Origin of the sequence: Micromonospora sp. NPDC048170, from assembly GCF_040652795.1 — a bacterium.
GTDB lineage: Bacteria > Actinomycetota > Actinomycetes > Mycobacteriales > Micromonosporaceae > Micromonospora.
Genome location: NZ_JBEZMR010000012.1, coordinates 71,556 through 128,949 on the forward strand (window position 1 = coordinate 71,556; position 57,394 = coordinate 128,949).

At 74.2% G+C, this 57,394-nt stretch carries 47 protein-coding genes, 1 tRNA gene and 1 pseudogene (1 of these 49 running past the window's edge); 19 read left to right on the forward strand and 30 right to left on the reverse strand.

All coding sequences use genetic code 11. The features are described 5' to 3' along the window. Positions 1–147: 147 nt before the first annotated feature. The 3 genes from AB0D32_RS17655 to AB0D32_RS17665 all read right to left on the reverse strand — a co-directional run bounded on the left by AB0D32_RS17655 (position 148) and on the right by AB0D32_RS17665 (position 3,438). Complete coding sequence (locus AB0D32_RS17655; RefSeq protein WP_357090860.1) at positions 148–1,308, reverse strand: branched-chain amino acid ABC transporter substrate-binding protein; 1,161 nt, start codon at positions 1,306–1,308, stop codon at positions 148–150. 259 nt (positions 1,309–1,567) lie between these two features. Next, a complete protein-coding gene (locus AB0D32_RS17660; RefSeq protein WP_357090862.1) occupies positions 1,568–2,734 on the reverse strand; it encodes a hypothetical protein in 1,167 nt (388 codons plus the stop codon). Between the two features lie 83 nt (positions 2,735–2,817). Next, positions 2,818–3,438, reverse strand: coding sequence for a response regulator (locus AB0D32_RS17665; RefSeq protein WP_357090864.1), 621 nt, complete (start codon positions 3,436–3,438; stop codon positions 2,818–2,820). Between the two features lie 104 nt (positions 3,439–3,542). Between AB0D32_RS17665 and AB0D32_RS17670 the strand changes: the two genes are divergently transcribed. Together AB0D32_RS17670 and AB0D32_RS17675 are read left to right on the forward strand one after the other, a co-directional pair. Next, positions 3,543–3,618, forward strand: a tRNA-Leu gene (locus tag AB0D32_RS17670). Between the two features lie 21 nt (positions 3,619–3,639). After that, positions 3,640–4,401 carry a helix-turn-helix domain-containing protein gene (locus AB0D32_RS17675; RefSeq protein WP_357090866.1) on the forward strand — a complete coding sequence of 254 codons (762 nt, stop codon included), beginning with the start codon at positions 3,640–3,642 and terminating at the stop codon, positions 4,399–4,401. A 168-nt stretch (positions 4,402–4,569) separates the two neighbouring features. On the opposite strand, the gene AB0D32_RS17680 is transcribed toward AB0D32_RS17675, so the two are convergent. After that, positions 4,570–5,748: a PLP-dependent transferase gene (locus tag AB0D32_RS17680; protein WP_357090868.1), complete on the reverse strand. Its 1,179-nt coding sequence runs from the start codon at positions 5,746–5,748 to the stop codon at positions 4,570–4,572. A gap of 82 nt (positions 5,749–5,830) precedes the next feature. On the opposite strand from AB0D32_RS17680, the gene AB0D32_RS17685 reads away from it, so the two are divergent. The 3 genes from AB0D32_RS17685 to AB0D32_RS17695 all read left to right on the forward strand — a co-directional run bounded on the left by AB0D32_RS17685 (position 5,831) and on the right by AB0D32_RS17695 (position 9,088). Continuing rightward, the gene (locus AB0D32_RS17685; RefSeq protein WP_357090870.1) at positions 5,831–6,310 is read left to right on the forward strand and encodes an Lrp/AsnC family transcriptional regulator; all 480 of its coding nucleotides are present in this window, start codon (positions 5,831–5,833) and stop codon (positions 6,308–6,310) included. A gap of 82 nt (positions 6,311–6,392) precedes the next feature. Continuing rightward, on the forward strand, positions 6,393–7,415 hold the full coding sequence (locus tag AB0D32_RS17690; protein ID WP_357090872.1) for an LLM class flavin-dependent oxidoreductase: 1,023 nt from the start codon (positions 6,393–6,395) through the stop codon (positions 7,413–7,415). Positions 7,416–7,654: 239 nt separating this feature from the next. Next, on the forward strand, positions 7,655–9,088 hold the full coding sequence (locus tag AB0D32_RS17695) for a pyridoxal-dependent decarboxylase (protein ID WP_357090874.1): 1,434 nt from the start codon (positions 7,655–7,657) through the stop codon (positions 9,086–9,088). Positions 9,089–9,160: 72 nt separating this feature from the next. Here the strand turns inward: AB0D32_RS17695 and AB0D32_RS17700 are convergent, their stop codons facing one another. The 5 genes from AB0D32_RS17700 to AB0D32_RS17720 all read right to left on the reverse strand — a co-directional run bounded on the left by AB0D32_RS17700 (position 9,161) and on the right by AB0D32_RS17720 (position 14,003). Beyond that, positions 9,161–10,201 carry a sulfite exporter TauE/SafE family protein gene (locus tag AB0D32_RS17700; RefSeq protein WP_357090876.1) on the reverse strand — a complete coding sequence of 347 codons (1,041 nt, stop codon included), beginning with the start codon at positions 10,199–10,201 and terminating at the stop codon, positions 9,161–9,163. A gap of 156 nt (positions 10,202–10,357) precedes the next feature. Next, positions 10,358–10,828 carry an Rrf2 family transcriptional regulator gene (locus tag AB0D32_RS17705; RefSeq protein ID WP_357090878.1) on the reverse strand — a complete coding sequence of 157 codons (471 nt, stop codon included), beginning with the start codon at positions 10,826–10,828 and terminating at the stop codon, positions 10,358–10,360. Between the two features lie 124 nt (positions 10,829–10,952). After that, positions 10,953–11,837 carry an acyl-CoA thioesterase II gene (locus tag AB0D32_RS17710; RefSeq protein ID WP_357090880.1) on the reverse strand — a complete coding sequence of 295 codons (885 nt, stop codon included), beginning with the start codon at positions 11,835–11,837 and terminating at the stop codon, positions 10,953–10,955. Beyond that, entirely contained in the window at positions 11,834–13,282 is a 1,449-nt protein-coding gene (gene pyk / locus AB0D32_RS17715; RefSeq protein ID WP_357090882.1) for a pyruvate kinase, read from the reverse strand. The genes AB0D32_RS17710 and pyk overlap by 4 nt, the downstream gene beginning before the upstream one ends. Before the next feature lie 355 nt (positions 13,283–13,637). Beyond that, positions 13,638–14,003, reverse strand: a complete 366-nt coding sequence (locus AB0D32_RS17720) for a YciI family protein (RefSeq protein WP_357090884.1) — start codon at positions 14,001–14,003, stop codon at positions 13,638–13,640. Between the two features lie 305 nt (positions 14,004–14,308). On the opposite strand from AB0D32_RS17720, the gene AB0D32_RS17725 reads away from it, so the two are divergent. Further along, entirely contained in the window at positions 14,309–15,196 is an 888-nt protein-coding gene (locus AB0D32_RS17725; RefSeq protein ID WP_357090886.1) for an aldo/keto reductase, read from the forward strand. A gap of 374 nt (positions 15,197–15,570) precedes the next feature. Here the strand turns inward: AB0D32_RS17725 and AB0D32_RS17730 are convergent, their stop codons facing one another. The 3 genes from AB0D32_RS17730 to AB0D32_RS17740 all read right to left on the reverse strand — a co-directional run bounded on the left by AB0D32_RS17730 (position 15,571) and on the right by AB0D32_RS17740 (position 20,008). Beyond that, the gene (locus tag AB0D32_RS17730) at positions 15,571–16,524 is read right to left on the reverse strand and encodes a hypothetical protein (RefSeq protein WP_357090888.1); all 954 of its coding nucleotides are present in this window, start codon (positions 16,522–16,524) and stop codon (positions 15,571–15,573) included. 4 nt (positions 16,525–16,528) lie between these two features. Beyond that, the gene (locus AB0D32_RS17735; RefSeq protein ID WP_357090889.1) at positions 16,529–19,117 is read right to left on the reverse strand and encodes an FtsK/SpoIIIE domain-containing protein; all 2,589 of its coding nucleotides are present in this window, start codon (positions 19,115–19,117) and stop codon (positions 16,529–16,531) included. A 90-nt stretch (positions 19,118–19,207) separates the two neighbouring features. After that, a complete protein-coding gene (locus AB0D32_RS17740) occupies positions 19,208–20,008 on the reverse strand; it encodes an SGNH/GDSL hydrolase family protein (protein ID WP_357090892.1) in 801 nt (266 codons plus the stop codon). Positions 20,009–20,207: 199 nt separating this feature from the next. Between AB0D32_RS17740 and AB0D32_RS17745 the strand changes: the two genes are divergently transcribed. Next, a complete protein-coding gene (locus AB0D32_RS17745) occupies positions 20,208–21,743 on the forward strand; it encodes a M1 family metallopeptidase (protein WP_357090894.1) in 1,536 nt (511 codons plus the stop codon). A 213-nt stretch (positions 21,744–21,956) separates the two neighbouring features. On the opposite strand, the gene AB0D32_RS17750 is transcribed toward AB0D32_RS17745, so the two are convergent. Both AB0D32_RS17750 and gltB read right to left on the reverse strand, forming a co-directional pair. Next, positions 21,957–23,471 carry a glutamate synthase subunit beta gene (locus tag AB0D32_RS17750; protein WP_357090896.1) on the reverse strand — a complete coding sequence of 505 codons (1,515 nt, stop codon included), beginning with the start codon at positions 23,469–23,471 and terminating at the stop codon, positions 21,957–21,959. Beyond that, entirely contained in the window at positions 23,464–28,212 is a 4,749-nt protein-coding gene (gene gltB / locus AB0D32_RS17755; protein WP_357090899.1) for a glutamate synthase large subunit, read from the reverse strand. The genes AB0D32_RS17750 and gltB overlap by 8 nt, the downstream gene beginning before the upstream one ends. Before the next feature lie 146 nt (positions 28,213–28,358). On the opposite strand from gltB, the gene AB0D32_RS17760 reads away from it, so the two are divergent. Then, positions 28,359–29,204, forward strand: a complete 846-nt coding sequence (locus tag AB0D32_RS17760; RefSeq protein ID WP_357090901.1) for a GNAT family N-acetyltransferase — start codon at positions 28,359–28,361, stop codon at positions 29,202–29,204. A 30-nt stretch (positions 29,205–29,234) separates the two neighbouring features. Here AB0D32_RS17760 and AB0D32_RS17765 read toward each other — a convergent pair whose 3' ends face one another. Together AB0D32_RS17765 and lgt are read right to left on the reverse strand one after the other, a co-directional pair. Further along, on the reverse strand, positions 29,235–30,422 hold the full coding sequence (locus AB0D32_RS17765) for an NAD(P)/FAD-dependent oxidoreductase (RefSeq protein ID WP_357090903.1): 1,188 nt from the start codon (positions 30,420–30,422) through the stop codon (positions 29,235–29,237). Between the two features lie 11 nt (positions 30,423–30,433). Beyond that, positions 30,434–31,675: a prolipoprotein diacylglyceryl transferase gene (gene lgt / locus AB0D32_RS17770; RefSeq protein WP_357090905.1), complete on the reverse strand. Its 1,242-nt coding sequence runs from the start codon at positions 31,673–31,675 to the stop codon at positions 30,434–30,436. Positions 31,676–31,775: 100 nt separating this feature from the next. Here lgt and AB0D32_RS17775 point away from each other — a divergent pair, with 100 nt between their 5' ends. After that, a complete protein-coding gene (locus AB0D32_RS17775) occupies positions 31,776–32,399 on the forward strand; it encodes an NUDIX domain-containing protein (RefSeq protein WP_357090907.1) in 624 nt (207 codons plus the stop codon). A gap of 431 nt (positions 32,400–32,830) precedes the next feature. Here AB0D32_RS17775 and trpA read toward each other — a convergent pair whose 3' ends face one another. The 3 genes from trpA to trpC form a co-directional block, all read right to left on the reverse strand. Continuing rightward, entirely contained in the window at positions 32,831–33,634 is an 804-nt protein-coding gene (gene trpA, locus AB0D32_RS17780; protein ID WP_357090909.1) for a tryptophan synthase subunit alpha, read from the reverse strand. Between the two features lie 4 nt (positions 33,635–33,638). Next, complete coding sequence (gene trpB, locus AB0D32_RS17785; RefSeq protein WP_357090911.1) at positions 33,639–34,877, reverse strand: tryptophan synthase subunit beta; 1,239 nt, start codon at positions 34,875–34,877, stop codon at positions 33,639–33,641. A gap of 198 nt (positions 34,878–35,075) precedes the next feature. After that, complete coding sequence (gene trpC, locus AB0D32_RS17790) at positions 35,076–35,939, reverse strand: indole-3-glycerol phosphate synthase TrpC (protein ID WP_357090913.1); 864 nt, start codon at positions 35,937–35,939, stop codon at positions 35,076–35,078. Positions 35,940–36,368: 429 nt separating this feature from the next. On the opposite strand from trpC, the gene AB0D32_RS17795 reads away from it, so the two are divergent. After that, complete coding sequence (locus AB0D32_RS17795; RefSeq protein ID WP_357090915.1) at positions 36,369–36,626, forward strand: hypothetical protein; 258 nt, start codon at positions 36,369–36,371, stop codon at positions 36,624–36,626. Here the strand turns inward: AB0D32_RS17795 and AB0D32_RS17800 are convergent. The 4 genes and pseudogenes from AB0D32_RS17800 to AB0D32_RS17815 form a co-directional block, all read right to left on the reverse strand. Then, positions 36,619–37,248, reverse strand: coding sequence for a Trp biosynthesis-associated membrane protein (locus AB0D32_RS17800; RefSeq protein WP_357090917.1), 630 nt, complete (start codon positions 37,246–37,248; stop codon positions 36,619–36,621). The genes AB0D32_RS17795 and AB0D32_RS17800 overlap by 8 nt on opposite strands. Continuing rightward, positions 37,245–38,855 (reverse strand): anthranilate synthase component I, encoded by a 1,611-nt coding sequence (locus AB0D32_RS17805; RefSeq protein ID WP_357090920.1) that lies wholly within the window; start codon positions 38,853–38,855, stop codon positions 37,245–37,247. The genes AB0D32_RS17800 and AB0D32_RS17805 overlap by 4 nt, the downstream gene beginning before the upstream one ends. Next, positions 38,852–39,289: a phosphoribosyl-AMP cyclohydrolase gene (hisI, locus tag AB0D32_RS17810; RefSeq protein ID WP_357091072.1), complete on the reverse strand. Its 438-nt coding sequence runs from the start codon at positions 39,287–39,289 to the stop codon at positions 38,852–38,854. The genes AB0D32_RS17805 and hisI overlap by 4 nt, the downstream gene beginning before the upstream one ends. Before the next feature lie 180 nt (positions 39,290–39,469). Further along, positions 39,470–40,390: pseudogene (locus tag AB0D32_RS17815) on the reverse strand (hypothetical protein); the annotation flags it as partial. A gap of 63 nt (positions 40,391–40,453) precedes the next feature. Between AB0D32_RS17815 and AB0D32_RS17820 the strand changes: the two are divergent. The 3 genes from AB0D32_RS17820 to AB0D32_RS17830 are packed head-to-tail and all read left to right on the forward strand — an operon-like array spanning position 40,454 to position 42,600. After that, positions 40,454–41,182 carry an ABC transporter ATP-binding protein gene (locus tag AB0D32_RS17820; RefSeq protein ID WP_357091074.1) on the forward strand — a complete coding sequence of 243 codons (729 nt, stop codon included), beginning with the start codon at positions 40,454–40,456 and terminating at the stop codon, positions 41,180–41,182. Continuing rightward, positions 41,179–41,934 (forward strand): ABC transporter permease, encoded by a 756-nt coding sequence (locus AB0D32_RS17825; RefSeq protein ID WP_357090922.1) that lies wholly within the window; start codon positions 41,179–41,181, stop codon positions 41,932–41,934. Before AB0D32_RS17820 ends, AB0D32_RS17825 begins: the two co-directional genes overlap by 4 nt. Positions 41,935–41,991: 57 nt before the next feature. Continuing rightward, complete coding sequence (locus AB0D32_RS17830; RefSeq protein WP_357090924.1) at positions 41,992–42,600, forward strand: TetR family transcriptional regulator; 609 nt, start codon at positions 41,992–41,994, stop codon at positions 42,598–42,600. A 24-nt stretch (positions 42,601–42,624) separates the two neighbouring features. On the opposite strand, the gene AB0D32_RS17835 is transcribed toward AB0D32_RS17830, so the two are convergent. Further along, positions 42,625–43,377 carry a DUF2470 domain-containing protein gene (locus AB0D32_RS17835; protein WP_357090926.1) on the reverse strand — a complete coding sequence of 251 codons (753 nt, stop codon included), beginning with the start codon at positions 43,375–43,377 and terminating at the stop codon, positions 42,625–42,627. A gap of 68 nt (positions 43,378–43,445) precedes the next feature. Between AB0D32_RS17835 and rpsD the strand changes: the two genes are divergently transcribed. Beyond that, complete coding sequence (gene rpsD, locus AB0D32_RS17840) at positions 43,446–44,057, forward strand: 30S ribosomal protein S4 (RefSeq protein WP_357090928.1); 612 nt, start codon at positions 43,446–43,448, stop codon at positions 44,055–44,057. Positions 44,058–44,158: 101 nt separating this feature from the next. Here rpsD and AB0D32_RS17845 read toward each other — a convergent pair whose 3' ends face one another. Continuing rightward, positions 44,159–45,886, reverse strand: coding sequence for an ABC transporter ATP-binding protein (locus AB0D32_RS17845; protein ID WP_357091076.1), 1,728 nt, complete (start codon positions 45,884–45,886; stop codon positions 44,159–44,161). Positions 45,887–46,055: 169 nt separating this feature from the next. Beyond that, positions 46,056–47,936, reverse strand: coding sequence for an ABC transporter ATP-binding protein (locus AB0D32_RS17850; RefSeq protein WP_357090930.1), 1,881 nt, complete (start codon positions 47,934–47,936; stop codon positions 46,056–46,058). 147 nt (positions 47,937–48,083) lie between these two features. Between AB0D32_RS17850 and AB0D32_RS17855 the strand changes: the two genes are divergently transcribed. From AB0D32_RS17855 to AB0D32_RS17865, 3 genes are all read left to right on the forward strand, one after another. Further along, positions 48,084–48,713, forward strand: a complete 630-nt coding sequence (locus AB0D32_RS17855; RefSeq protein WP_357090933.1) for a TIGR03085 family metal-binding protein — start codon at positions 48,084–48,086, stop codon at positions 48,711–48,713. 123 nt (positions 48,714–48,836) lie between these two features. After that, positions 48,837–49,790, forward strand: coding sequence for a terpene synthase (locus AB0D32_RS17860; protein ID WP_357090935.1), 954 nt, complete (start codon positions 48,837–48,839; stop codon positions 49,788–49,790). 138 nt (positions 49,791–49,928) lie between these two features. After that, positions 49,929–51,755: a long-chain fatty acid--CoA ligase gene (locus AB0D32_RS17865; protein ID WP_357090937.1), complete on the forward strand. Its 1,827-nt coding sequence runs from the start codon at positions 49,929–49,931 to the stop codon at positions 51,753–51,755. 49 nt (positions 51,756–51,804) lie between these two features. On the opposite strand, the gene AB0D32_RS17870 is transcribed toward AB0D32_RS17865, so the two are convergent. Together AB0D32_RS17870 and AB0D32_RS17875 are read right to left on the reverse strand one after the other, a co-directional pair. Then, complete coding sequence (locus tag AB0D32_RS17870; RefSeq protein ID WP_357090939.1) at positions 51,805–53,118, reverse strand: low temperature requirement protein A; 1,314 nt, start codon at positions 53,116–53,118, stop codon at positions 51,805–51,807. Positions 53,119–53,188: 70 nt separating this feature from the next. Further along, positions 53,189–54,646, reverse strand: coding sequence for a PLP-dependent aminotransferase family protein (locus tag AB0D32_RS17875; protein WP_357090941.1), 1,458 nt, complete (start codon positions 54,644–54,646; stop codon positions 53,189–53,191). A gap of 58 nt (positions 54,647–54,704) precedes the next feature. On the opposite strand from AB0D32_RS17875, the gene AB0D32_RS17880 reads away from it, so the two are divergent. After that, on the forward strand, positions 54,705–55,358 hold the full coding sequence (locus AB0D32_RS17880) for a hypothetical protein (protein WP_357090943.1): 654 nt from the start codon (positions 54,705–54,707) through the stop codon (positions 55,356–55,358). 140 nt (positions 55,359–55,498) lie between these two features. Next, positions 55,499–55,960, forward strand: a complete 462-nt coding sequence (locus AB0D32_RS17885; protein WP_357090945.1) for a hypothetical protein — start codon at positions 55,499–55,501, stop codon at positions 55,958–55,960. 86 nt (positions 55,961–56,046) lie between these two features. Here AB0D32_RS17885 and hisF read toward each other — a convergent pair whose 3' ends face one another. Both hisF and AB0D32_RS17895 read right to left on the reverse strand, forming a co-directional pair. Then, positions 56,047–56,814, reverse strand: coding sequence for an imidazole glycerol phosphate synthase subunit HisF (gene hisF, locus AB0D32_RS17890; RefSeq protein WP_357090948.1), 768 nt, complete (start codon positions 56,812–56,814; stop codon positions 56,047–56,049). 109 nt (positions 56,815–56,923) lie between these two features. Then, positions 56,924–57,394, reverse strand: partial view of an NADP-dependent oxidoreductase gene (locus tag AB0D32_RS17895; protein ID WP_357090950.1) — the end only. It continues 531 nt past the right edge of the window; only the last 471 of its 1,002 coding nucleotides appear in the window; the start codon falls outside the window, past its right edge — the gene reads right to left on this strand; it ends in the stop codon at positions 56,924–56,926.

The following is a 57,394-nucleotide window of genomic DNA, read 5'->3' on the forward strand; positions in this document are numbered from 1 at the left end:
TTGTCTTCGCCGTTGTTGTCAACCTCCCGGCCTTCTTACCGGGCGGGCCGCGCCTGGGGGGTCTGGAGAAAAATTTGGGGGGGGGCGGGGCGCGCCCCCCCGCCCCCACCCGCGATCACAACTCAATCGCTGTAGCAGCGACCGGCGTCAGGACTTCGGGATCTCCTGGTCCGGAACGACCTTGCCGCCGACGACCTTGAAGGCCCAGACCTTGACCTGCGCCGGGTCGAGCTCGCCGCCCTCGACGAACTTGTAGCTCGCCGCGACGCCCTCGCCGCTGTAGCCCTTCACGAACTCCAGCAGGCCCTCGCGGGAGGTCTTGCCCGCCTTGATGCCGGCGAGCAGGATGTTCGCCGCGTCGTAGGCGGTGTCGCTGTAGGTGCCCGGGTCAGTGCCGTTGAGGGCCTTGTACTCCTGGACGAAGGTGCCGCGCGCCTCGGCAGCCGGCTGGCACGGGCAGGTGAGGATGGTGCCCTCGGCCGCCGCCGCACCCGCGGAGGTGATGTACGCGGCGTCGTTCACGCCGTCGCCGGCGATCAGCGGAGCGGTGACCCCGGCAGCGGTGAGCTGCTTACGGATCAGGCCGGCCTCCTGGTAGTAGCCACCGTAGAAGATCGCCTTGACGTTGGCGGCCTTGACCTTGGTGACCACGGCCGAGAACTCGACCTGCTTGCCCTCGCCCTGGACCTTGTCCGAGCCGACGACCACCGGGCCGAGCAGCTTCTTGACCTCGTCGGCCAGGCCGGCGCCGTACGCGGACTGGTCGTCGATGACGAAGACCTTGTCGGCCTTCATCACGTTCTTGATGTAGTTGCCGGCCGCGGGGCCCTGGCTGAAGTCGTTGCCGACCGCGCGGAAGAAGGTCTTCCACTTCTGCTCGGAGAGGCTCGGGCGGGTCGCGGAGGGGGTGATGGTCACCAGGCCGGCCTCGTTGAACAGCGGGCCGGCGGCCTCCGACTCACCCGAGTAGGCCGGGCCGACGATGCCGAGGATCTTGGTGTCGTCGATGGCCTTCTGGGCCAGACCCGGAGCCTGGTCCGGGCTGCCCTGCGAGTCCAGCGGGACCAGCTCGACCTTGCAGTCGGCGTTCTCCTTGTTGTACTTGTCGACGGCCAGCTTGACGCCGTTGTTCTCGTTGATGCCGAGCGCCGCCGATGGACCGGTCAGCGCGCCGAAGAACGCGATCTTGTTGCCGCAGGCGTCGCCACCGGACGCCGTGTCGTCGCTACCGCTGGAGCACGCGGTGCCGCCGGCGACGAGCGCCAGCATGGCAACCCCACCGATAACGCGAGCGAGCTTCTGCCTCAAGGCCCGAACCCTCCTCCGTCCCATGGTCCGAACCACCCGCTGCCGATTGGCCCTTGCGGGGGCGGACGAACCAGACCGTCGTCGCCGGTCTGGGGCCGGACGCTATCCCACCTTTGAGCTGTGACGAAAGCCCCAACGGAGGGGGTTGACCGAACCGTTACACGCCGTGGCGGATTGGAAACGATCGCTGTAAGAACCGTCGGCAGCGAAAGCTTTTCGCCTTCGTTTCGTCGGTAACGGGTCGAAGGCCGTCGACTCCCTACCGATCGACGGTCGGCAACCGGACTGACCAGGCACGGGAGGCTTCCCCGTCATCGGACACCAACAGCAGTCGATCGCCCTGCGACGCCACCGCCACGGCAGTGTCCCCACCGTCCGGCACGGCACCCGGCATCGCCAGCACTCGCCATGAGTTCCCCGAATCGACCGAGGACCACAGCCCGTGACCGCCGCCGTCTCCCGTCACGGCCACCAGTTCCCGCCCCACCGGCACCAGGGCGTCCACCGAGGGCACCCCCGAGCCGGCCGCGCCGAACCCGCCGACCCGCCGCCAGCCCTCCCCCACCAACCGCCAGACGGCGAAGCCCTCACGCACCGGCCCGACCGCCACCACCGCACCGCCGACCGACGCCACCCGCTGCGCCTCGCCACGCCCGTCCGGCACCGGAAGCGCCACCCGCCGCCAGGCCCGCCCGTCGGCCGAGCTCCAGGCCAACGGCGCCAGCGCCGTCGTGCCGGGCGGCAGCACGGCCCCCACCACCCACCAGCCCGGCGGCGCGGCCGCCACGTCGTACGCGACCGTCCGGCCGCGCCCGTCACCGGCAAGCTCCGGCACACCCTCCCGGATCGTGAACCGCTCGCCGTCCGGCGACGTCCAGACCGCCGCCCCGTCGACCCGCGCCCCCGCGATCAGCCAACCGGCCGGGCCCGCCGCCAGCCGCGCCACGCTCACCGCGCGCGGGCCCGCGTACAGCTCGAAGGGCGCCGGCGCCTCCCGGAGCTTCCCACCCGGCGACTGCGACCAGGTGCCCGTGCGGGGATTGCCGTGCGCGCCGCCGTTCTTCGCCCCGAGCGCCGCCAGCCGGCCGTCGCGGCACGCCGCCGCGTAGAGCACGTGCTGGCGGCCGTAGTGGCTCGACGGCGACAACGGCAACGCCGACCAGGACACGCCGTCGGCGCTGCTCCAGGCCGCCGGCCGGGTCTCCCCCGCCGCGTCGGCCAGCCCGCCGACCACGTACCACCGGCCGGCGCAGGCCACGGCGGCGCGCAGCAGCGGCCGGCCGGGAACGCCCGGCGGCGCGGGCAGGGTCAGCGGCTGCCACCGCGGGCGCGACGGCTCGTCGGCGGGCTGCGTCGGGGCCTGGTCGCAGCCGGCCAGCAGCACCGCGAGGACGCCGAGCGCCGCCACCAGCCGCCAGGTCCGCACGGATCAGATGCTATCGATCAACTGGTCCCGCGAGGAGCCCCTCGGCAGCGGTCACCGGCGTGTCGCGCCGCCCCGGCGGCCCGTCAGGAGGTGGGCTGGGCGACCTCGCCGCCGGCGGTCTCGGCGAGGATCCGCTCGGCGACCTCCTTCATGGTCATCCGGTGGTCCATCGCCGTGCGCTGGATCCACTTGAACGCCTCCGGCTCGGTCATCCCGTACGTCGTCATCAGCGCGCCCTTGGCACGCTCGACCGTCTTGCGGATCTCCAGCCGGTCGGTCAGCCCCGCGACCTCCGCCTCCAGGGCGGCGATCTCCGAGTAGCGCGACAGCGCGATCTCCACCGCCGGCACCAGGTCGCTCTTCTGGAAGGGCTTCACGAGGTACGCCATCGCGCCCGCCGCCCGGGCCCGCTCGACGAGGTCACGCTGGCTGAACGCGGTCAGGATGATCACCGGGGCGATCCGGGCGCCCGCGATCCGCTCGGCGGCGGCCAGCCCGTCCATGATCGGCATCTTGATGTCGAGGATGACCAGGTCGGGCTTCAGCTCCTCGGCGAGCCGGACGGCGGTCTCCCCGTCACCGGCCTCCCCGACGACCTCGTAACCCTCCTCGACGAGCATCTCGGCGAGGTCCAGCCGGATGAGCGCCTCGTCTTCGGCGATCAGAACGCGCCTGCGCTCGACGTCCGTCTGCGTCTCGGCCACGAGCCACTCCCACAAGTCTGTGCTCGACACCCGCGGTGCCGGGTGTCGCCGTCCTTAGCGTAGTGGGTAACCTATGTGGCGCCGCCACAGCGTTGGGCAAGGACGTCCCCGTATTCCAATGGCAGAGAAACGGAGCTCAAACCTCCGACAGTGTGGGTTCGAATCCCACCGGGGACACCAAAAATGTCAGACGCGCGCACGATGCTCGTTTCTGTGCACGCACCGGAGCTACGCACCCGCGCGCGGGCGGTCTACCTCGCCGGCGCAACCGTCGCTGAAGCCGCCCGGGCCGTCGGCCTCTCCTACCGCACGGTGTGGGAGTGGTGCCGCGAGCGGCCGGAGCCGCTGGTTCGAAGCACAGCCGAGCGCTGTTTCCGCTGCCGTCCCGACGTCGGCGATCCCACAGATCCCCGGGCCTACAGCTATCTGTTCGGCCTCTACCTGGGGGACGGACACCTGGTCACCACCGTGCGCGTGCCGGTACTGAGAATCTCCTGCGGCAACGCGTGGCCGGGCCTGATCGACGCCTGCGACCTCGCCATGCGCGCGGTGCTGGCGACGAAGGTCCAGCGGGTCCAGCAGCAGGGCTGCGTCAACGTGCAGAGCTACGGCAGGCACTGGCCATGTCTGCTGCCGCAACACGGGCCGGGCAAGAAGCACGATCGGCCCATCAGGCTCGACGAGTGGCAACGCGCCACCGTCGGCGCGCATCCCGGCGACTTCCTCCGCGGCCTGTTCCACTCCGACGGGGCGCGGTTCGCCAACCGGGTGAGGGCGCGCGGCAAGGAGTACGTCTACCCGCGCTACATGTTCGTCAACGAGTCGGCCGACATCATGGGGCTCTGCCAGTGGGCGCTGGACCTGCTCGGCATCGCATGGCGGATGAACCGCCGCAACTCCCTCTCCGTGGCCCGCCGGGAAGCCGTCGCCGCTCTCGACCGCCACGTCGGCCCGAAGTCCTGACCGGGTGGCCGGGTACCGACCTGGGCCTCGGGACCGCCACGGACACCTGCCGCGCCGGGGGGCGCGACGGGGCCAGGAGCGCCGGCTGGGCTGGGAAGCCGACGCGCGAGGGCGTCAGCGCGGGGCCGAGCGCTACCGGCGGTGGGCCAGCCGAACCGTCGGCGCGGATCAGCCGAGTTCGGCGAAGGCCTGTGCCAGGTCCGCGCGCAGGTCCTCGGGATCCTCCAGCCCCACGGAGACGCGCAGCAGGCCCCCGCACGGCTTGGCATCCCCCTCGACGGGCCGGTGGGTCAGCGAGGCGGGGTGCTGGATGAGGGTGTCGACACCGCCCAGCGACACCGCGTGGGTGATCAGCCGGCAGGCGTTCGCGACGGCCGCCGCCGCGGACGCGCCGCCGCGTACCTCGAAGGCCAGGAGGCTGCCGGGGCCGCTCATCTGCCGTCCGACGAGCCCGGCGGGATCGTGCAGCGACGGGTGGTGCACCCGCACGACGGCCGGGTGGGTGGCGAGCCAGCTGGCGAGCTTCTCGGCGCCGGCCTGCTGGGCGCGGACCCGCACCGGCAGGGTCTGCAGGCCGCGGTGCAGCAGGTAGGCCCCGAGGGGGTGCAGGATCGCGCCGGTGAGCGCGCGGACCTGGCGCAGCCGGGCGGCCCAGTCGGCGTCGCAGGCGACCACACCGGCGAGGACGTCGCCGTGCCCGCCGATGCTCTTGGTGGCGCTGTGCAGCACGAGCGTGGCACCGTGCCGGGTGGGCTGCTGGAGCACGGGGGTGGCGACGGTGTTGTCGACGAGCAGCGGCACGTCGCCGGCGGCCCGGGCGAGCACGGCGATGTCGACCAGGTCGAGGGTGGGGTTGGCCGGGGTCTCGGCGATCACCAGGGCGGTGTCGGGTCGGACGGCGTCGGCGACCTCGTCCGCGCGGGCCCAGGTGACGGTGGTGCCGAGCAGGCCGGTGGCGAGCACGTGGTCGGTGCCGCCGTAGAGGGGGCGGACGGCGACGAGGTGCCGCTTCCCGTCCCGGGTGGCGGCGAGCAGGGTCGCGGTGAGGGCGGCCATACCGCTGGCGAAGGCGACGGCGTCGGTGGTGTCTTCGAGGTCGGCGAGGGCGGTCTCGAAGCGGGCCACGGTGGGGTTCCACAGGCGCTGGTAGACGGCGCTGCCGCCGGCGGGGAGCGTGCCTCCGGTGGCGAGGGCCTCGTACGCGTCGCCGCCGGCGTCGACCGACGGCAGCGGGTTGGTGGTGGAGAAGTCGATGGGCGGCACGTGGACGCCGAGGGCGGCGAGATCGTCGCGGCCCGCGTGCACGGCTCTGGTGTCCACGGTTGTCATGCCGGAAGGATCGAACATCTCGCCAACATCAAGCAATAGTTCCGCAGATGATTCGGGAAATGCCCTTTGCGACGCGAACAATTCGGTGGAAGATGCCTACATGCCCCTTGCGACGAAGAATGTGCGGCGGTTCGCCGACCTGGACGACACCGACCGGGCGATCCTGTCGGAGCTGACCGCCGACGGGCGGCTGCCGAACAACGCCCTCGCCGAGCGGGTCGGCGTGGCTCCCTCGACCTGCCTGGCCCGCACCCGCGCCCTGCGCGAGTGCGGGGCGATCCGCGGGTTCCACGCGGAGGTGGATCCGGCGGCGGTGGGGCTGCCGTTGCAGGCGCTGGTGTCGGTGCGGCTGACCGCGCACGAGCGGGCGGCGGTGGACGCGTTCCGGGCCCGGTCGGTGCGGCTGCCCGGAGTGGTGGCGGTGTTCCACGTGGCCGGCGCGGAGGACTACGTGCTGCACGTACGGGCCGCCTCGGCGGACGCGCTGCGGGACTTCGTACTCGACCATCTGGCCGTGGACCCGGCCGTGCTGCACACCCAGACGAGTCTGATCTTCGAGCAGGCGCGCGGCATGGGCTGAGCTGCCGGGGGACGACGTGGGGTGGACGCGGCGGGCACCGTGAGCCTCGTTGCCTCAGGGAACAACGCCGAGGTGGGTGGGGTTGGTGAACCGTGTGATCAACGTACCGCTGTCTGTTCTCGATCTTGCCCCGGTCGCGGCCGGCGCCACCGCCGGCGCGGCGCTGCGGCACACCACCGAGCTGGCCCGGCGCACGGAGGAACTCGGGTACCGCCGGTTCTGGGTGGCCGAGCACCACAACATGCCGGCGATCGCCAGTTCCGCCCCGGCGGTGCTGCTCGCCCACCTGGCGGCCCACACGTCGACGATCCGGCTGGGCTCGGGCGGGGTGATGCTGCCCAACCACGCCCCGCTCGTGGTGGCCGAGCAGTTCGGCACGCTGGAGGCGCTGCACCCGGGCCGCATCGACCTGGGCATCGGGCGCGCCCCGGGCACCGACCAGGTGACCGCGCTGGCGCTGCGCCGCACGACGGAGGGGCTGTCGGCGGAGGGCTTCCCCCGGGAGCTGGCGGACCTGATGAACTACTTCAGCGGCGAGCGGCCCGGGCCGATCACCGCCACCCCCGGCCTCGGCGAGCAGCCGGCGGTCTGGCTGCTCGGCTCCAGCGGGTTCAGCGCCCAGCTGGCCGGGCTGCTGGGCCTGCCGTTCTCCTTCGCGCACCACTTCAGCGCGCAGAACACCGTGCCCGCGCTGGCGCTGTACCGGCAGCACTTCAGGCCGTCGCGGTGGCTGGCCGAGCCGTACGCGATGGTGGCGGTCAACGCCGTCTGCGCGGACACCGACGAGCGGGCGGAGTGGCTGGCGGGCCCGGCGGCGCTGTCGTTCCTGCGACTGCGCTCGGGTCGGCCGGAGCCCCTGGCGACGCCGGACGAGGCGGCGGCGTACCCGTACACGCCGGCCGAGCGGGAGTTCGTGCGGCAGCGCCGGGACGGGCAGGCCACCGGCTCCCCGGAGACGGTACGGCGGCAGCTCGGCGAGCTGCTGGCGCGGACCGGCGCGGACGAGCTGATGCTGACCGCGCTGGTGTACGACGTGGCCGACCGGGTGCGCTCGTACGAGCTGATCGCCGAGCAGGTGGCCGGTGGCCTGCCCCGGAAGGGCTGAAACACGATCTTCACGTCGGCGTCACCGGGGCGACGTGTGGCCCGCCTAGTTTTGTCCTCGGTGGTGGTACGGCATTCCCGGTCGGGACGGGTCGGGGATGCCGCGGTGTGGGGCACCGGGCCGCAGCTGTGCGGATTCCGCGGCTGCGGCCCGGTGCCCGTCCCACCCGTGACCGGCCGACCGACGGGCACTGCCGGCGTTCCCTTGCCCCCGACCCGGATTCTTGATCGACTCAGGGCGTGGCTGAGCACATGACCCCGGACGAGTTCCGACTCGCCGGGCACGCCGTGGTGGACTGGATCGCCGACTACTGGGCGACGGTGGGGCAGCGCCCGGTGACCTCGCAGGACCCGCCCGGAGCGGTGGCCGCCAGGCTGCCGGCCGGCCCACCGGAGCACGGCGAGCCGGTGGAGGCCGTCCTCGCCGATTTGGACACTCTGATCGCCCCGGGGCTGACCCACTGGCAGCATCCCGGCTTCTTCGGCTATTTCCCGGCCAACACCTCGGGGCCCAGCGTGCTGGGCGACCTGGTCAGTGCCGGGCTCGGCGTGCAGGGGATGCTCTGGGCGACCGGGCCGGCGTGCACCGAGTTGGAGACGGTGCTGCTGGACTGGCTCGCCGGCCTGCTGGATCTGCCGAAGCGGTTCCGCTCCGGCTCCGGGGGCGGCGGGGTGATCCAGGACTCGGCGTCCTCGGCGACGCTGGTGGCGACCCTGGTCGCCCTGCACCGGGCCGGCGGCGGCCGGTGGCGCGAGGTCGGCGTCGACCGCCGCTACCGCGCCTACGCCTCGACCCAGGGCCACTCGTCCATCGAGAAGGCCGCGCGCATCGCCGGGCTGGGCGCCGACGGCGTACGGCCGGTCGAGGTCGACCCGCGGACGCAGGCGATGTCCCCGGCGGCGCTGCGCGCGGCGATCGAGGCGGACGTGGCTGCCGGCGTCGTGCCGGCGATCGTGGTGGCCACCGTCGGCACCACCTCCACGACCGCGATCGACCCGCTGGCGGAGATCGGCGCGATCTGCGCCGAGCACGGGGTCTTCCTGCACGTCGACGCCGCGTACGCGGGAGCCGCGGCGGTCTGCCCGGAGCTGCGGTTCGGGCACGACGGGCTGGAGTACGCCGACTCGTACTGCTTCGACCCGCACAAGTGGCTGCTCACCGGCTTCGACTGCGACGCGTTCTGGGTGGCCGACACGGCCGAGCTGATCGAGGCGCTGAGCGTGCTGCCGGAGTACCTGCGCAACGCCGCCACCGAGTCCGGTGCGGTCATCGACTACCGGGACTGGCAGGTGCCGCTGGGCCGCCGGTTCCGGGCGTTGAAGCTCTGGTTCGTGCTGCGCTGGTACGGCGCCGAGGGGCTACGGGCGCACATCCGCTCCGGCGTGGCGCTCGCCGCCCGGTTCGCCGACCGGGTCCGCGTCGACGACCGGTTCACGCTGGTGGGGGCGCACCCGTACTCGCTGGTGTGCTTCCGGCTGGAGGCGGACGACGAGGTCAACGCGGAACTGCTGGCGCGGGTGAACGCCACGGGCCGGGTGCACCTGACGCACACGCGGGTGAACGGCTGGTACACGCTGCGGCTGGCCGTCGGCTCCCCGCAGACCACCGAGGTCCACGTCGACGAGGCGTGGACCCTCCTCGCCGACACCGCGACCGCCCTGCTCCCCCGCTGACGCGCGGTGGAGCCGCCGGAGACCTGAGGCCCCTCCGAGGACACCCTCCTACCAGGATCTCCAGGTGGGACGTCAGCGGTGGTCGCGGGCGCCGGCAGCCGCCGGTTCGGAGGCGACCCTGTCTTCCGGCGCCCGTAGCGGCGACGGCGCGTCGGCCGGGACCGCGCGCCGGTCGGCCGCCGCGGTGTCCACCGGGGGCTCGCCGGTCGGGGTGAGGCTGCCGGCCGCGAGGGCGGTCGCGGCGACGGCCCGCCCACGGCGGGCGCGCAGCAGCGCCCGGACGGCCAGCGTGAGGGCGGCCACCCAGGCGGCGGCCAGCAGGGCGTAGACGGCCGGCCGGGCCGGGCCGGCGAGGTCGGCCGAGCGCATCAGCGTGCGGGCGTTGGTCAGCACGATCACGCCGCCGATCGCCGCGCCGAGCAGTTGGGCGGGGACGATGCGCACCAGCCAGGCCGCAATCGGCGCGGCGATCAGGCCGCCGACGAGCAGCGCGGCCACCATGGGCAGCAGGAAGCCCTCGGAGCCGAGGCCGATCAGGAAGCCGAGGCTGGCGGCGGCGGCGACCACGAACTCGGACGTGTCCACCGAGCCGATCACCTTGCGCGGCTCCATCCGCCCGCTGACCAGCAGGGCGGGCGTGGCGACCGGGCCCCACCCGCCGCCGCCGGTGGCGTCGACGAAGCCGGCGACCAGGCCGAGGGGGCCGAGGAAGCGGCTGCGCAGCCGTCCCCCGCGCCGGTCGGTCCGCAGCGGCCGGGAGAAGCGCACCAGCAGGTACGCGCCGAGGGTGAACAGGATGCCGGCCATCCACGGGGCGGCCGACTCGGTGGAGATCGAACTGAGGAAGGTCGCGCCCGCGAACGCGCCCACGGCACCGGGGAAGGCGATCCGGGCCACGACCCGCCAGTCGACGTTGCCGAACCGCCAGTGCGACACCCCGGCGGCGAGCGTCGTACCGATCTCGGCCAGGTGTACGGACGCGGACGCGGCGGCCGGCGCCACCCCGACGAGCAGCAGCAACGTGGAGGAGGTCAGCCCGTACGCCATGCCGAGCGCGCCGTCGACGAGTTGCGCGGCGAGCCCGACCAGCGCGAGGACCAGCAGCTTGCGCACGAGCGCCCCCTACTTTTCGGCATCTCCTATCGACTTGGTCGACAATGCGGCACGGGGCATGCCCCGGTCAAGCCTCCAACCGGTCAATGAGACGACAGACTCCGCGCGGCCGGCACCACGGCGCTCAGCTCGGCCGGCCAGCAGCCGGAGTGCGGGTCAGGTCCAGGCGCGGGGGTCGGCGGCCAGCTCGACGACCCGACCGGGCAGGGTGCCGCCCGCCACGTCGGCGACGGTGACCAGTTCCAGGATCTCGCGCTCGCTGGCCCGCAGGGCGATCCAGACCTCTTGGAGGGCCTGGGCCGCCCCGTGGTAGCCGAGGTTCTCGGGCCGCTGCCCGCGCACGTGCGCGAGGGGACCGTCGATCACCCGGATCACCTCGGCCAGGGAGATCTCCCCGGCCGGCCGGGCCAGCCAGTAGCCGCCCTCCGGGCCGCGCTGGGCCTGCACGATGCCGCCCCGGCGCAACTGCAACAGGATGCTCTCCAGGAACTTCGGCGGGATCTCCTGGGCGCGGGCGATCTGGTCGGCGGTCACGGGCCGGCCGCGCCCCGGCCCGGCGTCGCCGGTCACCGAGGCGAGCTCGGCGACGGCGCGGAGGGCGTAGTCGACCCGGGCGGAGAGGCGCATGCGGCAAGGTTAGTCGCCTGCGCGCCCCGCCCGGACGATCACCCCTCAACCGATCGGCTGGCGACGATGTGTTGTCGGCCGACGAGTCGTCGGTCCCCTGGTGGACCTGGTCGCGCCGGGACGGTCAGTCGCCGACGCGGCGGAGCAGCCCCTCCTGCACGACGCTGGCGATGTGCCGCCCGTCGCCGGTGAACATGCGGCCGGCGGCGAGCCCCCGCGCGCCGGAGGCCGACGGGCTCCAGCAGTCGTAGAGGAACCAGTCGTCGGCGCGGAACGGCCGGTGGAACCAGAGCGCGTGGTCGAGGCTGGCCCCGACCACGCCGCCCGGGCCCCAGACCTCGCCGTGCACCGAGAGCACCGAGTCCAGCAGCGTCAGGTCGGAGGCGTAGGTCAGCGCGCAGGCGTGCAGCAGCGGATCGTCGGGCAGCTTTCCGTCGATGCGCATCCACACCCGCTGGTGCGGGTCGGCGGGGCGGTCGCCGGGGCGTACCCAGCCGGGCTCGCCGACGTAGCGAACGTCGATCGGGCGGGGGATCTGGGCCCAGATGCCGAGCCGCTCCGGATAGCGGCCGAGCCGGTCGGCCATCGTCGGGACCTCGTCCGGCCCCGGCACGTCCAGCGGGGTGGGGGCCTGATGGTCCAGGCCCTCCTCGGTCCGCTGAAACGACGCCGACATGAAGAAGATCGGCTTGCCGTGCTGGAGCGCCACCGAGCGGCGCACCGAGAACGAACGGCCGTCGCGGACGTTCTCCACCTCGTACACGATCGGCTCGGCCGGGTCGCCCGGGCGGACGAAGTAGCCGTGCAGGGAGTGCACGAAACGGGCCGGGTCGACGGTGCGGCCGGCGGCCACCAGCGCCTGGCCGGCGACCTGGCCGCCGTACACCCGCTGGGGGCCGACCGGGGGGCTCACCCCCCGGAAGTTCATCCCGCCGGTGTGCTCCAGGTCGAGCACCTCCAGGAGATGGTCGACTGCGGCCTGCCCGACCGCGACGTCCGCGTCGCTCACTGCAAGGCCCGCGCCGACGCCGCGTCGACCAGCGACCCGAGCTGGTGTACGCGCAGCGTGTTGGTCGAGCCGGGGGTGCCGGGCGGGCTGCCGGCGACGATCACCACGTAGTCGCCGGGGTTGGCCCGGTTGAGCCCGAGCAGCGCCTCGTCGACCTGGCGGAACATGTCGTCGGTGTGCTCGACGAACGGCATCAGGAACGTCTCCACGCCCCACGAGAGGGCGAGCTGGTTGCGCACCTCGGGCACCGGGGTGAAGGCGAGCAGCGGCAGGTCGCAGTGCAGCCGGGACAGCCGCCGCACGGTGTCGCCGGTCTGCGAGAAGGCGACGAGTGCCTTCGCGCCGATGGCCCGGGAGATCGAGGAGGCGGCGACGGTGAGCGCGCCGCCGTGCGTACGGGGGTCGTGCTGAAGGCGCGGCACCCCGATCGAGCCGGACTCGGTGGTGGTGACGATCTTCGCCATGGTGCTGACGGTGAGCACCGGGTACTTGCCGACGCTGGTCTCGCCGGAGAGCATCACCGCGTCCGCGCCGTCGAGCACGGCGTTGGCCACGTCGGAGGCCTCGGCGCGGGTCGGCCGGGAATTCTCGATCATCGAGTCGAGCATCTGGGTGGCCACGATGACGGGCTTGGCGTTCTCCCGGCAGAGCTGCACGGCGCGCTTCTGCACCAGCGGGACCTGGTCCAGCGGCAGCTCGACGCCGAGATCGCCGCGGGCGACCATGATGCCGTCGAAGGCCAGCACGATCTGCTCCAGGCAGTCGACCGCCTCGGGCTTCTCGACCTTGGCCAGCACCGGGCGGTGCACGCCCACCTCGGCCATGATGCCGTGCACCAGCTTGATGTCGTCGGCCGCGCGGACGAAGGACAGCGCGATCAGGTCCACGCCCAGGCCGAGCGCGAACCGCAGGTCCTCGGCATCCTTCTCGGACATCGCCGGCACGCTGACCGCCACGTTCGGCAGCGAGACGCCCTTGTTGTTGGAGACCGGGCCGCCCTCGGTGACCAGGCAGCGGATGTCGTTGCCGGTGACGTCGGTGACCTCGACGGCGACCCGGCCGTCGTCGATCAGCAGCCGGTCGCCGGGCTTTACCTCCTGCGGAAGCTTGCGGTAGGTGCAGGAGACCCGGTCCTTGGTGCCGAGGATGTCGTCGCCGGTGATCACGACCGAGTCGCCGGTGCGCCACTCGTGCGGGCCGTCGGCGAACCGACCGAGCCGGATCTTCGGACCCTGGAGGTCGGCCAGCACGGCCACCGGCCGCCCGGCGGCCTCCGCGGCCTCGCGGACCAGTCGGTACACCGCCTCGTGATCCTCGTGGCTGCCGTGGCTGAAGTTGAGTCTGGCCACGTTCATGCCGGCCTCGACGAGGCCCCGGATGCGCTCCGGCGACGAGGTGGCAGGACCAAGAGTGCAGACGATCTTCGCGCGGCGTGTCACGCCCATCAGGCTAGTCTCTCCCCCGGGTCGGGCTGTGGGCCGACCCCTTGCGGACTGCGGAACATTGTCCAACGACGCGCGTCACACGCGCAGCCGGCGGGCGGAACCCACACCGGAATGTCGAGGCGGCGGGCAACGGCGACCGCGCGCCGGAAATCGTACGCCCCCACCGCGAACGGACAGTCGGGTGCTCCCCGTCGGTCGGCCCCGGCGCGGAGGCTCGGCACGCCGACGGGACCCCGCGCGGGTGTAGCGGGCGCGGCGGAGGTCCGCTCGGGCTGCCGGCGTCCCTGCCGGAAGTCGCCCCGGCGGCCAGGCGACCGCCTCCGCGACGTCCGCCGTCAGGTTGCCGGCAGGCGGCTCAGGTCTGCGTCTTGACCAGCGGGAACTCCAGCGAGCCGGCCGGGCAGAGGAAGGTCATCACGTCCACCCGGTAGAGCCCGGCCTGGATGGCCGGGTCGGCCTCCATCACGCTGCGCACGTCGTCCACCGAGCCGGTGCGGGCCAGGCCGAAGCCGATCGGCGGGTCCGGTTCGCGGGCCGGGCCGTCCACCGAGCCGGCGATCAGGATGATCCCCCGGCGTTGCAGCGCCTGCATGTGGGTCAGGTGCTCGGCCTGCAACCGCTGCACCGTCTCCGCCGGCAGCGCCCGCCCGGCCGCTCCGGGATACAGCACGATGCACTCGTACGTGTCGAGCGCGAAGTCGACCTGCGGCACTCCCGTCATGGCGCTCCTCCCGCGTCGCGCCGCACGCGGCGACCCCTGGTCGACGCCGAGCCGGCACCGGCCCCAGCGTCGCACGGGCGGCCGGCCGACACGGGCGCTCCGGTCAACTTCGTCCGCGCCCCGGCCCGGTTGCGGCCCGGTCGCGCCGTTTCGTCGACACCCACCTCGACCACGTGCCGGCGCCGGTGCACGTGCGACCCTGGTGATTCCGGTCTCGATCCACCCCGATGGTGGTGCGGGCGACGATCGACGGGAAAGCCTCTCCGACGGTGGCTGGAACCGGCCGCTGGAATCGGACGGACAGGATGGGGAATCCACGCATGACGAACGATGCCGGCAAGCAGCCCGCGAAGGCCTCGGGGACGTACCGGATCGGGGGCGACCTCCAGGTCGACCGCCTCGGCTACGGGGCCATGCAGATCACCGGCCCCGGCGTGTGGGGCGACCCGAAGGACCCGGCCGAGGCCGTGCGGGTGCTGCGCCGGGCGTACGAGCTTGGTGTGACGTTCATCGACACCGCCGACTCCTACGGGCCCTTCGTCAGCGAGCTGCTGATCCGCGAGGCGCTGCACCCGTACGCCGACGACCTGGTCATCGCGACGAAGGCCGGCCTGACCCGCTCCGGCCCGGGCGACTGGCGACCGGTGGGGCGCCCGGAGTACCTGCGCCAGCAGTGCGAGCTGAGCCTGCGGCACCTCGGCCTGGACTGCATCCCGCTCTACCAGCTGCACCGGATCGACCCGCAGGTGCCGCTCGCCGACCAGCTCGGGGAGCTGGCGCTGCTCCGGCAGGAGGGCAAGATCCGGCACATCGGCCTGTCCGAGGTGACCGTCGAGCAGATCGAGGCGGCCCGCAGCATCACCCCGATCGTCTCCGTGCAGAACCTCTACAACCTGGCGGACCGCAGCGCGGAGGCCGTCCTGGAGCACTGCGAGCGCAACGACCTCGCGTTCATCCCCTGGTTCCCGATCGCCACCGGCAACCTGGCCCGCCCGGGCGGCCCGCTGGACGCGATCAGCACCGAGCACGGCGCGACGCCCGCCCAGCTCGCCCTCGCCTGGCTGCTGCGCCGCTCGCCGGTGATGCTGCCGATCCCGGGCACGTCGTCGGTGGCGCACCTGGAGGAGAACGTGACCGCCGCCGAGGTGCGGCTCACCGACGACGAGTACGCGGCCCTCGCCAAGGCCACCTGACGCCGCGCGGGGGCGGACGGCACCGGCGGCGGGCTCGCGCTGCTGCTCGCCGCCGGGCGACAGTGGATCGGCGAGCGCGCCCGCCCGCGCCCGGCGAATGCCTTACCGGCGACGCGCCGGGCGACGCGCCCCGCCGCCCCGACGACGCCACCGGTGGAACAGCACGGTTGTCTCCCGGCCCCGGTGACAACCGTGCTGTTCCACCGGTCACGTCCCGCGTGCGTCGCGGGCCCCGGCTGGAAGGTGGGCTCATCGGCGGGGCAGCTCGACAGGGGCCGACCGGGCAACCCGCGGAGAGCGTGGGGAGGCTGGTGTCCAGTCAGGACCTGAAGGACGCCGTCCGAACCGATCCGTGAACGATGCCATGCTCGCAGTCAGCGCAGGACGCGGAACAGCAGCAGGAAAGCCACGTAGGCGACCGGCACGGCGGCGAAGCAGACCAGGAAGCCGAGATGCACGTAGCGGGGCGGGGTGCCGGCGACCGCGGCCGGCCTCCCCCAGCGGCCGAGCACCAGGTAGCCGGCAAAGAAGGAGAGCGCCGGCAGCCCCGCACAGATCCACGCGCCGAGGGTGAAGCCGTCGACCAGGCCGACGCCGGAGGCGAGCACCATGATCATCATGAGGATCACGCCCACGGCGGCGCAGCCCGCGTAGACGGCGAGCGCCCGGGCCACCGGCGACCAGCCCGGCAGCAGCGCCGGCCGTTGCGCGAGCAGTTCGGCCTGCTGCCCGTGCCGGTCGGACTCGTCGGCGTAGCGTCGGACCAGCTCCAGTTCGACGGTCGGGTCGGTCTCCGCCGGACGCGGGGCCGGCACCCCGCCCGCCGCCGCCGGCAACGCCAGCCTCGCCTCCCCCACTTGGGAATACGCCCCGACACCCGACCGCCCCGGCACGCCGGCTGCGCCGGCGGGTCCATCCTCCCCCGGAGCGGCACCGGCGAGCGGGGCGCCCCCGGCCCCACCGTCACCACCCGACGTCGCCCACGACCCGGCGCCGGACCCGACGGCCCCGTCCCCGTGCGTCCCGTTCCGGTGCGGCGCGGGGCCATGCGGCCCGTTCCCGTGCGGCCCGTTGCCCTCCGGCGCGGGGCCGTGCGGCCCGTTGCCGAGCGGCGCGAGGCCGGTGGGCACGCTCGACGCCGGGATGCCGATGGCCTGGCCGAGCTGGTCGAGGCGCTGCCCCTGGGCGATCAGCCGGTGCTGGAGGTAGTCCGCCGCGGTGTGCAGGTTGCGCCGGCGCTCGGCGTCGGCGGCGGCACCCCGCTCACCGGCCCGCCGCTGCTCGGCGAGTTGCCGGGCCAGCGCCGCGTACTCGTCGAAGGTGGACACCGCCTCAGTCCTCCCCGTCCGGGCCGTGCCCCTCGCGGGCGAACGGCACGATGAGCCGGGTGCGCTGGTCGTGCCGGTCGACCAGGAGCGCCCGGTCGGGCCGGGGCACGTACGCGAGGTCGTGCACGCCGAGGTGCAGGCCGAGCTCGGCGCCGGGCACGTTCAACGCGACCAGGCAGGCGACGTCGTCGCGGTTGTGGGCACCGCCGAGATCGTCGGCGAGCCGGCGCAGCCCGCGCCACCAGCCGAGCAGGTGCACCCCCTGCCCGGGTCCCTGCCGCAGCAGGCTCCGCAGGTCGTCGTGACCGGAGCGGAACGTGTCGGGGTCGGTGGCGGCGAGCACGCCGCTGGCCGCGTCCACCCCGAAGACGACCAGATAGGTGCGGCCGTCGGCGGGCGCGACGCCCCCCGCCGGTGCGGCCGTGGCGGCCGAGCCGGCGGGGACGGACAGCGTGGTGGCGAGGGTGCCGACGTGCTGGCGCAGGTCGGCCGCGTCGAGGCGGTGGACCGGGTGGCCGGCGGCGGCGAGGATCGCGGCGGTGTCGGCGGCGGCGGATTCGGCGGCGGTGACCAGCGGGGCGAGCAGGAAGCGGGCGTCGCCCGGGGCGAGCTGCCGGGCGAGGCTCAGGGTGGCCGCGCGCAGCACCTCCGCGCCGGTGACCGAGGTGCCGACGACGGCCAGGTGCCGGCCGGGGGTCGCGTCCATCATGAACAGCGCGGAGGTGCCCTCGACGTCGACCGTCCGCCCGACCAGGGCCAGCGGGCGGCGGCCGCCCGGGCGCAGCCCGGCGAAGGTCGGGTCGTCCTCGACGTGGGCGGCCTCGTAGCCCTTGAAGACCGACGGGGGGCGCGCACCCGCCGGTCGGGCCTGCCACAGCTCGTGACGCAGGCCGGCCAACTCCCCGGCGGCGGCGTGCGCGTCGGGGAAGCGGACGACGGTGTCGGCGCCGACCGCGCCGGCCGAGGTGTTGAGCACCGCCGAGCCGACCGGCAGGGTCTGGGCGGCCTCGTTCAGCGGATCGAGCACCCCGCCGCCACCGGGCAGCGCCACCCGGAGCGCGAACTGGCCGAAGATCGCCTCGGCCCGGCCGTAGAGCGCCTCGACACCGGTCATGCTCTGGCTGGCCAGGACCAGGTGCACGCCGTACGAACGGCCCTTGCGGGCCAACTCCTCCAGCAGGTCGACCGACTCGCGGGCCAGCGCGTCGTTGCCGGCGAGGAGCACGTGGAACTCGTCGATCACCGCCACGATCCGGGGCACCGGACTGTCGCGGGGCAGGTCGGCGAGCTTGGTGACGCCGTGCCGCTTGAGCGTGGTGGCCCGCCGGGACAGCTCGCGGCGCAGCTCGCGCAGCACGGCGACGCCGTACTCCCGGTCGGACTCGATGCCGACGGCCCGCGCGTGCGGCAGCCAGGACGGGTCGCGGGGGGTGGGGACGAACTCGGTGAAGCTCACCCCCTCCTTGAAGTCGAGCAGGTAGAGCTGGAGTTCGGCCGGCGAGTAGCGGGCGGCCAGCCCGTAGAGGACGTCGAGCAGGAAGACGGTCTTGCCGGCGCCGGTGCGCCCGCCGACGAGCCAGTGTGGGGTGGCGTCGTCGAAGGCGACGGTGACCTGGTCGCGGCCGGCCCGGCCGACCACCGTGCGCAGCCCGTCGCCCGAGGACTCGACCCACCGCCGCCGGGGCAGCAGCTCGGCGAAGCCCACCGTGTCGCTGCGCCGGGCGGCGGCACCGAGATGCGCGGCGAGGGCGGCCACCGACGCGGCGGGCGGGTCGCCGTCGAGCAGCACGGGGGCGGCCAGGCCGCTGCCGTCGTGGCTGAACGGGGCATCGTGCGGGTCGCCGACGTGGGCGTACCGCTCGGTCAGTCGGATCGTGGTGGTGGCGCCGAGCTGCGGTGCCGGCTGCGCCGACGCGGTGGCCGGCTGGCCGGCGACCAGCACGCAGACGGCGGCGGCCGGCCCGGCGTGGGTGAGCGCGGCGAGCCGGGCCGCCTCGCGCGGCGGCGGCGCCGAGGCGGCGACGACCAGCAGCAGTTCCTGGTCGGGGCGGTCGGTGTGCCGGGCGGCGCGGGCGTGCCGCTCGGCGTCGTCGAGCAGGGTGGCCACCTCGGCCTCGCCGGTGGCCGGCGGGTCGAGGACGCCGGCGTCGACCAGCGGGCGCAACGGCCCGAAGGTGGCGCCGAGCGCGGCGGTGTCGATCCCGGCGACCCGGACACCGCCGGCCGGGGCGGTGGCGAGCAGCCGCAGCACGAGTGCCCGCAGCAGGCCGGCCACCCGGGGGTCGCGGGCGTCCGCGTCGACCGCGAGGTGGTGCCCGCCGCCCAGCGGTACGAGGACGGGAAAGCCGCCGTCGGGAGTGGACGCCTCGCCGACGCGGACCGCAACGGGCGCGCCGGCCACCGGGGTCGCGCCGGGGGTCGGGGTGGCGAGCGCGCCGCCGAGTGCCGCGAGCCGGGCGACCAGTTCGCCGTCGCCGACCGGGCCGGCCTGGGGCGTCCGCCCGGCCAGCGCCCGACGGGCGGTGTCGAGGTGTGCCCGGGCCGCCCGGTGTGCCGCGACCGCCTGCCCGTACGCCGACGCGAGCCTGCCCACCCTCTGCTCCCGTCGCCGTCGCCCCGCCTGGTCCCCAAGGACCCTAACGGACACCGGCGACACCCGGACAGTGGTGAGGCGGGTGCGCGGTCAGTGGGTGACGGCGTTCAGGGCCGGCAGGTAGCCGTGGCGGTAGCCGTCGGCGTCCGGGTGGTACGCCTCGATGACGCCGCTGACGTCGCGGATCCACGGGTCGGCCGCGCAGACCCCGTGCCCGGCGAAGTACGGCCGGGTGTCGGCGAACGTGGCGCCGGCCGCAGCCGCCCGGCCGGAGATGACGGTGGCGAGCACGTCCGCGGCCTCGTTGAGGATGGTCCGCTTGTAGGTGCTCATCGCCAGCAGCCCGCAGGAGCCCGTCTCGAACAGCCGCGGGTAGCCGAGCACGATCAGCCTCGCGTTCGGGGCCCGGTCACGGATGGCGGCGTAGGTGGCGTCCAGCCGGCCGGGCAGCGTCGCGGTGGCGAACGCCTTGGCCTCGTTCACGGCGTTGGTGCAGGCCGAGGTGCTGCCGAAGCGGCAACTGGTGATCACGTCGGCGAAGCCGGCGTCGTTGCCGCCGATGGTGATGGTGACGAGGGTGGTGGTGCCACTCAGCGAGCCGACCTGGTTGTTGATCACGTCGGCGGTGACGGCGCCGCCGCAGGCGGGGAACTTGAAGCTGGTGACCGCGTTGGCGGCGGCCCACAGCGGGGCGTACGACTTCTGGCTGCGCAGGCAGGTGGAGAGGTCGTACGGGCCGGCGCCGACGCCGGAGGAGTAGGAGTCGCCGAGGGCCACGTAGTTGACGGCTGCGGCGGCCTGGGCGGTGCCGGGGGCGAGTACCGCGCCGAGGGCGGCGGTGGACAGGGCGACCAGCGCGGCGAGGGCGCGGGCCAGCGGGCGGTTAGGCATGCGGGACCTCCACGGGACAGGGGATGGTGGGCCGGTGACCGCGCGCGTGGCCAGGGACGGAAGCTTGTTACCAGGCGGTAATGCTATCGAAACATTCGGATCAATGGAATGGGCGGGATCGGGCGAGGGGGACCAATCCGTTCACGATCGTCGATTAAGGTTGGCCGGTGCGTACACCCCGACGGAGGGAGTCCACCCCGTGCGACGCGCTCTCACGGCGGCCATCGCCGCCCTGACCGTCACCACCGCCGGCGGCCTGGTCGCCGGCACCCCCGGCCAGGCCGCCCCACCGGCCCCTGGCCGTCCGCCCGTTCCCACCACCGCACCGCAACCCGGCGGCCCCGGACTGGGCGACAGCTACTTCCCCGACTACGGCAACGGCGGCTACGACGTCCAGCACTACGACGTCCGGCTGCGCTACGACCCGGCGACCGACCGGCTCACCGGAACCACCACCATCCTGGCCCGGGCCACCCGGGACCTGTCCCGGTTCAACCTGGACTTCCTGCTCGACGTCGAGTCGGTGCGGGTCAACGGCTGGCAGGCCACGGCCGCCCGCGAGGGCGCGCACGAACTCGCGGTCACCCCGCGCCGCACCGTCGCGGCCGGCCAGCAGCTCACCATCGTGGTGCGCTACTCGGGTGTGCCGTCGGAGACGACGGTCGACGGCTACACCGGCTGGACCCGCACCGCCGACGGGGCGATGGTGGTGAACCAGCCCGAGTCGGCCTGGTGGTGGTTCCCCAGCAACGACCACCCGCTGGACAAGGCCACCTACGACGTCTCCGTCTCGGTGCCGACCGGCGTCGAGGTGATCAGCAACGGCGTGCAGCCCCGCGCGCCGCTGCCCGAGGCCGGCAACCGCACCCGGTGGAGCTGGCGGACCACGTCACCGACCGCCACGTACCTGACGTTCCTCGCCATCGGCCAGTACGACGTCGTCACCGACACCGCACCGAACGGGCAGCCGGTGGTCAACGCGTACAGCACCAGCCTCGGCGAGCTCGGGCCGGCCGCACGGGCCAGCGTCGAGCGCACCGCCGAGGTCGTCGAGTGGTGCAGTGGGATCTTCGGGCCGTACCCGTTCGAGGCGCAGGGCGGCGTGGCCGGGCCCGTCGACGGCATCAGCTTCGCCCTGGAGACGCAGACCCGTTCGGTGTACGGGCCGGGCTTCTGGCGGCGCGGTGCCAACACCTACGTGGTGGTGCACGAGAACGCACACCAGTGGTTCGGCGACTCGGTGTCGCTGGCCGACTGGCGTGACATCTGGCTCAACGAGGGCTTCGCCTCGTACGCGGAGTGGCTCTGGTCGGAGGAGCAGGGCGAGGGCACCGCGCAGGAGCTGTTCGACTTCACGTACGCCAGCTACCCGGCGGACGACGAGTTCTGGCGGGTGCCGCCGGGCAATCCGGGCCCGAGCCGGATTTTCGACGCCGCCGTCTACGACCGTGGCGCGATGACGGTGCACCAGCTCCGGCTGGCCATCGGCGACGAGGCGTTCTTCCGGCTCCTGCCGGCCTGGACGGCCGCGCACCGGCACGGCAACGCCACCACCGCCCAGTTCCAGGCCCTCGCCGAACAGGTCTCCGGCCTGGACCTGGACGACTTCTTCACCACCTGGCTGCTCACGCCCAGCCGGCCGGACGTGGCGAGCGCGGCCCGCAAGACCAGCCCGCCGGCCGAACCGAAGTCCTGGGCCAAGCTCCGCGAGTCGCACCACCTCCTGACCCGCTGAACCGTCCGGATGCCCGCCCGTTCACCGGGCGGGCATCGCCGACCCGGCCGAGGCACCAGCGTCGGCACCGGTGCCGGGCCGGGTCGGTCGGGCCGGTGCCGGCCGGGCCGGGGGCCGTCCTGCGGCTGGTAGCCGGCCGGACCGCTTTGCGGCGGTGCCGGCCGGCTAGCGCACGGCCAGGAGCGCCGGCCACCACACAGCCAAGGCCGCCGGCTAGCGCACAGCCAGGGGCTGGCGGGCCGGGTCCACCGGGGCGGGCAGCGTGCCCGTCCCGCCCAGGTGGGCGTGGATGGCGGCGGCCGCGGCCCGGCCCTCGGCGATCGCCCAGACGATCAGCGAGGCGCCCCGGTGCATGTCGCCGGCGACGAAGACGCCGTCGGCGTCGGTCTGCCAGTCGGGTCGGGCGTCGACCGCGCCGCGCGCGTTGCGGGCGACCCCGAACTGGTCGAGCAGCGGCTGCTCCTCGGTGCCCTCGAAGCCGATCGCCAGCAGCACCAGGTCGGCCGGTAGCTCCCGTTCCGAGCCCGGCAGCGGGGTGACGATGCGGCGCCCGTCCCGCTTCTCCACGGTCACCTCGGCGATCCGCACCGCCCGCACCTGGCCGGTGCCGTCGTCGACGAACTCCTGCACCGCGACGGCGAAGACCCGCTCGCCGCCTTCCTCGTGCGCCGCGTAGCTACGCAGCAGCCACGGCCAGGTCGGCCACGGGTCCCGGGCCTCGTCCCGGGCCGTCGGCGGCTGCGGGTAGAGGTCCAGCTGGTGTACGCCGGCCGCGCCCTGGCGGTGCGCCACGCCCAGGCAGTCGGCCGCCGTGTCGCCGCCACCGATGATCACGATGTGCTTCCCGGCCGCGTCGATCGGGGTGCCGTCGGGCAGTACCGCCGGGTCGGGCCGGCCGCCCGCCGCCGCCGCGACCACCCGGTTGGCCGCGACGAGATGGTCCATCGCCTGGTGTACGCCACGCAGCCCGCGACCCGGCGTCCCCGGGGTGTCCCGGCCCTGCAACGCGCCGCAGGCGAGCAGCACGGCGTCGTGCTCGGCACGCAACTGCTCGGCGGTGACGTCCACGCCGACGTTCACCCCGGTGCGGAAGCGCACGCCCTCGGCGGAGAGCTGGGCCAGTCGCCGGTCGATGTGCGCCTTCTCCAGCTTGAAGTCGGGGATGCCGTACCGCAGGAGGCCGCCGATCGCGTCGTCGCGCTCGTACACCGTGACGGCGTGACCGGCGCGGGCGAGTTGCTGCGCGGCGGCGAGGCCGGCGGGGCCGGAGCCGACCACGGCGACCGACCGGCCGGTCGGCGGCGGCACCGGGCGCGGCGACAGCCCGCCCCGCGCGACGGCCGCGCCGGCGATCTCCACCTCGACCTGCTTGATGGTGACGGGCTCGCCGCCACCGATACCGAGAACGCAGGCCGCCTCGCAGGGCGCCGGGCAGAGCCGGCCGGTGAACTCGGGGAAGTTGTTGGTGGCGTGCAGCGACTCGACCGCGGCGTCCCAGTTGCCGGTGCGGACCAGGTCGTTCCAGTCCGGAATCCGGTTGCCGAGCGGGCAACCGGCGTCGCTGTGGCAGAACGGGATGCCGCAGTCCATGCAGCGGGTCGCCTGCTCGCGGACCAGTTCCTCGCCGGCCGGCGGGTACACCTCCCGCCAGTCGCTGATCCGCACCGGCACGGGGCGGCGCGCGGGCAGCCGCCGGTCGTAGCGCAGGAAACCGTTCGGGTCAGGCACGAGCCACCTCCTGGACCGTCACCCGCGGGGCGGGCATGGTCGGCACGGACGAATCGGACGACGCCGACCGCGCGGGCGGCGCAGCGGAAGGCGCCGGCCGAACTGTTGGGGCGGCGGGCGCCAGTGCGCTCATCACCGCGTCGTCGACGTCGCGGCCGGCGGCTTCGGCGGCCCGCATGATCTCCAGCACCCGGCGGTAGTCCCGGGGCACCACGGCGGTGAACTCCGTTACCGCCTCCGGCCAGCGCTTGAGCAGCCCCTCGGCGACCGCCGAGTCGGTCTCGGCGAAGTGCCGCTGCACCAGCTCGTGCAGCGCCGTCTGCTCCTCCTCGGACAGCGGGGCCAGGTCGACCAGTTCCGCGTTCACCCGGCGGCGGTCCAGCCGGTGCACGAACGCGGTACCCCCGGACATGCCGGCGGCGAAGTTGCGGCCGGTCGGACCCAGCACCACCACGGTCCCGCCGGTCATGTACTCGCAGCCGTGGTCGCCGACGCCCTCGACGACGGCCACCGCGCCGGAGTTGCGTACCGCGAACCGCTCCCCCACCCGGCCGCGCAGGAACAGCTCGCCCGCCGTGGCCCCGTAGAGGATGGTGTTCCCGGCGATGGTCTGGTCTTCGGCCCGCTGCCCCGGCGCGGCGTCGCCGTCGAGGAACGGGGCGGCGGCGTCCGGCCGCACGACGAGCCGGCCACCGGAGAGGCCCTTGCCCACGTAGTCGTTGGCGTCACCGTGCAGGCGCAGGGTGACCCCGCGCGGGAGGAACGCGCCGAACGACTGCCCGGCGGTGCCGCGCAGCGTGAACTCGATCGTGTCGGTGGGCAGGCCGGCCCCGCCGAAGCGGCGGGTCACCTCGCCGCCGAGCATCGCGCCGACGCTGCGGTGCTCGTTGCGCACCGCCACCTCCACCCGCACGGGCGTACGGTCGCGCAGCGCCGGCCCGGCCAGGTCGATCAGCTCGTTGTCCAGCGCCAGTTCCAGGCCGTGGTCCTGGGCGCGGACGCCCCGGCGGGCGGCCCCGGCCGGCAGCTCCGGCAGGTGCAGTACGGGGGTCAGGTCCAGCCCGCCGGCCTTCCAGTGCGCGATCGCCGGGGCGACGTCGAGCAGCTCCGTCTGCCCGATGGCCTCCTCGATCGACCGGAGGCCCAGCTCGGCCAGGTAGCCGCGGACCTCCTCGGCGAGGAACAGGAAGAAGTTCTCCACGAACTCCGGCCGGCCGGTGAAGCGTTCCCGCAGCACCGGATTCTGGGTGGCGATGCCGACCGGGCAGGTGTCGAGGTGGCAGACCCGCATCATCACGCAGCCCTCGACGATCAGCGGCGCGGTGGCGAAGCCGAACTCCTCGGCGCCGAGCAGGGCCGCGACCAGCACGTCCCGGCCGGTCTTGAGCTGCCCGTCGACCTGCACGGTGACCCGATCGCGGAGCTTGTTGAGCAGCAGCGTCTGCTGCGCCTCGGCCAGCCCCAGCTCCCAGGGGGTGCCGGCGTGCTTGAGCGAGTTGAGCGGGGAGGCGCCGGTGCCGCCGTCGTGGCCCGAGATCAGGATGACGTCGGCCTTGAGCTTGGCCACACCCGCGGCCACGGTGCCGACGCCGACCTCGCTGACCAGCTTGACGTGCACCCGTGCCGACGGGTTGACGCACTTCAGGTCGTGCACGAGCTGTGCGAGGTCCTCGATGGAGTAGATGTCGTGGTGCGGCGGCGGAGAGATCAGGCCGACGCCGGGGGTGGCGTGCCGGGTACGGGCGATCCACGGCCAGACCTTGTTGCCGGGCAGCTGCCCGCCCTCGCCGGGCTTGGCCCCCTGCGCCATCTTGATCTGGAGGTCGTCGGCGTTGACCAGGTATTCGCTGGTCACCCCGAACCGGCCGCTGGCGATCTGCTTCACGGCGGAACGGCGGGCCGGGTCGTGCAGCCGCTCGACGTCCTCGCCGCCCTCGCCGGTGTTGGACTTGCCGCCGAGCCGGTTCATCGCGATCGCCAGGGTCTCGTGCGCCTCCGCCGAGATCGACCCGTACGACATGGCGCCGGTGGCGAACCGCTTGACGATCTCGGTGGCCGGCTCGACCTCCTCGATCGGCACCGGGGGCCGGACGCCGGTGCGCAGGGTGAACAGCCCGCGCAGCGAGCCCGCCCGGGCGGCCAGCTCGTCGACCTTGGCCGTGTACCGGCGGAAGACGTCGTACTGGCGGCTGCGGGTGGCGTGCTGGAGCAGGAAGACCGTCTCCGGGTTGAACAGGTGCAGCTCGCCCTCGCGGCGCCACTGGTACTCGCCGCCCACCTCGAGCCGGCCGGTGGGCTCGGTTCCGGGCGGCGGCCAGGCCACGGCGTGCCGGGCGGCGACCTCGGCGTGGATGCCGTCCAGCCCGATCCCGCCGATCTTGCTCGGGGTGCCCCGGAAGTAGCGGTGGACCAGCCGGGCGTCCAGCCCGACGGCCTCGAAGACCTGCGCCCCGCAGTACGACGACACCGTCGAGATGCCCATCTTCGACATGATCTTCAGGACGCCCTTGCCGAGGCCCCTGACGTAGTTGCGTACCGCCGTGGCCGGCTCCACCCCGGACAGCGCTCCGGTGGAGATCATGTCCTCCACCGACTCGAACGCCAGGTACGGGTTGACCGCCGCCGCGCCGTAGCCGACCAGCACCGCCGCGTGGTGCACCTCGCGGCAGTCGCCCGACTCGACGACCAGCGCCACCTGGGTGCGGGTCTGCTCGCGCACCAGGTGCTGGTGCACGGCGGCGGTGAGCAGCAGCGACGGGATCGGGGCGAGGTCGGCGTTGGAGTCCCGGTCCGACAGCACCAGGATGCGTACGCCGTCCTCGATGGCCTCGGAGACGTGCCGGCAGATCTCCGTCAGCCGGGCCTTGATCCCGGCGCCGCCCTCCCGGATCCGGTAGAGCCCGGAGACCCGCACCGCCTTGAAGCCGGGCAGGTTGCCGTCCTCGTCGATGGAGAGGATCTTCGCCAGCTCGTCGTTGTCGATCACCGGGTACGGCAGCACGATCTGCCGGCAGCTCGCCGGGCCCGGGTCGAGCAGGTTGCCCTCCGGCCCGATGGTCGACGCCAGGCTGGTCACCAACTCCTCGCGGATGGCGTCCAGCGGCGGGTTCGTGACCTGGGCGAAGAGCTGGTGGAAGTAGTCGTAGAGCAGCCGGGGCCGGGTGGAGAGCGGGGCGATCGGGGTGTCGGTGCCCATCGAGCCGAGCGGCTCGGCGCCGGTGCGCGCCATCGGCGCGAGCAGGATCTTCAGCTCCTCCTCGGTGTAGCCGAAGGCCTGCTGGCGGCGGCGTACCGAGTCGTGGGTGTAGACGATGTGCTCGCGCGGGGGCAGCTCGGTCAGCTCGATCAGGCCGGCGTGCAGCCAGTCGGCGTACGGCTGCTCCGCCGCCAGCTCCGCCTTGATCTCCTCGTCGTGCACGATCCGGCCGGCGACGGTGTCGACCAGGAACATCTTCCCCGGCTGGAGGCGGCCCTTGGCGACCACCCGGGCCGGGTCGAGGTCGAGCACGCCCGCCTCGCTGCCGAGCACCACGAGCCCGTCGTGCGTACGCCACCAGCGTCCCGGGCGCAGCCCGTTGCGGTCCAGCACGGCGCCGACGACCTCGCCGTCGGTGAAGGCGACCGAGGCCGGCCCGTCCCACGGCTCCATCAGGCTCGCGTGGAAGCGGTAGAAGGCGCGCTTGTCGGCGCCCATGTCCGGGTCGTTCTCCCACGCCTCGGGGATCATCATCAGCACCGCGTGCGGCAGGCTCCGCCCGGCCAGGTGCAGCAGTTCGAGGACCTCGTCGAAGTTCGCCGAGTCGGAGGCGGCCGGGGTGCAGACCGGGAAGACCCGACGGATGTTGCCGGGGAGGTGCGGGGTCCGGAGCAGTGCCTCGCGGGCCTGCATCCAGTTGCGGTTGCCCCGGATCGTGTTGATCTCGCCGTTGTGCGCGATCAGCCGGTACGGGTGCGCCAGCGGCCAGGACGGGAACGTGTTGGTGGAGAACCGGGAGTGCACCAGCGCGATCGCGCTGTGCACCCGCTCGTCGGTCAGCTCTGGGAAGAACACCGGGAGCTGGTCGGGGGTGAGCATGCCCTTGAAGACCATGGTCCGCGCGGACAGCGACGGGAAGTAGGCCGGCACGCCCCGCTCGGCGCTCTCCCGCTCGGCCTGCTTGCGTACGCAGAACGCCACCCGCTCCAACTCGACGCCGCCCAGCCGCGACCCGGCCGGCCCGGCCGGCGAGTCGGTGAGCCGGTGCGCGGCGAGGAAGAGCTGCCGGACCCGGGGCAGCGCCGCGAGGGCGGTCTCGCCGAGTCCACTCGGGTCGACCGGCACGTCCCGCCAGCCGAGCACGTCGGCTCCTTCGACCAGCGCGTACTTCTCCACCACGCGGCGGGCCTGCGCCTCGGCCGCGTCGTCGTCGGGCAGGAAGGCCAGGCCGGTGGCGTACTCGCCGGCCGGCGGCAGCGGGAAGTCCACCACGGCGCGCAGGAACGCGTCCGGAATCTGGATCATGATGCCCGCGCCGTCGCCGGTGTTCGGTTCCGCGCCCCGGGCGCCCCGGTGGTCCAGCCGGCAGAGCGCGTCGAGGCCGTTGACCACGACCGTGTGCGAGCGCCGTCCGTGCAGGTCCGCCACGAAGGCCACACCGCAGGCGTCGTGCTCCTGCGCGGGGTCGTAGAGCCCGGCCGCGGGCGCTCCCGGGCCGAGGTGCGGGGCCTGCTGCGGGCTGTTTTGAGGGTACGGAAAGGCCACCGGGCCTCCTGTCGTCACTCAGGGTGGATCTCGATCGGGACGACGTCGGCCCTCAAAGGTCTATTGAGTCTACGTTAGGGTCCCGAGCGCAAGGCCAGGGCAGATTGATCACACCTTCCAGACTCTGGGACGTGTAGTCTCGCGCGGTGGATCACCCGAACAAGGACCTGTTCGACCGGTTGGAGCTTTTCTACGACGCGGTGCCCCGCGACGGGGCCCGGGCGGAGGAGCACGGCGCCCTGGTGCTGTTCGTCCGCGACGGCGCCGGTTGGCCGTACTACGCCCGGCCCCGGATCGACGCCACCGAGCCGCCGTCACTGGCCGACGTCGCGGCGGTACGCGAGCGGCAGCGCGAGCTCGGCCTGCCCGAGGCCTTCGAGTGGGTCCACGAGACCACCCCCGGCCTGCTGGCGGTGGCCCGCTCGGCGGGGCTGTCGGTGCTGGAGGCGCCACTGATGGTGCTCGACCCGGCTGCCCTGCCCGACCCGGGCACCCTCACGGACGTACCGCTGTGGGTGCTCGACACGGCGGATCCCGGCTTCGCGGCGGACGTGGCGACGCGGCGGGCGGTCGCCGCCGTCGGGTTCTCCGCGGCCGGCACCGAACCCGGCGAGGCCGGGCCCGCGCAGCGGGACGCCGCGGTGGCCGAGCTGGACGAGGACGCGGTGGACGAGGAGCGGGCCCGCGTCGCCGACGGCCGGCGGCTGTCGGTGCTGGCGGGGACGCCCACCGAGGGCGCGCTGGCCAGCGGGATGGCGATGCGGGTCGGCGACGTGGCCGAGATCGCCGGGGTGGCGACCCTTCCGGCCGCCCGCCGCCACGGCCTGGGCGCGGCCGTCACCGCCACACTGGCCCGCGAGCTGCTGGCCGCCGGCACCGACCTGGTCTTCCTCTCGGCGGGCAGCGAGGACATCGCCCGGGTCTACCTGCGGGTCGGCTTCCGCCGCGTGGGCACCGCCTGCATCGCCGAACCCGCCCCGGTCACCCCCTGACCGCGCGGCTGCCGCAGCATCCTCCGGGCATCAGGCCGGGGGACGCCACTGGGCGGCCGTGGTGGCAGCCGTCGAGAGCAGCCGGGGGCTGAGCGCGCCGAGGGCGGCGTCGCGGGCGCGCAGCGCCAACGGGCCCCGGGCCTTCAACACCGCCGACATCCGGCGGGTCTGCCGGACCACCGTCGCGGCCCGGGGCCGACGCGCCCGGTCGTACGCGACGACCGCGTCGGGCAGCCGGGACTCCCGCAGCAGCGAGGCCAGGGTGGCCGCGTCCTCGAAGGCGAGGCAGGCGCCCTGGCCGAGGTGTGGCGGCATGGCGTGCGCGGCGTCGCCGAGCAGCACCACCCCGCCCGGGCCGGCCGGGAAGCCGTACGACTTCGGCAACGGCCGCAGTTCGCGGATCTCCTGCTGCACCAGGTCCGGCGGGTCGGTGGCGTCGAGCAGGTCGGCGATAGGGGCGGGCCAGCCGGCGTACCAGCGACGGAGCAGGGCGAGCTGGGTCTCCGGCGATTCCGGGCGGGGCGCGCCGACGGCGGTGGCCACCCAGTAGATGCCGCCCCGGCTGGAGGCGCCGGAGGAGCCGCGCTCGCCGAGCGAGGCGGACACGAAGCGGTAGCCGGCACCGAGCACCTCGCCGCCGACAGGCCTGTCGGCGGGCAGCTTCGGGGCCCGGTACCAGGGGATCACCGCCCGCCAGGCGGCGCAGCCCGAGCTGACCACGCCGGCCTCCGGGGCGAGCTGCCGGCGGATCTCGCTGTCGGTGCCGTCGGCGGCCACGACCAGGTCCGCCTCGATCGTGTCCCGGCCGTCGCCGACCGAGGGGCGCTCCCCGGACGCGGCGCGGACCGTCCGCACGGTCACCCCCGTACGCAGCTCGACCTCGTCGCCCAGGCCGGCGATCAGCGCGTCGTGCAGGTCCTCCCGGTGCACCACCACCGGCATCCGGTCCGCCGGCGTCGGGCGGGGCTGCACCAACCAGTGCCCGTCCGGGCGGCGTACCCCGCCGTCGGGCAGCGGCGTGGCGATCGCCTCCAGGCCGGCGCCGAGGCCCAGGGCGCGCAGCGCGCGTACGCCGTTGGGCCAGAGCACCATGGCGGTCGGCTCGGGGCGGACCCGGTCGGCCCGCTCCAGCAGGGTGACCCGCCAGCCGGAGCGGGCCAGCGCGCCGGCGACCGCGAGGCCGCCGATCCCGGCGCCGACCACGACCGCGCTGCGCATGGGGGTGCTCCTCAGCTGTCGCGGTCGACGGGCCGGGTGCCCGTGGCCCCGGCCCGGCCCTCCGTGGTCTCCCCGGCGGCGTCCGACCCGGCGGGCCCGGCACCGTCACCGGCGGGCGCGGTGGTGACGTCCGCCCCGGCCGGTCCGGCACCGTCACCGGCGGGCGCGGTGGTGGCGTCCGCCCCGGCCGGTCCGTCCGACGGCGCGTCGGCCCCGCCGGACGTGGTCTCCTCGGCCGGCGTCTCGCCGGTCTCCCGCCAGTGCCGGTACTGCTCCTCGCTCACCACTCGGTAGCCCTCCGGTGCGGCCGGCCGGGAACCGGCCTCCCGCGCGGACAGGTCCACCTGCGACACGTCGGAGTCGACGGCCGTCTCCGGCGTCGCGGCGGCGCCGACCGGGACGAGGTACTCCCGGGGCCCGCGTACCCGCACGAAGTAGGCCAGGGCGCCGAGGAAGACCAGGCCGGCGGTCCAGACGTTCAGGCGTACGCCGAGAATGGTGTTCGCCTCGTCGGTACGCATCAGCTCGATCCAGAACCGCCCGGCCGTGTAGCCCATCACGTAGAGCGCGAACGCCCGTCCCCGGCCGAGGCGCAGCTTACGGTCGAGGGCGAACACCAGCGCGGCCACGCCGAGGTTCCACAGCAGCTCGTAGGCGAACGTCGGGTGGTAGAGGCCCGGTTCGAGGATCGGCTGGCCGGCGTCGTCGCGCAGCGCGTGACCCGGATTGTCCGGGTCCATCCGGTGGATCTCCAGCCCCCAGGGCAGGCTGGTCCGGCCGCCGTAGAGCTCGTTGTTGAACCAGTTGCCGAGCCGGCCGATCGCCTGCGCCAGCGGCAGGCCGGGGGCCAGCGCGTCGGCGACCACCGCGAACGGGATGCCGAGCTGCCGTGCCGCGAACCACGCGCCGACGGCTCCGCCGGCCACCGCGCCCCAGATGCCGAGACCGCCCTCCCAGATGGCGAGCGCCTTCAGCGGGTCTCCGCCGGTGCCGAAATACTTCTCGGGCGAGGTGACCACGTGGTAGATGCGGGCGCCGATGATGCCGGCCGGCACCGCCCAGACCGCGATGTCGAGAACCGCGCCGGGGGCGACACCGCGCTGACGCAGCCGCCGCTCGGTGACCCAGCAGGCCACCACGATGCCGATGATGATGCACAGCGCGTACGCCCGGATCGGCACTGGTCCGAGCTGCCAGACGGCGGTGCTTGGGCTGGGCAGGGCCGCCTGGGGGGTCAGCGAGGCGAGAGTCACGGATGCACACGCTACCGCCGTGGCCCCCTCCGGCGGCACCCCGGTCCGCGTCCGCCGGTCCCGGTGACTTCTGGTTTGCGCCGCCGTACGCTGTTTGTCCATGAGCGCGCTCACCTGGGCGGTCGCCGCGGTCGTCACCGACGACGCCGGCCGGGTGCTGCTGTGCCGGCAGGGCCGCGGCGAACGGCGCTACGCCCTACCCGGCGGGCGGCTGCGCCCGGCGGAGAGCCCCGTACACGCCGTCCTGCGCGACATCCGGGCCGAGACCGGGTGGGAGGTCGAGATCGTCGACCTGGTCGGTCTCTACCATCTCGCCCTGCTGTGCGGCCGGTCGCCGGCCGGCCCCGCCTTGTTGGTTGGTCGCGCCGAACCAGCGTTGCCGGCCGGTCGTGCCGGACCAGCGTTGCCGACCGGTAGCGCCGCGCCGGCACTGCCGGCCGGTCGCGCCGGACCGTTGCCCGACGTCCTGGTCCACGTCTTCCGGGCCCGCACGCGGGGGCCGGGGCCGGCGGGCGACCCGGTGGGCGGATGCCGAGTGTCCTGGCACGATCCCGGGGCGCTGCCCGACGCGCTCACCCCGACCACCCGGTCGGCACTCACCGACGCGCTGGCGGGCCACTCCGGCGTCCTGCGTGACGCCGTCCCGGACACGACCACGCCACCGACGGGCCACCCCCCGGGCCAGCGCACCACCCCACCCACCCACCAGCCAACCCACCCCTGACCCACCCCACCAGGCCCACCTGACCCAAACCGCCTCGGCCGCCCCCATCTCGACTCAGCCCAGCCCAGCTCGGCTCGGTTCGGCTCGGGCTCAGCCCAGCTCGGCTCGGTTCGGGCTCAGCCCAGCTCGGCTCGGTTCGGGCTCAGCCCAGCTCGGCTCGACCCAGCTCGGCTCGACCCAGCCTGGCCAGCCTGCCCAGCCTGGCTGGGCTGGGCTCAGCCAGGCCCAGCCGACCCGCCCCTGCCGACCCCACCCGGCGATCTTGCAGTTTCTGCCCCGACAAAGAGGGCATCAGCCACATTTCGAGGGCACAAAGTGCAAGATCGCGGGGCAGCGAAGCCGGGCGGCAGAGCAGGGGCGGCAGAGCAGGGGCGGCAGGGCGCGCGGCGGAGCGAGGGAAGGGCGACGAAGCAAGGCAGCACGCGGGTGGGTCAGGGGGTGGGGGTGCGGACGCCTTCGGCGAGTTCCGTGCTCAGCGCGCGGAGGGCGGCCAGTCCGGACGCCTCGTCCGGCGCGTCGAGCAGGCAGCGGATCAGGGCGCTGCCGACGATGACGCCGTCGGCGTACGCGGCCACGGTGCCGGCCTGTGCGCCCGTGCCGACGCCCAGCCCGACGCCGACCGGCAGGTCGGTGACCTCCCGCACCCGGGAGACCAGGACCGGGGCGGCGTCGGAGGTGCGGGCGCGGGCGCCGGTGACACCCATGATCGCCGTGGCGTAGACGAAGCCCCGGCAGTGCTCGACGGTCATCGCCAGCCGCGCGTCGGTCGAGGACGGCGAGACCAGGAAGGTGCGGTCCAGCCCGTACGCGTCCGAGGCGGCGAGCCACTCGCCGGCCTCCTCGGGGATCAGGTCCGGGGTGACCAGGCCGGTGCCCCCGGCCGAGGCGAGGTCCCGGGCGAAGGCGTCGACGCCGTACCGCTCCACCGGGTTCCAGTAGGTCATGGTGACCACGGGCGCGCCGGCGGCCGCGACCGCCTCGATGACGCGCAGCGTGTCCCTGGTGCGTACGCCGCCGGCCAGGGCGATGCCGCTGGCCTTCTGGATCACCGGGCCGTCCATCACCGGGTCGGAGTACGGGATCTCCACCTCGATGACGTCGACGCCGGCCTCGACCATCGCGGTCATCGCGGCGATGCTGCCCTCGACGGTCGGGAACCCGGCCGGCATGCAGCCGACCAGCACGGCCCGACCGTCGGCGCGGGCCTTGTCGAAGGCCACCCCGATCCGGCTCACGTTCTCACTGCTCCTTGTCGAGGATGCCGAAGTACTCGCCGGCGGTGTGCACGTCCTTGTCGCCCCGGCCGGAGAGGTTGACGACGATCGTCGGTTCCCGGCCCAGCTCGGCGGCGAGCTTCGGGGCGATCTTGAGGGTGCCGGCGAGCGCGTGCGCGCTCTCGATCGCCGGGATGACGCCCTCGGTCCGGCAGAGCAGCTCGAACGCGGCCATCGCCTCGTCGTCGTTGACCGGCAGGTAGGTCGCGCGACCACTGTCGTGCAGCCAGGCGTGTTCCGGCCCGACGCCCGGGTAGTCCAGCCCGGCGGAGATCGAGTGCGACTCGCAGGTCTGCCCGTCGTCGTCCTGGAGGACGTACGTGCGGGTGCCGTGCAGCACCCCGGCGGAGCCGCCGGTGATGCTGGCCGCGTGCCGGCCGGTCTCCACCCCGTCGCCGCCGGCCTCGAAGCCGTAGAGCCGCACGTCAGGGTCGCCGACGAAGGCGTGGAAGATGCCCAGCGCGTTGGAGCCGCCGCCGACACAGGCGGTGACGGCGTCCGGCAGCCCGCCGGTCAGGTCGAGGCACTGCTGGCGCGCCTCGTCGCCGATGCCCCGGACGAAGTCGCGGACCATCGCCGGGAAGGGGTGCGGCCCGGCGGCGGTGCCGATCAGGTAGTGGGTGTCGTCGACGTTGGCGACCCAGTCGCGCATCGCCTCGTTCATCGCGTCCTTGAGGGTGCGCGAGCCGTTGGCGACGGGGACGACGGTGGCGCCGAGCATCCGCATCCGGGCCACGTTGAGCGCCTGCCGCTCGGTGTCGACCTCGCCCATGTAGACCACGCAGTCGAGGTCGAACAGGGCCGCGGCGGTGGCGGTGGCGACGCCGTGCTGGCCGGCGCCGGTCTCCGCGATCACCCGACGCTTGCCCATCCGCCTGGTCAGCAGGGCCTGCCCGAGCACGTTGCGCACCTTGTGCGCCCCGGTGTGGTTGAGGTCCTCCCGTTTGAGCAGCACCCGCGCGCCCACCTTGGCGGAGAACCGCTCGGCCGCGTAGAGCAGCGAGGGGGTGCCGGCGTAGTCGCGCAGCAGGGCGGCGAACTCGGCCCGGAACGACTCGTCGGCCATCGCCGTGCGGTGCGCGGCGTCCAGCTCGTCCAGCGCGGCGACCAGCGCTTCCGGTACGAACCGGCCGCCGAACCGGCCGAAGTGGCCGGCCGGGTCGGGCAGCGGACCGGCCGGGGCGGCCAGCGCGTCGGCGCTCATGCCCGCACTCCGCTTCGCTCCGTGCCGACATGAGACAACACCGCACTGAGCTTGATGATTCGCTCGCTGCGCTCGCTCATGCCGGCACTCCGCTCCGCTCCGTGCCACCATGAGGCACCACCCGCACAGAACCTGATGATTCGCTCGCTGCGCTCGCTCATGGGGTCGTCCTCTCGGTGCTGACGAACCGGCGCGGGATCAGCGCACCGGGCGGGGCGTGGCCGGGTGGTTGCCGGCGTTGACCAGCTCGGCCACCGCCTCGCGGGGGCTCTTCTGGGTGACCAGGCCCTCGCCGACCAGGACCGCGTCGGCGCCCGCCGAGGCGTACCGGATGAGGTCGTGCGGGCCGCGTACCCCCGACTCGGCGATCTTGACGATGCTGCTGGGCAGGCCGGGCGCGATCCGCTCGAACACCGAGCGGTCGACCTCAAGGGTACGCAGGTTGCGGGCGTTGACCCCGATCACCTGGGCGCCGGCCTCCAGGGCGCGGTCGGCCTCCTCCTCGTCGTGGACCTCGACCAGCGCGGTCATGCCCAGCGACTCGATCCGCTCCAGCAGGCCGACGAGGGCGTTCTGCTCCAGGGCGGCGACGATCAGCAGCACCAGGTCGGCGCCGTGCGCGCGGGCCTCGTGCACCTGGTAGCTGGAGACCACGAAGTCCTTGCGCAGCACCGGGATGTTGACGGCGGCGCGGACGGCGGCCAGGTCGTCGAGCGAGCCGCCGAACCAGCGCCCCTCGGTCAGCACGCTGATCGCCCGCGCGCCGCCGGCGGCGTAGTCGCCGGCCAGGTCGGCCGGGTCGGCGATCTCGGCCAACCGCCCCTTGGACGGCGACGAACGCTTCACCTCGGCGATCACCGCGACGCCCGGCTTGCGCAGGGCCGCGTACGCGTCCAGCGGTGGCGGCGCGGCGGCGGCCAGTTCGCGGATCCGCTCCAGCGGAACCTGCTCCTGTCGCCGGGCGACGTCCTCACGTACGCCGGCCAGGATCTCGTCGAGTACGCCTACGGACGCCGCCGGACCGGCCTCGTCCCCCTCCGCGTGCGCATGCTCAGCAGTCACCAACGGACTCCCCTCTCCGGGTGTCATGGGCCGATGCTAGGGGGCGCCACCTGGCGACAGGCGCCGGGGGTATGGCGTGCCTCACGAGATGGGCTGGGGCATAATGGCCGACCTCCGGTGAACGGGATGTCACGCTGGGCGACCGCGCCCATCGACGACCACCGTCCGACCACCCCACCTCCGCCACCCAGGTCATCGACGTGATCCTATCCGGTGGCGCGGCCGGCCGCCCGTTCGGTGCCGGCCGCCGACGCCCGCCCCCCGCTGTGACCTACCTCAAGGCCGAACGGCCCTTTCCCTGGTGGCGGCCCCGCAAGCAGAGTTGACGTGTCGGTCACCACGGCGAAACGTGAGCCAGCCAGCATCGTCCTCGGGCAGACTCGATGACGCGCCTGCCCGACCGGCACCAACGATCTTCTGCGAGTGATCATGAGCACTGTCGAGCCACACCAGACCATCGGACTGACGACCATCTCGCGCACCGTCGCGTCGCTCGCCGTCGGCGTGGTGCACACCCTGGAACGCGCGGTGGTGGGCGAGGCACGGATGCGCACCGCGCGAGGCAACGCCTGGGAGGCGGTCTGCGCCGACCGGGCCCGGGCCGAGCAGCGGGCCGACCTCGACCGCCTGGTGGCGGAGCTGGCGGCGGCCCGGGCCGCCGCCCGCGAGCGCCAGCCGGTCAGTTGACCGTCGGGTCCTCGCCCCGGTCCAGCGCGTCCCACGCCTGGGTGGTGTGCCGGCCGGTGACCTGGCCGTCCTCCCCCCGGGCGGCCGGCGCCCCGTCGCCCGCGGCCCGCCGCTCGTAGCGGGCACCCATCTCCGGCCAGTGTCGGCCCCGCAACGCCGTCAGCAGCCCGCCCGCCGTGGCGAGCACCCCACCGAGCAGGCAGAGCGCCGGCCAGTGCCGGCTGACCTCACCGTCGAACGCCGCGACCAGGCCGTAGCCGCCGCCGGCGGCCACCGCCGCGCCGAGCCCGCACAGCAGCCCGCCCAGCAGCCGCCGCACCCGGCCCCGGGTGGCGAGCACGGCGCCGCCGCCGGCCAGCCCGACCAGCGCCAACGCCGGCAGCCAGGGCAGCAGGCCGGCGCCCGTGCGGGCGTCGCGTACCGGCGGCAGCGGAGTGGGCCGGGCGGTCAACTCGACCGCCCAGGTGCGGGTCGACGCCCACAGCGCCAGGCCCGCGCCGGCCACGCAGAGCAGCACGGCGTACGTCAGCTCGCGCCGGGCCGCGCCGGACCGCGCGCCCTCCCCCGCGTCGGTCGCCGGGACCGTCCCCGGTTCCTGACCACGCGACTCGGCGGCCGTCATCGGGCGGGCCGGAGGGTCTCGGCGGCGGCGATGGCGGCGAGCACCGCGGCGGCCTTGTTCCGGGTCTCCTCGTCCTCGGCGGCAGGGTCCGAGTCGGCCACCACCCCCGCCCCGGCCTGCACGTACGCCCTGCCGTCGCGCATCAGCGCGGTGCGGATGGCGATCGCCATGTCCAGGTCGCCGCCGAAGCCGAAGTAGCCCACCGTGCCGCCGTAGAGGCCGCGCCGGACCGGTTCCAGCTCCTCGATGATCTCCATCGCCCGCACCTTGGGCGCGCCGGAGAGGGTGCCGGCGGGGAAGGTCGCGGCCAGCGCGTCGAAGGCCGTGCGATCCTCACGCAGCGTGCCGACGACGGTCGAGACGATGTGCATGACGTGGCTGTAGCGCTCGATGGTGGCGAACTCCGGCACCTCCACGGTGCCCGGGCGGCACACCCGGCCCAGGTCGTTGCGGCCCAGGTCGACCAGCATCACGTGCTCGGCCCGCTCCTTGGGGTCGGCGAGCAGTTCCGCGGCGAGCCGGGCGTCGGAGGTGGGGGTGCCGCCGCGCGGGCGGGTGCCGGCGATCGGGTGCAGCAGCGCCCGCCGCCGCCCGTCGGCGTCGGTGGTCACCTTCAGGTGCGCCTCCGGCGAGGACCCGACGATGTCGAAGCCGTCGAAGCGCAGCAGGTACATGTACGGGCTCGGGTTCGTCGTACGCAGCACGCGGTAGACGTCCAGGGGGTCGGCGTGCGTCTCCCGCTCGAACCGCTGGGCGAGCACGATCTGGAAGCACTCGCCGGCCCGGATCGCCTCCTTGGCCGCCTCGACGGCCTTCGGATAGCCGCCCTCGGGCGTACGGCTGCGCACCTCGCCCGCCGGGGGACGCTCGACGGTCGACACCATCGGCGGGATCGGCCGGGACAGCGCCGTGGTCATCGCGTCGAGCCGGCCGACCGCGTGGTGGTACGCGGCCGAGAACAGGGCGTCCCGGTCCGGCTCGGTCAGCGGCGGCAGGATCGCGTTGGCGACGAGGGTCGCCGAGCCCTCGTGGTGGTCCAGCACCACCAGGTCGGCGGCGAGCATCATGCCCAGCTCGGGCACGCCCAGGTCGTCCTCGGTCAGCTCGGGCAGCCGCTCGAACCGCCGGATCAGGTCGTAGCCCAGGTAGCCGACCATGCCCCCGGTCAGCGGTGGCATGCCGCTGGCCGCGTCCCACGCCGGGCCGGCGAGCGCCTGCACGGTCTCGCGCAGCACCCGGACCGGATCCCCGGAGGTGGGCAGGCCGGCCGGCGGCTGACCCGTCCAGACCGCGGCGCCGTCCCGCTCGGTCAGCGTGGCGCTGCTGCGTACGCCGATGAACGAATACCGCGACCAGGCCAGGCCGGCCGAGCCGACGCCCTGCTCGGCGGACTCCAGCAGGAACGTCCCCGGGCCACCGGCGAGCTTGCGGTAGACACCGACCGGGGTCTCCGCGTCGGCGAGCAGTCGCCGGGTGACCGGGACGACCCGCCAGCGGCTGGCCAGTTCGGTGAAGGTGGCCAGGTCGGGGCTGACCGTGCCGTCGGTGCGGGACCTCCCGCCGTTCGCGGCGGCGGGGCCGGACAGCGCCGCGCTCTGCGCGCTCATCGGGCCCCCGCCGCTTCCCCGCCGACCGGCAGCTCGGTGAAGAAGCAGGTGCGGTGCCCCGTGTGGCAGGCCGCGCCGACCTGTTCCACGTCGACCAGCAGCGCGTCGCCGTCGCAGTCCAGCGCGACCGCGCGGACGTACTGGTGGTGCCCGGAGGTCGCGCCCTTGACCCAGTACTCGCGGCGGCTGCGCGACCAGTAGGTGGCCCGGCCGGTGGTCAGGGTGCGGTGCAGCGCCTCGTCGTCCATCCAGGCGACCATCAGCACCTCGCCGGAGTCGTGCTGGCGGACCACGGCGGCCACCAGGCCGTCGGGGGTGCGGCGCAGCCGGCCGGCGATGGCCGGATCGAGCCGGGAGGGACGGACGGGACCGTCGGCCGCGGGCTCCTGCGGACTGGGGTGGGCGCCGGTCACGGGCGCGTCAGGTACGGGCACAGTGACCCATTGTCCCGCACGCGGGGCGGGCACGGGCGACGGCTCCCGCCGGGGCCGCGGCGGCCGGTGGGCGGGCCGGGTCAACTGGTCGACGTAGCGGTCCAGCCGACCGTCGACCAGGGCGTCGGCCAGGTCCGCGCCGGCGGCCTGCGCGACCTCGGCGGCGTACGGGCGGATCAGCGGCAGGACACCGGCGACCAGGCGGGCCGCGGCGGCGCAGAGCTGGCCGACGGAGCCGGGCCGCAGCCCGAGGCAGAGCAGCAGGTCCTCCCGGTAGTTCGGGGGCGCCACCGGCAGGTCGAGGGCGGCGGCGAAGGCCCCCCGCCGGGACGCCACCCGGACCGTGGGGTTGGCCAGCCGCAGCACGGACGGACAGTGCCGGGCCAGGTCGGCGGCGGCCAGCCGGACGCCGAGGTGGTCGTCGGCGTCGCGCGCGCCGGCCACCTTGCCGAGCGCCGCGATCAGCTCCTCCAGTTGCGGCTCGCCGGCGGGTTGGCAGAGCACCGGCAGGTCGATCCGGGGCCGCCAGTGCGGATCCGCCCAGAGCAGCCGGGCCGGCGCCGTCACGGGCAGCCCGAACGCCCAGTCGGCGGGCTCGCCGAGTCGGGTCAGCCAGGAGCGGACGTCGCGGGCGGCCACCGAGACGTGGGTCAGCCGGCCCGCGTGCTCGGCCAGGTACGCCTGGCGGGCGGCGTACGGGGCGCCGGCGAGCAGCACGTCCATGTCGACGTCGCTGTGCGCGGTGGCGGCCCGCCGGGCATGGCTGCCGCGCAGCATGATGCCGACCACGGGCTGCTCGGCACCGGCCCGCAGCCGGGCGGCCCATTCGCCGAGGAACCTCTCGTCCGGTGACGCAGCGTGACCCACGGCGCCATCGTGCCGTACGTCCGTTCGGGGCGCAATGCCCGGTGCCGCGCGGGATGCCCGTTGGCGGACCCGGTGTCCGGTCCGAAGGCTAATGCCCGGCCGATCTCCCGGCCGCCTCGGGGTTCCCGTGTCGACCCGGATCATCGGCCCTCCCCTGCCTGGCGGAGTCGCGCCCCCGGCCGGCCCGGTCGCATCCGACCAGGTGACGAGGCCGCGCGAAGTCAACCGTTGCATCCGGGCGGGAAGCTCCACTAGCGTCGAGTTCAACGCGTGATGAATTTCTCCGGGGAGGCGCCGGTGGACGAGGCGATCGCGGTCCGGGACCTGGTCGTCGAGCGGGGCGGCCGGCGGGTGCTGCACGGCATCAGCGCGGCCGTGCCCCGCGGTGTGGTCACCGGGCTGCTCGGCCCGAGCGGCAGTGGCAAGACCACGCTGCTGCGGGCGGTGGTCGGCGTACAGGTGGTCGGCGCCGGCTCGGTGACCGTGCTGGGGCGCCCCGCCGGTTCGGCCGAGCTGCGCCGCCGCGTCGGCTACGTCACCCAGGCGCCCAGCGTCTACGCCGACCTGACCGTGCGGGAGAACGCGCGTTACTTCGCCGCCCTGCACGGCCGGAGCCGGGCCGAGGCCGACCGGGCGGTCGCCGAGGTGGGGCTCGGGCCGGCCGCCGGCCAACTCGTCGGCGCCCTCTCCGGCGGGCAGCGCAGCCGGGCGTCGTTGGCCTGCGCCCTGGTCGGGGAGCCGGAACTGCTCGTCCTCGACGAGCCCACCGTCGGCCAGGACCCGGTCCTGCGCGCCGAGCTGTGGGCCCGGTTCCACGCCATGGCCGCCGCCGGCACCACCCTGCTGGTCTCCAGCCACGTCATGGACGAGGCGGCCCGCTGCGACCGGCTGCTGCTGATCCGCGAGGGGCGGCTGATCGCCGACGACACGCCCGACGCGGTCCGCGCCGCCGCCGGCACCGACGACCTGGACGAGGCGTTCCTGCGGCTGATCAGGGCGGGCGCCGCCGGACGGGAGGCGTCGTGAACCCCCGCATCCTGGCCGCCACCACCGGCCGCATCCTGCGCCAGCTGCGGCACGACCGGCGTACCGTGGCCCTGCTGGTGGTGGTCCCGTCGGCGCTGCTCACCCTGGTCCACTCCATGTACGTCGACCAGCCCGCCCCGCCGGGGCAGCCGTCGACGTTCGACCGGGTCGCCCTGGTGATGCTCGGCTTCTTCCCCTTCGTGATCATGTTCCTGGTGACCAGCATCGCGATGCTGCGCGAGCGCACCACGGGCACGCTGGAGCGGCTGCTCACCACCCCGCTGGGCAAGCTCGACCTGCTCTTCGGCTACGGCCTCGCGTTCGGGCTCGCCGCGGTGGTCCAGGCGGTCGTCGCGTCCGTGGTCGCGTACGGGGTCTTCGGCCTTCAGACGGCCGGGCACAGCGCGCTGGTGGTCATGATCGCCGCGCTGAACGCCGTGCTCGCCGTCGCGCTCGGGCTGTTCTGCAGCGCCTTCGCCCGCACCGAGTTCCAGGCCGTGCAGTTCATGCCGGTCGTGGTGGTGCCCCAGTTGCTGCTCTGCGGGCTCTTCGTACCCCGGGGCGAGATGGCCGGCTGGTTGCAGGCGGTCAGCGACGTGCTGCCGCTGTCGTACGCCGTCGAGGCGCTCCAGGAGGTCGGCGCCCACGCCGAGCCGACCGGCACGATGTGGCGGGACGTGGCGGTGGTCGCGGGCGCGGCGGCGCTGGCACTGGTGCTCGCCGCGGCCACCCTCCGGCGGCGCAGCGGCTGAGAAGCCGTCCCGGCTGGCGGGCGGCGACGAGCAGGAGGACGGAGCGAAGGGCGGGCGATGGCGCGGCGGACCGGACGACGACCCGGCAACCTGGACACCCGGCAGGCCATTCTCGACGCGGCCCGCGCCGCCTTCGCCGAGCGGGGCTTCGACGGGGCCTCGATCCGGGCCGTGGCCGCCGCCGCGCAGGTGGACCCGGCGCTGGTGCACCACTACTTCGGCAGCAAGGACCGGCTCTTCCTGGCCGCGGTGCACGCGCCGGTCGACCCGGGCGAGTTGCTGCCGGGGGTGCTCGCCGGCGACCACGCGGGTCTCGGGGAGCGGCTGGTACGCGCCTTCCTCGGCGTCTGGGACTCCCCGGCCGGCACCGCCGCCGTGGCCCTGCTGCGCTCGGCGGTGAGCAACGAGTGGACCGCCCGGCTGCTGCGGGAGTTCCTGGTCACCCAGGTGCTGCGCCGGATCCTCGACCAGCTCGACGTCGATCCGGCCGAGCGGCCGCTGCGCGGCTCGCTGGTGGCCAGCCAGCTGATCGGGCTGGCCGTGCTGCGGCACGTGGTCCGGCTCGAGCCGGTCGCCTCGGCCGCCCCGGAGACCCTCGTCGCGGCTATCGGCCCCACCGTGCAGCGCTACCTCACGGGCGACCTGGCCGACGTCCCCGCCGGCTGACCGCACGGCCGGGGCGACCTCCGGTCAGGCGTGGTCGGCGTGCCGGGGCGAGGCGTGGCGGCAGACCAGCGGGTGCAGGAGCCGGGTCAGCTCCGCATGGCAGCCCAGCGGGCGCGGGAACTCCAGCCGGACGCGGGCACCGGGCCGGCCGTGGGAGACCAGCAGGCCGTACCGGTCGATCCGGACCACCCGGGGCGCGGTGTCGGGGGCGCCGTCGGCGAGGCCGAGTTGGCGGCGCAGGTACCCGGCCACCTCGGGAGCGTGGTGGTCGGCGAGGTCGGCCAGGAGTTCGGCCTCGACCGCGTGCAGCGGGTCGGGCTCCGCCTCGGCGTACGCCTCGGGGTCGACCCGGCGCACGGTGTCGCCGCGTTCCCAGCGGGCCTCGACCACCTCGAAGCGGTGCAGCCGGAACCGGGTGCCGACGTCGAGCAGGTCACCGGCCGGCTCGACGGCCGCGAAGTCCAGCGCGGCGGCGCGTTCCTCGGCCCCGTCGAGTCGGGCCGCCCAGCCGGAGACCCAGGCCCGGCCGAGGCTCGGCGCGCCGGCGGCGGGCGGCAGGTCGAGCACGTCCAGCACCAGCGCGACCTCGGACTCGCCGTCGGCGGGGCGCAGCGCGGCGGCGAGGTCGCTGACCACCGGCACCAGCAGCAGCACCCGGCCGTCCGGGTCGGTCACGTGCCGGACCTGGTGCGGGCCGGGCCGGTGCGCGACGTGGGCGATCCCGGGCAGCCGGCCCGCGACGAGGGTACGGACGATCTCCGCCGGACTGGGCCGCATGGACGACTCCTTAATAGGTTAGCCTTACCTAACTCGGAGACTAGAGCACCGGATCGGAGACGTCCAGCGTGAACCACCCCAGGCCAAAGGCCAGGCTCTCCCGCGCCCTCGGCATCCCGCTGACCCGCAAGTGCGTGCGGTACGTCGAGCGGCGCCCCTACCCGCCCGGCGTCCACGGCCGGCAGCGCCGCAAGACCTCGGACTACCAGGTGCGGCTGCTGGAGAAGCAACGCCTGCGCCACCAGTACAACGTCAGCGAGACCCAGCTGCGGCGCGTCTTCGACGAGGCCGTCCGGGGCGCGGGCAAGACCGGCGAGAGCCTGGTGACGCTCCTCGAACGACGGCTCGACGCGGTGGTGCACCGGGCCGGCCTGGCCCGCAGCATCTACCAGGCCCGACAGCTCGTCGCGCACGGCCACTTCACCGTCGACGGGCGCAAGGTCGACCGGCCGTCGTACCGGCTGCGACCGGGACAGGTGGTCGCCGTCCGCGACCGCAGCCGCGCGTCCGTGCCGTTCCAGCTCGCCGCCGCCGGCGCCAACGCCACCGAGGGACCCGGCCAGCCGTACCTGTCGGTGGAGCTGGCCGAGCTGCGGACCACGCTGCTGCGCGACCCCGCCCGGCACGAGGTGCCGGTGATCTGCGACGAGCAACTGGTGGTGGAGTTCTACTCCCGCTGACCACCGCGCGCGGCCCGTCCCGGGGGACGGGCCGCGCGCCGACGGGCTCCGGCCGGCGGTGGCGAGTCAGCGCGTCCGCGGGACGGGCCGACTCGGTCCGCTCAGCGGGTCTGCTCCAGCCAGGAGGCGTAGAGCAGGCCGTACACCGACTCCGGGTCGCGGACCAGCTCATCGTGCGGACCGCGCTGCACGATCCGGCCCCGGTCCACCACGATCACCTCGTCGGCGGACTGCGCCGTGGAGAGCCGGTGCGCGATCGCGAGGGTCGTACGCCCCCGGGTCACCGCGTCCAGGGTGCGTTGCAGCCGCACCTCCGTGGCCGGGTCGACCGCGCTGGTCGCCTCGTCCAGCACCAGCAGGTCCGGGTCGGCCACGTACGCGCGGGCCAACGCGACCAACTGCCGCTCCCCCACGCTCAACGCCTCGCCCCGCTCCCCCACCGGGGTGTGCAGGCCCGACGGGAGCCCGTCCAGCCAGTCCGCCAGCCCCAACTCGGTGAAGGCCGCCGCGAGCTGCTCGTCGGTCAACTCCGGGCGGGCGAAGCGGACGTTCTCGGCCACCGTGGCGTCGAACAGGAAGCCGTCCTGCGGCACCATCACCACCCGCGAACGCAGCGAGGCGAACCGGACCCGCTCCAGCGGCACGCCGGAGAGCAGCACCTCACCGGCCGTCGGGTCCATCAGGCGGGTGAGCAGCTTGGCGAAGGTGGTCTTGCCGCTGCCGGTCTCCCCGACCACCGCCACCCGGCTCTTCGCCGGGATCTCCAGGCTGACGTCGTGCAGCACCGGCGGACCACCCGGGTACGCGAAGCGCACCCCGGCGAAGCGGATGTCGAGCGGTCCGGACGGCAGCTCACGCCCCTGCTCGCCCGGGTCGGCGACGTCGGGCTCCACGTCCAGCACGTCCAGCACCCGGCGCCAGCCCGCGATGGCGTTCTGCGCCTCGTTGAGCACCTCGGTGGCGATCTGCACCGGCTGGATGAAGAGCGTGACCAGGAAGAGGAAGGCGGTCACCTCGCCGATGCTCAGGGTGCGGTCGGCGCCGAGGGTCACCCCGAGCACCACCACACCGGCCAACGCCACCCCGGCCGCCAGCTCCCCGACCGAGCTGCCCACGATGCTGATCCTGATCGCCCGCTGCTGGGCCCGCCGCTGACCGTCGATCGCCTCGTCCAGCCGGCGCGACGTGCGGCCGGCGATCCCGTAGGCCCGGATCACCGGCGCGCCGACGACGCTCTCCCCGATCGCGCCGAGCAGCGTCCCGGTGCGCTGCCGGACCACCCCGTACGCCCCGGCGAGGCGGCGCTGGAGCAGCCGGATCACGAACACCGCGGGCAGGAAGGCGGCGAAGACCACCAGGGTCAGCTGCCAGGAGTACGCGAACATGACCAGCGTCGTCACCGCCAGCTGACCGAGGTTGATCACCAAGATCACGCCGCCCCACTGGAGGAACTGGGTGATCTGGTCGACGTCGCTGGTCACCCGGGAGACCAGCGAACCGCGCCGCTCCGACTGCTGGTGCAGCATGGACAGGTCGTGCACGTGCCGGAACGCCCGGATCCGCACGTTGGCCAGCGCGGTCTCGCTGACCGTGAAGAGCCGGCGCATCATCAGGTACCCGCAGAGCGTCGTCACCACCAGCACCGCGGCGGTGGCGGCGACCACCGTCCCGACCACGTCCAGGTCCAGGCCACCGACGATGCCGTTGTCGATGCCCTGCTGCACCGCCACCGGCACGGCCGCCCGGCCGACCATGTAGACCAGGGCCAGGCCGAGCGTGCCGGCGAGGCCGACCCGCAGCTCCGGGGAGAGCGCCAGACCACGGCGCATCGTCTGCCAGGTCGTCTCAGGCGCCTCGGGCGCCTCGGACGTGTCGACGGAAGCACTCACCGGGTTTGCCTCTCGTTCGCGACTGCGGGGCTCGCAAGCTCACTCCTCGCGCTCACCGGTGCCTGCCCTTCGTTCGCGACTGCGGGGCTCGCAAGCTCACTCCTCGCGCTCACCGGTCCACCTCGATTTCCAGGCCCGACGTCAGCGGGGCGACCTCGTCGTACGTCTCGTCCTTGGCGTGGTCGACCTCGGCCTGCTCGTAGGCGGTGACCAGATCGGCGTAGCCCGGCACCGTGGCCAGCAGCTCGGCGTGCGGGCCCCGGGCGACCACCCTGCCCTGTTGCAGGTAGACCACCTCGTCGGCCAGTGCGATGGTGGCCCGCCGGTAGGCGACCACCAGGATCGACGCGGCCGGCGCCCCGGCCTGCCCCGCCGAGGAGCGCAGCCCGGCCAGGATGGCGGCCTCCACCCGGGGGTCGACGGCGCTGGTCGCGTCGTCGAGGACCAGCAGGCGCGGCCGGCCGGCGAGGGCGCGGGCCAGGGTGAGCCGCTGCCGCTGGCCGCCGGAGAGCGAGGTGCCCCGCTCGCCGACCTTCGTGTCGAGACCGTCGGGCAGGGCGGCGACGAAGCCGTCCGCCTCGGCCAGCCGCAGCGCGGCCCAGACCTCGTCGTCGCCGATGCCCGGCCGGTCCAGGGTGACGTTGGCGCGCACGGTGTCGTCGAAGACGAACGGCACCTGGGCGACCAGCGCGGCGGTGCCCGCCAGCGAGGCGGCGGTGAGCCGGCGGACGTCCACCCCGTCCAGGCACACCGTGCCGACCCGGGGGTCGACCAGCCGCACGGCCAGCGCGGCGATCGTCGACTTGCCGGAGCCGGTCGGCCCGACCAGGGCGACGGTCCTGCCGGCGGGCACGGTGAAGGAGACCTCGCCGAGCACCTCCGTGCCGGGCAGGTGCGCCTCGGCCGGCTCGTAGCCGAAGTGCACGTCGGCGAAGGTGAGGGTGGCCGGGCGGTGCTCCGCCACGTCGAGCGTCGTGTCGCCGTACGGCATCTCGCCGGTGGCGTCGAGCACCCGGCGGACCCGGTCCCAGCCGGCGACGCTGCGCGGCAGCTCGGCCAGCACCCAGCCGATGGCCCGCACGGGGAACGCCAGCACGGTGAAGAGGAAGGCGACGCTGATCAGCTCGGCGACGCTGATCGCGCCCTGCCGCAACCGGATCGCGCCGACCACCAGCACGGCGAGGGTGCCGAGGCTGGGCAGGGTCTCCAGCAGCGGGTCGAAGACGCCGCGCAGCCGCCCCACCGCTACCAGTGAGTCCCGCAACTCGCCCGCGCGGCCGGCGAACCGGTCGGTCTCCTGTGCCTCCCGGCCCATCGTCTTGACGACCAGGGCACCGTCGAAGCTCTCGTGGGCGATGCCGCTGACCTCGGCGCGCAGCCGCTGGGCCCGGGCCTGGCGGGGGGCCATCCGTCGGGAGTAGGCGACGTTGAGCGCGAAGAGCGCCGGGAAGACCGCGAGGCCGACCAGGGCCAGCGCCCAGTCGGTGGCGAAGAGCGACGCCACCGCGCCGACCAGCATCACCAGGGTGCCGACCGCGAACGGCAACGGGGCGATCGGATGCCAGGCGGCCTCGACATCGGAGTTGGCGTTGGACAGCAGCGTGCCGGTGGCGTTGCGGTGGTGCCAGGACAGCGGCAGCTCCAGGTAGCGGCGGGTGACCCGGCGCCGGTAGGCGGCCTGGAGGCGGTACTGCATGTAGCCCGCGCCGAGCCGGCGGCCGAAGATGCCGGCCACCCGCAGCACGCTGATGCCGAACAGCGCGACGGCCGCCAGCGCGAGCCCGCCGACTCCGACCTCGCCGCGCTCGATCGCCGGCACCACCACGTCGCCGACCACGGCGCCCACCACGAAGGCGCTGGCCACCGTCATGGCGCCGAAGAGCACGCTGCCGCCCACCGCGACCGCGAAGATGCGCGGCTCCTCCCGGATCGCCCGCCCGAGGACGGCCAGCCCCCGCACCAGCACGTCCCGACTTGTCCTGCTCGCCACGCTCTCCCCCGCCGTAAGCCGCAATTATCTTCCTCATCCTTACCGGTCGGGGCCAGCCCCGTCGCCCCGGCCCGCTATGTCCGCCGTCACGGCCGCGCCGGCCCGCCCGCCGCGCCGAAAAGGCCGTCCGCGCCTACGATCGGTCCCATGCCGCGGTACGCCCGATCGGAGCGCGAGGCGCTCGCCGACCTGATGCAGACGCTGGGGCCGGACGCGCCGACGATCAACGAGGGGTGGACCACCCGCGACCTCGCCGCCCACCTGGTGCTGCGGGAACGCCGGCCCGATGCCGCCGGCGGCATCCTGCTCCCGCCGTTGCGCGGCTACGCCGAGCGGGTGCGCCTGCGTGTCGCGGCGCGCCCCTGGCCGCGCCTTCTCGACCAGGTGCGCAGGCCGCCGGTGTGGAGTCCGGTCAGCAACCCGGTCGCCGACGAGCTGGCCAACACGCTGGAGTTCTTCATCCACCACGAGGACGTGCGCCGGGCCGGCCCCGACTGGCGCCCGCGCGACCTGGCGGCGGGGCTGAACGCGGCGCTCTGGAAGCGCTGCGCCGGGCTGGCCCGGCTGGCGCTGCGCCGGTTCCCGGCCGACGTCTTCGTCCAGGCGCCCGGCCACGGCGAGCTCTCCGTCGGCCGGGGCGGCGAACCCGTGCGGGTGGTGGGGGTGCCGGGCGAGTTGGCCCTGTTCCTCAGCGGCCGGCAGCGGGTGTCCCGGGTGCAGGTCGACGGGCCGGCGGCGTTGACCGAACGGCTTCGGGGTGCCGACCTGGGCATGTGACGCGCCGGTGCGGAAGTGGGCGCCCGACAGGCCGGGAAAGCCTCTCCCAAGTGATATCGGCCGATCCCTGCTCCCGTAGGCTGTCCCGCGCGGTCCCGCCGGGGGCGGCGCGACGGGGGGACCATGCGGACCTTTGCGCTCTCGGCGCTGCGGGAACCCCCCTTTCCCGCACGCCAGCACGACGCCACCGCACGGGTCGGGCGGGAGAGCACCGAGTGGGTGCTCGGCCACGGACTGGTCAGTGACGGGCACCGGCTGCACCGGCTACGCCGGGCCGACGCCGCCGGGCTGGCCGGGCGGGCCTGCCCGGACGGCCCCGCCGGCCCGCTGCGGCTGCTCGCCGACCTGATCTCCTGGCTGTTCGTGATGGACGACGCCTGCGACGAGGACGGCCTCGGCGACGCCCCGACCCGGCTGGCGCCGACCGTGGCCGCCCTGCTCGACGTGCTGGACGGGCACGGGACGCCGCCCGACGGGCCGGCCACCGCGGCCGGGCCGCTCGGCGAGGCGCTGGGCGACCTGTGCCGGCGGGTCCGCGCCACCGGTGGTCCCGCATTCCTGCTGCGCTTCGTCGGCGAGGTGCGGGAGTACCTGATGGCGCTGCTCTGGGAGGCGGCCAACCGGGAGCACGGGCGGGTGCCGGGACTGGCCGAGTACGTCCAGATGCGCCGGCACACCGGCGGGGTCCACCCCAGTTTCACCCTCACCGAACTGGCCGCCGGGGAGCTGCCGGGCGCGGCCCACCGCACCGAGCCGGCGCTGGTCACCCTGGACCTGCTCGCCGCCGACCTGGTCTGCTGGTGCAACGACGTCTTCTCGTACGGCAAGGAGAACCTGGTCCGACCGGACGCGCACAACCTGGTCGTGGTGATCGCCGCGGGCCGGGCGGACAACGACGAGCCCTCGGCCCTGCGGGCCGCTGCCGACCGGTTCAACGAGGCGATGTCGGCCTACCTGGCGGCGGAGGCGGCGCTGCTCGCCACCGGTGACGACGGCCTGCGGCCGGCCCTCACCGCACGGCGCAACTGGATCCGCGCCACCTACGACTGGTCGCTGCGGGCGGCCCGGTACGCCTGAGCGGGGCGTCCAACCTCCGAGACGTGGCCCAGCCGTGATCGACGGGGCTAGCCGATGTCCGGGCGCAGGCAATACCCTTCGGTAACGAACACCGACGTGACCGTTGTCACGTCTCCACCCTCGAAGGCGGCTACAGCGATGGCTCTCGATGTACCGTACCGTTCCATCCCCGACATGTTCCTCAAGCGCGTGGCGGCGACCCCCGGCCGCGACGCCTTCGGTCACCCGGCCTCCGACGGATCCGGGCCGGTCTGGCTGAGCTGGGAACAGGTGGCCCACCGCGCCAAGGCGATCGCCGCCGGGCTGCACGGGCTCGGTGTCGGCCTGGAGGATCCGGTCGCGATCCTGGCGAACACCCGGCTCGACTGGGTGGTCGCCGACCTCGGCATCATGTGCGCCGGTGGTGCGACCACCACCGTCTACCCCACCACGGAGCCCGACGACGCGACCTACATCATCGTCGACTCCGGTTCCAAGGTGCTGTTCGCCGAGAACCCGGCCCAGGCCGCCAAGATCGCCGGCGCGGACCTCCCGGCGCTGACCCACGTCGTGCTCTTCGACGGCGCCGTCGACCCGTCCGCCGCCGTCCCCCAGCTCACCCTCGCCGAGCTGGAGGAGCAGGGCGCCCGCGCGCTGGCCGCCGAGCCCGACCTGATCGAGATGCTGGTCGCCGGGATCGGCCCCGACCACCTGGCGACGCTGATCTACACCTCCGGCACCACCGGGCGCCCGAAGGGCGTCGAGCTGCTGCACGGCGGCTGGTGCTGGGAGGGCGTGGCGCAGGCCGACCTGGGGCTGCTCCGCGAGAACGACCTGCAGTACCTCTGGCTCCCGCTGTCCCACTCGTTCGGCAAGACCCTGCTCTGCGGGTCGATCCACGTGGGCCTGCCGACGTACGTCGACGGGCGGGTCGACAAGCTGGTCGAGCTGCTCTCGGTGATCCGGCCGACGCTGATGTGCGGCGCGCCCCGGGTCTTCGAGAAGGTCTACAACAAGGCGGTGACCACCGCGCAGGACGGCGGCGGGCTGAAGGCGAAGATCTTCGCCTGGGCCGTCCGGGTCGGCAAGGAGAAGGTCGCCCTGGAGCAGGCCGGCAGGCCGGTTCCGGGAGGGCTGAAGCTGAAGTACTCGGTGGCCGAGAAGCTGGTGTTCAGCAAGCTCCAGGCCCGCCTCGGCGGCCGGATCCGGGTGCTCGTCTCGGGCGCCGCCCCGCTCAGCCCCGAGATCGCCACCTTCTTCGCCGCCGCGAACCTGCCGATCTCCGAGGGCTACGGCCTCACCGAGACCAGCGCCGGCAACTTCGTCAACCCGCCGGACGGGCTGCGCATCGGCACCGTCGGCAAGGCCATGGGCGACCTGGAGTGCCGGATCGACACCGACGGCGAGATCCTGGTGCGCGGCCGGCCGGTGATGCGCGGTTACCACAACCTGCCCGAGGAGACGGCAGCCGCGTTCACCGAGGATGGCTTCTTCCGCACCGGCGACATCGGCAGCCTGGACGCCGACGGCTACCTGAAGATCACCGACCGGAAGAAGGACCTGGTCAAGACCTCGGGCGGCAAGTACGTCGCGCCCTCGCACATCGAGGGGATGTTCAAGGCCACCTGCCCGTACACCTCGCAGGCGGTGGTGGTCGGCCAGGCCCGCAACTACTGCACGATGCTGGTCACGCTGGACCCGGAGGCGATCAAGGGCTGGGCGACCGGCACCCCGCTGGAGGGCCGCGACTACGCCGACATCGTCGCCTCGCCGGAGGCGAAGGCCATGGTCGAGGGGTACGTCGCCGAGCTCAACACCAAGCTCAACCGCTGGGAGACGATCAAGAAGGTCGCCATCCTGCCGCGGGACCTCACCATCGAGGACGGCGAGATCACCCCGTCGCTGAAGATCAAGCGCCGCGGCGTGGAGAGCAACTTCGCCAGCGAGATCGAGAAGATGTACGCGGGCTCGTTGGCCGAGCTCTGAGCACGACGCGTCGTCGGCGGCCCCGCACTCCGGTGCGGGGCCGCCAGCCTCAGAGGTGGTGACCCCGCCACCTGGTCTGCTCGGCCTCCGAGGCGAGCTGCTCGTCGAGCGCCACCTGCCGCACGCGCCGCCGCCGGGGCGCGTCGACGACCGTCTGCGCCCCGACCACCAGCACGGCGGCCACCGCCAGCATGGCCAGCGCGACCAGCTCCGGCAGCTGTCCGGCCACGGGGACCAGCGCCACGAGCAGCGCCACCCCGGCGATCGACGGCCAGCGCGCCGCGCCCAGCGTCCGGCTCCCGAGCGTGATCAACGTGAGCAGGTAGAGCGCGACCCCGCCGTAGAGGGTCAACAGGTGGAACCCGGGCAGCGGCACCCCCCACTGCGGGGTCGCCGGGTCGCCGACCTCGTAGATCAGGCCCTTGAGGCCCAGGGCGAAGAGGATCACGCCCGCGATCAGCGGCAGGTGCAGGTAGGTGTAGGCGTCCCGGGCCAGCCCGGCGCGGGCACGGGGCTCCCGGGTGCGGTGCAGCACCTGCTCCATGGCGAGGGCGAGGGTGTCGAAGTACGCCCACCACAACGCCGCGACCACCGTGATGCCCAGCACCGCCGCGATGATGACCGGCAACGTCAGCGGCAGGCCGGCGGTGGCGCCGGGCCCGATCCCGAGCGCGATGATCGACTCGCCGAGCGCCACCATGATGATCAACGCGTGGCGTTCCGCCCAGTGCCCCGCCGAGAGCACCATCCACCCGGCGCGGTACTGGGCCAGGCCGGCGCCGTACTCGACGCCGAGCGCGGCGAGCCACAACGCCAGCCGGACCGCGATCTCCGCCGAGCCGTCGAAGAGCCGCTGCGGCACCAACGCGGCGGTGAGGATGAGCCCCGTCGCGACCAGGAACGGCAGGGCCAGCATGGGAATCCGTCGACGCACCTCCGGGTCGGTGCGCACGGCCCAGAGGAAGACCGCCACCTGGATCGCGCGGACCAGGAAGTAGCAGACGGCGAAGACCACCGGGCCCTGCAGCCCGCCGGGCTGGTCGATGAACGCCTTGGGCAGGCTCAGCGCGAGCACGAAGACGGCCGCCGAGGTGACGAAGCCAAACAGCGGCACGATCCCCTGGTCGGTGCGGACCACGTTGCCCAGCGCGGCGAAGCCGGTCCAGCACCACCAGAGCAGGGCGAGCGCCACCAGACACTGGGCCAGCCCGCGTACGTGCAGGCTGCCGGCGGTCACCGTGGTGACGTTGAGGAAGGCGAAGACGAAGACGAGGTCGTAGAAGAGTTCGAGCCGGGTGGTGCGGGAGCCCGGGGCGCTCGGCCGGATCCCACGCGGCCACCGGATTCCGCCCACGTTCGCCACCAGCGCAGTTTCCCAGCCGAAGGGGCCCACGCAGGCCCGATCGGGCCACCTCCGTCCCGCTGCGGCCCGGTCAGGCGATGACCGTGGGTTCCCGCCACTGCGACCGGCCGCCCCGGTCCAGGTCGTACCGGACCGCGGCGATCCGGCCCACCGCCTCGGCCAGGTCTGCGGCCGGCAGGGTGAACGGCAGCCGCAGGAAGCGCTCCAACGTGCCGTCCAGGCCGAACCGGGGACCGGGCGCCAGCCGTACGCCGACCTCCTCGGCGGCCCGGGCGAGCGCGCTGGAGATCGGGCCGTCGAGTTCGGCCCAGAGGGTCACCCCGCCGTGCGGGACGGTGACCCGCCACTCGGGCAGGCGCTGCGCGAGCGCCGCCAGCAGCGCGTCGCGCTGGGCGGTGAGCTGGGCCCGGCGCGCGGCGACGATGGCCGGGCCGTCGGCGAGCAGGTGGACCGCGACCAACTGGTCCAGGACCGGGCTGGCCATGTCGACACCGACCCGGGCGGCGGCCAGCCGCTGCACCTGCGGGGCGGAGGCGCGAACCCAGCCGATGCGCAGGCCGCCCCAGAACGGCTTGCTCATCCCCCCGATGGTGACGACCCGGGAGTGCCGGTCGAAGCTGGCCGTCGGCGGGGGCAGCACCGTCCCGTCCAGCGGCAGGTCCACGAACGACTCGTCGATGACCAGGTCCGTGCCGACGGCGTGCGCGGTGGCCACCACCCGTTCCCGCAGCGCCGCCGGCATCAGGTGGCCGGTCGGGTTCTGGAAGTCCGGAATCAGGTACGCCAGCTTGGGCCGGGCCTGCCGGAGCCCGCCGAGCAGCAGGTCGGCGTCCCAGCCGGGCTCCTCGACGGCCAGCCCGTGGGTGGTGATCCGGGCCCGGCGGGCGGCGAGCGCGGCCAGCGCGTTCGGGTAGCTGGGCGCCTCGACCAGCACGTTGCCGCCGGGGGCGAGGGCCAGGCGGAGCACCAGGTCCAGGGCGTGCTGGGTGCCGTTGGTGACCATGATCTGGTCGGGCGAGGTGGGCAGGCCCCGTTCGGTGTAGGCGCGGGCCACCGCCTCGCGCAGCTCGATGATCCCGGTCGGGTGGTAGCCGGCGCCGCCCAGGTAGCGGGGCAGGTCCTCGGCCGCCGCGCGGGCCGCCGGCAGCAGCTCGGGCGGTGCGGCCAGCGCGGCCACCCCGAGGTCGATCATGTCCCGGTCGTCCAGCGGGGTCCAGAGCCCGGTGCTCGCCACCCGGTGGGTGCCCGGGAGCATCGTCCAGCTGCCGGCGCCCCGCCGGCTGGCCAGGTGCCCGCTCTCCCGCAGTTCCCGGTACGCGGCCGTGACCGTGGTCCGGCTGATCTTCAGGGCCTCGGCCAGCTCCCGCTCGGCGGGCAGCCGTACGCCCAGCGGCAGCCGGCCGTCGGCGAGCAGGCCGCGGACGGCGCCGGCCAGCGCGGCGTAGTCGGGGCTGCGACGGCGGCCGGGAAGCGCGTGCCACTGGCCGAGGAGTCGGGCCAATTGGACGCCCCGAACCTGACTCGTCATGGCCACTCCTCCGGAATTGGCTCTTACGCTGCACCAATTGGCCTTTAGCGTGGCATGGGTGGCACCGATTGGCAATCTCCGGCATCGTCCCGCGCGGCGGCTCACCCAGCTCTACGCGGGCCTCGTCCTCTACGGCGTGAGCATGGCCCTGATGATCAACTCACGGTTGGGCCTGGACCCGTGGAACGTGTTCCACCAGGGCCTGTCCGAGCTGACCGGCCTCTCCTTCGGCACCGTCACCATCGCGGTGGGCGCACTGGTGCTGCTGCTCTGGATACCCCTGCGCCAGCGCCCCGGCCTCGGCACGGTCAGCAACGTCCTGGTGGTCGGGCTGGTGGTGGACGCGACGCTCGCGCTGCTGCCGGCCGGCGGGCCGCTGGGCGTACGGGCCGGGATGCTGGTGATCGGCATCGTGGCCAACGGGGCCGCGACCGGGCTCTACATCGGCGCCCGCCTCGGGCCCGGTCCCCGCGACGGCCTGATGACCGGCTACGTCGCCCGCCGGCCCGGCCGCTCGGTCCGGCTCGTCCGCACCGTCATCGAGGTCACCGTGCTGGCGTTGGGCTGGCTGCTCGGCGGGACGGTGGGCGTCGGCACGGTCGTCTACGCGCTGGCAATCGGCCCGCTTACCCAGTTCTTCCTGTCGCTGTTCACCATCCCCGAACCGCAGAGCCCCGCCTCGGGCCCGGTCACGCCGCTCCCCGCGACCTGATCCCCGCCCGTACGGCGCCGCCCCGACCCGACCACGCCGCCCGGCAGCACCCGGAGCCCCGTCCACGACGACCCCTCCGTCGGGAACACGGGCGGCGAACCGGTGTTCCCTTCGAGGGCAACGCCCGGCAGAATCCCCCCATGGGGGAGAACGGATGGCGCTGGACGGATGCCTGGATCTTCGTCTCGGTGGTGATCGCCAGCGGTGCCGGACGGCACCGCCGCGCGGCGTCCAGCCGCCGCCCCGAGGGCGTACGCCTCGCCGACGTGCTCTCCACCGCCGACCACCTCAACCAGGCGATCCCCGAACGGCACGAGGTGGAGGCGGCGGTCCGTCGCCTCGTCGGGGCCGGGCTGGTCAGCGTCACCGACGGCTGGTTCCGGATCACCTCCGACGGTGAGCACCTCTGGCGCACCCGGCCGAGCGCCGGGCTGGCCACCACGGTCGACACCGTGCAGGGCGTGCTGGCCCGGCGGCACGCACCGGTCAGCGCGGAGTGGTACCTGGAAGAGGCCGACCACGCCGCCGCCGTCCAGGAGTACGTGGTGCGGTCGATCCCGGCACCCCGGCGTTCCCCCGAGAACCGTTCCCGCCCGGACTGAGCGACCGCCGACGGCGGCTCGTACGGGCGGACGGCACGGCCCAGCGGACCAGGAGAAGCAGCGGGCCGGACGGCTCACGCGGGCGGTCAGCGGACGGTGTGGCCCGCCCCGCGCAGCGCGTCCTTGACCTCGGCGACGGTCAGTTCGCCGAAGTGGAAGACGCTGGCGGCGAGCACCGCGTCCGCGCCGGCACCGATCGCCGGCGCGAAGTGCGCCACCTCACCCGCGCCGCCGCTGGCCACCACCGGCACGTCGACCACCCGGCGCACCGCGCCGATGAGTTCGAGGTCGAAGCCGGCCTTGGTGCCGTCGGCGTCCATCGAGTTCAGCAGGATCTCCCCCGCGCCCAGTTCGGCGCCGCGACGGGCCCACTCGACCGCGTCCAGCCCGGTGCCACGCCGGCCGCCGTGGGTGGTCACCTCGAAACCGCTGGGCGTGCCGCCCCCGGTCACGCGCCGCACGTCGAGCGAGAGCACCAGCACCTGCCGGCCGAAGCGGTCGGCGATCTCGGCGATCAGCTCGGGTCGGGCGATCGCGGCGGTGTTCACCCCGACCTTGTCCGCGCCGGCCCGGAGCAGGGTGTCGACGTCGGCGACCTGCCGTACGCCGCCGCCGACGGTCAGCGGGATGAAGACCGACTCCGCCGTGCGACGGACCACGTCGAGCATGGTGCCCCGGTCGCTGGAGGAGGCGGTGACGTCGAGGAAGGTCAGCTCGTCCGCGCCGGCCCGGTCGTACGCCGCCGCCAGTTCCACCGGGTCGCCGGCGTCGCGCAGGTCGAGGAAGTTGACCCCCTTGACCACCCGACCGGCGTCCACGTCGAGACACGGGATGACCCGCACCGCCACCGTCATGCCGCGAGCCTATCTGCCCCGGGGACGGCGGTGACCGGCCTGTGAGGCCGGCCACCGCCGTCAGGAAGGGACCCTTGCTCCACCGAAGGCGTCAGGAAGGTGCCCTTTCTTACACCCGGACGAGCATCTTGCCCAGGTTCTCGCCGCGCAGCAGGCCGAGGAACGCCGCCGGGGCGTTCTCGATGCCGTCGACGACCGTCTCGTCGTACGAGACCTTTCCGTCCCGCAGCCAGCCGGACATCTCCCGCACGAACTCGGCGCGCAGGTGACCGTGGTCGCCGACCAGGAAGCCCCGCAGGGTGAGCCGCTTGCCGATGACCAGGGCCAGGTTGCGCGGCGCGGCCGGGGGCTCGGTGTCGTTGTACTGCGCGATCATGCCGCAGATCGCGGCCCGGCCGTGCATGTTCATCGCGGAGATCGCCGCCTCCAGGTGGTCGCCGCCGACGTTGTCGAAGTAGACGTCGACGCCGTCCGGGGCGGCGGCCTTCAGCGAGTCGCGCACCGGGCCGTCGTGGTAGTCGAACGCGGCGTCGAAGCCGAGCGCCCGCAGCCGCTCGACCTTCGCCGCCGAGCCCGCGCT

Excerpts from the sequence above, each read along its gene's own strand:
- AB0D32_RS17675 (WP_357090866.1), top strand. The coding sequence starts at position 3,640 with ATGCTCGTTTCTGTGCACGCACCGGAGCTACGCACCCGCGCGCGGGCG.
- AB0D32_RS17680 (WP_357090868.1), bottom strand. The coding sequence starts at position 5,748 with ATGTTCGATCCTTCCGGCATGACAACCGTGGACACCAGAGCCGTGCAC.
- AB0D32_RS17685 (WP_357090870.1), top strand. The coding sequence starts at position 5,831 with ATGCCCCTTGCGACGAAGAATGTGCGGCGGTTCGCCGACCTGGACGAC.
- AB0D32_RS17705 (WP_357090878.1), bottom strand. The coding sequence starts at position 10,828 with ATGCGCCTCTCCGCCCGGGTCGACTACGCCCTCCGCGCCGTCGCCGAG.
- pyk (WP_357090882.1), bottom strand. The coding sequence starts at position 13,282 with ATGGGCGTGACACGCCGCGCGAAGATCGTCTGCACTCTTGGTCCTGCC.
- AB0D32_RS17720 (WP_357090884.1), bottom strand. The coding sequence starts at position 14,003 with ATGACGGGAGTGCCGCAGGTCGACTTCGCGCTCGACACGTACGAGTGC.
- AB0D32_RS17725 (WP_357090886.1), top strand. The coding sequence starts at position 14,309 with ATGGGGAATCCACGCATGACGAACGATGCCGGCAAGCAGCCCGCGAAG.
- AB0D32_RS17740 (WP_357090892.1), bottom strand. The coding sequence starts at position 20,008 with ATGCCTAACCGCCCGCTGGCCCGCGCCCTCGCCGCGCTGGTCGCCCTG.
- AB0D32_RS17765 (WP_357090903.1), bottom strand. The coding sequence starts at position 30,422 with ATGCGCAGCGCGGTCGTGGTCGGCGCCGGGATCGGCGGCCTCGCGGTC.
- AB0D32_RS17775 (WP_357090907.1), top strand. The coding sequence starts at position 31,776 with ATGAGCGCGCTCACCTGGGCGGTCGCCGCGGTCGTCACCGACGACGCC.
- trpB (WP_357090911.1), bottom strand. The coding sequence starts at position 34,877 with ATGAGCGCCGACGCGCTGGCCGCCCCGGCCGGTCCGCTGCCCGACCCG.
- AB0D32_RS17795 (WP_357090915.1), top strand. The coding sequence starts at position 36,369 with ATGAGCACTGTCGAGCCACACCAGACCATCGGACTGACGACCATCTCG.
- AB0D32_RS17800 (WP_357090917.1), bottom strand. The coding sequence starts at position 37,248 with ATGACGGCCGCCGAGTCGCGTGGTCAGGAACCGGGGACGGTCCCGGCG.
- AB0D32_RS17805 (WP_357090920.1), bottom strand. The coding sequence starts at position 38,855 with ATGAGCGCGCAGAGCGCGGCGCTGTCCGGCCCCGCCGCCGCGAACGGC.
- AB0D32_RS17830 (WP_357090924.1), top strand. The coding sequence starts at position 41,992 with ATGGCGCGGCGGACCGGACGACGACCCGGCAACCTGGACACCCGGCAG.
- AB0D32_RS17835 (WP_357090926.1), bottom strand. The coding sequence starts at position 43,377 with ATGCGGCCCAGTCCGGCGGAGATCGTCCGTACCCTCGTCGCGGGCCGG.
- AB0D32_RS17845 (WP_357091076.1), bottom strand. The coding sequence starts at position 45,886 with ATGCGCCGTGGTCTGGCGCTCTCCCCGGAGCTGCGGGTCGGCCTCGCC.
- AB0D32_RS17855 (WP_357090933.1), top strand. The coding sequence starts at position 48,084 with ATGCCGCGGTACGCCCGATCGGAGCGCGAGGCGCTCGCCGACCTGATG.
- AB0D32_RS17860 (WP_357090935.1), top strand. The coding sequence starts at position 48,837 with ATGCGGACCTTTGCGCTCTCGGCGCTGCGGGAACCCCCCTTTCCCGCA.
- AB0D32_RS17865 (WP_357090937.1), top strand. The coding sequence starts at position 49,929 with ATGGCTCTCGATGTACCGTACCGTTCCATCCCCGACATGTTCCTCAAG.
- AB0D32_RS17875 (WP_357090941.1), bottom strand. The coding sequence starts at position 54,646 with ATGACGAGTCAGGTTCGGGGCGTCCAATTGGCCCGACTCCTCGGCCAG.
- AB0D32_RS17885 (WP_357090945.1), top strand. The coding sequence starts at position 55,499 with ATGGGGGAGAACGGATGGCGCTGGACGGATGCCTGGATCTTCGTCTCG.
- hisF (WP_357090948.1), bottom strand. The coding sequence starts at position 56,814 with ATGACGGTGGCGGTGCGGGTCATCCCGTGTCTCGACGTGGACGCCGGT.